At 60.6% G+C, this 54,794-nt stretch carries 64 protein-coding genes, 1 tRNA gene and 1 riboswitch (1 of these 66 running past the window's edge); of the genes, 12 read left to right on the top strand and 53 right to left on the bottom strand.

The window, feature by feature from the left end:
* Positions 1-210 carry the 3' portion of a PF20097 family protein gene (locus Q0Z69_RS16890; protein WP_367272283.1) on the top strand. The gene continues 33 nt to the left of window position 1, outside the view, so 210 of the gene's 243 nt are visible here — the last part of the coding sequence; the start codon falls outside the window, past its left edge; the stop codon is at positions 208-210.
* A 511-nt stretch (positions 211-721) separates the two neighbouring features.
* On the opposite strand, the gene rsmA is transcribed toward Q0Z69_RS16890, so the two are convergent.
* A complete protein-coding gene (gene rsmA / locus Q0Z69_RS09500; protein ID WP_298032570.1) occupies positions 722-1,579 on the bottom strand; it encodes a 16S rRNA (adenine(1518)-N(6)/adenine(1519)-N(6))-dimethyltransferase RsmA in 858 nt (285 codons plus the stop codon).
* A gap of 102 nt (positions 1,580-1,681) precedes the next feature.
* Between rsmA and Q0Z69_RS09495 the strand changes: the two genes are divergently transcribed.
* Positions 1,682-2,389, top strand: coding sequence for a YjjG family noncanonical pyrimidine nucleotidase (locus Q0Z69_RS09495; protein WP_298032568.1), 708 nt, complete (start codon positions 1,682-1,684; stop codon positions 2,387-2,389).
* Positions 2,390-2,676: 287 nt separating this feature from the next.
* On the opposite strand, the gene Q0Z69_RS09490 is transcribed toward Q0Z69_RS09495, so the two are convergent.
* From Q0Z69_RS09490 to Q0Z69_RS09475, 4 genes are all read right to left on the bottom strand, one after another.
* Positions 2,677-3,711: a G5 and 3D domain-containing protein gene (locus Q0Z69_RS09490; protein WP_298032564.1), complete on the bottom strand. Its 1,035-nt coding sequence runs from the start codon at positions 3,709-3,711 to the stop codon at positions 2,677-2,679.
* 551 nt (positions 3,712-4,262) lie between these two features.
* Positions 4,263-4,457, bottom strand: a complete 195-nt coding sequence (locus tag Q0Z69_RS09485) for a heavy-metal-associated domain-containing protein (protein WP_298032561.1) — start codon at positions 4,455-4,457, stop codon at positions 4,263-4,265.
* A gap of 13 nt (positions 4,458-4,470) precedes the next feature.
* Positions 4,471-4,806 (bottom strand): metal-sensing transcriptional repressor, encoded by a 336-nt coding sequence (locus Q0Z69_RS09480; protein WP_298032608.1) that lies wholly within the window; start codon positions 4,804-4,806, stop codon positions 4,471-4,473.
* A gap of 104 nt (positions 4,807-4,910) precedes the next feature.
* Positions 4,911-7,157, bottom strand: a complete 2,247-nt coding sequence (locus Q0Z69_RS09475) for a cation-translocating P-type ATPase (RefSeq protein WP_298032559.1) — start codon at positions 7,155-7,157, stop codon at positions 4,911-4,913.
* A gap of 216 nt (positions 7,158-7,373) precedes the next feature.
* On the opposite strand from Q0Z69_RS09475, the gene dpaL reads away from it, so the two are divergent.
* The 8 genes from dpaL (at position 7,374) to Q0Z69_RS09435 (ending at position 18,267) form a co-directional block, all read left to right on the top strand.
* Positions 7,374-8,588: a diaminopropionate ammonia-lyase gene (dpaL, locus tag Q0Z69_RS09470; RefSeq protein ID WP_298032557.1), complete on the top strand. Its 1,215-nt coding sequence runs from the start codon at positions 7,374-7,376 to the stop codon at positions 8,586-8,588.
* 256 nt (positions 8,589-8,844) lie between these two features.
* Positions 8,845-11,115 carry a glycogen/starch/alpha-glucan phosphorylase gene (locus tag Q0Z69_RS09465; protein ID WP_298032553.1) on the top strand — a complete coding sequence of 757 codons (2,271 nt, stop codon included), beginning with the start codon at positions 8,845-8,847 and terminating at the stop codon, positions 11,113-11,115.
* A gap of 304 nt (positions 11,116-11,419) precedes the next feature.
* Positions 11,420-12,430, top strand: a complete 1,011-nt coding sequence (locus Q0Z69_RS09460; protein WP_298032552.1) for a LacI family DNA-binding transcriptional regulator — start codon at positions 11,420-11,422, stop codon at positions 12,428-12,430.
* Between the two features lie 88 nt (positions 12,431-12,518).
* Positions 12,519-13,832: an ABC transporter substrate-binding protein gene (locus Q0Z69_RS09455; RefSeq protein ID WP_298032550.1), complete on the top strand. Its 1,314-nt coding sequence runs from the start codon at positions 12,519-12,521 to the stop codon at positions 13,830-13,832.
* Between the two features lie 80 nt (positions 13,833-13,912).
* Entirely contained in the window at positions 13,913-14,764 is an 852-nt protein-coding gene (locus Q0Z69_RS09450) for a carbohydrate ABC transporter permease (RefSeq protein ID WP_298032548.1), read from the top strand.
* On the top strand, positions 14,764-15,690 hold the full coding sequence (locus tag Q0Z69_RS09445) for a carbohydrate ABC transporter permease (protein ID WP_298032546.1): 927 nt from the start codon (positions 14,764-14,766) through the stop codon (positions 15,688-15,690). Before Q0Z69_RS09450 ends, Q0Z69_RS09445 begins: the two co-directional genes overlap by 1 nt.
* Before the next feature lie 11 nt (positions 15,691-15,701).
* Positions 15,702-17,195: a 4-alpha-glucanotransferase gene (gene malQ, locus Q0Z69_RS09440; RefSeq protein ID WP_298032544.1), complete on the top strand. Its 1,494-nt coding sequence runs from the start codon at positions 15,702-15,704 to the stop codon at positions 17,193-17,195.
* Between the two features lie 127 nt (positions 17,196-17,322).
* Positions 17,323-18,267, top strand: a complete 945-nt coding sequence (locus Q0Z69_RS09435; RefSeq protein WP_298032541.1) for an ROK family glucokinase — start codon at positions 17,323-17,325, stop codon at positions 18,265-18,267.
* A 252-nt stretch (positions 18,268-18,519) separates the two neighbouring features.
* Here the strand turns inward: Q0Z69_RS09435 and nifJ are convergent, their stop codons facing one another.
* The gene (gene nifJ / locus Q0Z69_RS09430; protein ID WP_367272279.1) at positions 18,520-22,098 is read right to left on the bottom strand and encodes a pyruvate:ferredoxin (flavodoxin) oxidoreductase; all 3,579 of its coding nucleotides are present in this window, start codon (positions 22,096-22,098) and stop codon (positions 18,520-18,522) included.
* 230 nt (positions 22,099-22,328) lie between these two features.
* On the opposite strand from nifJ, the gene Q0Z69_RS09425 reads away from it, so the two are divergent.
* On the top strand, positions 22,329-23,342 hold the full coding sequence (locus Q0Z69_RS09425; RefSeq protein ID WP_298032539.1) for a LacI family DNA-binding transcriptional regulator: 1,014 nt from the start codon (positions 22,329-22,331) through the stop codon (positions 23,340-23,342).
* A 331-nt stretch (positions 23,343-23,673) separates the two neighbouring features.
* Here Q0Z69_RS09425 and Q0Z69_RS09420 read toward each other — a convergent pair whose 3' ends face one another.
* From Q0Z69_RS09420 to lexA, 13 genes are all read right to left on the bottom strand, one after another.
* The gene (locus tag Q0Z69_RS09420) at positions 23,674-24,651 is read right to left on the bottom strand and encodes a threonine/serine dehydratase (RefSeq protein WP_298032534.1); all 978 of its coding nucleotides are present in this window, start codon (positions 24,649-24,651) and stop codon (positions 23,674-23,676) included.
* A gap of 15 nt (positions 24,652-24,666) precedes the next feature.
* Positions 24,667-25,122 carry a RidA family protein gene (locus tag Q0Z69_RS09415; protein WP_298032531.1) on the bottom strand — a complete coding sequence of 152 codons (456 nt, stop codon included), beginning with the start codon at positions 25,120-25,122 and terminating at the stop codon, positions 24,667-24,669.
* Between the two features lie 228 nt (positions 25,123-25,350).
* Positions 25,351-26,004, bottom strand: coding sequence for a transcriptional regulator (locus tag Q0Z69_RS09410; protein ID WP_298032528.1), 654 nt, complete (start codon positions 26,002-26,004; stop codon positions 25,351-25,353).
* A 275-nt stretch (positions 26,005-26,279) separates the two neighbouring features.
* Positions 26,280-26,355, bottom strand: a tRNA-Pro gene (locus tag Q0Z69_RS09405).
* Between the two features lie 341 nt (positions 26,356-26,696).
* Positions 26,697-26,909, bottom strand: a complete 213-nt coding sequence (locus tag Q0Z69_RS09400; protein ID WP_298032525.1) for a DUF896 domain-containing protein — start codon at positions 26,907-26,909, stop codon at positions 26,697-26,699.
* Positions 26,910-26,921: 12 nt separating this feature from the next.
* Positions 26,922-27,719 (bottom strand): RNA-binding protein, encoded by a 798-nt coding sequence (locus Q0Z69_RS09395; RefSeq protein WP_298032522.1) that lies wholly within the window; start codon positions 27,717-27,719, stop codon positions 26,922-26,924.
* On the bottom strand, positions 27,712-29,463 hold the full coding sequence (locus tag Q0Z69_RS09390; RefSeq protein ID WP_298032519.1) for an ABC transporter ATP-binding protein: 1,752 nt from the start codon (positions 29,461-29,463) through the stop codon (positions 27,712-27,714). The genes Q0Z69_RS09395 and Q0Z69_RS09390 overlap by 8 nt, the downstream gene beginning before the upstream one ends.
* A 406-nt stretch (positions 29,464-29,869) precedes the next feature.
* Entirely contained in the window at positions 29,870-30,862 is a 993-nt protein-coding gene (locus Q0Z69_RS09385) for an SH3 domain-containing protein (protein WP_298032516.1), read from the bottom strand.
* 319 nt (positions 30,863-31,181) lie between these two features.
* Complete coding sequence (locus Q0Z69_RS09380; protein WP_298032513.1) at positions 31,182-31,799, bottom strand: chromate transporter; 618 nt, start codon at positions 31,797-31,799, stop codon at positions 31,182-31,184.
* Entirely contained in the window at positions 31,796-32,338 is a 543-nt protein-coding gene (locus Q0Z69_RS09375) for a chromate transporter (RefSeq protein ID WP_298032511.1), read from the bottom strand. The genes Q0Z69_RS09380 and Q0Z69_RS09375 overlap by 4 nt, the downstream gene beginning before the upstream one ends.
* Before the next feature lie 19 nt (positions 32,339-32,357).
* Positions 32,358-33,353 (bottom strand): biotin--[acetyl-CoA-carboxylase] ligase, encoded by a 996-nt coding sequence (locus Q0Z69_RS09370; RefSeq protein ID WP_298032509.1) that lies wholly within the window; start codon positions 33,351-33,353, stop codon positions 32,358-32,360.
* A 103-nt stretch (positions 33,354-33,456) separates the two neighbouring features.
* Complete coding sequence (locus Q0Z69_RS09365; protein ID WP_298032506.1) at positions 33,457-35,193, bottom strand: Na+/H+ antiporter NhaC family protein; 1,737 nt, start codon at positions 35,191-35,193, stop codon at positions 33,457-33,459.
* A 73-nt stretch (positions 35,194-35,266) separates the two neighbouring features.
* Positions 35,267-35,442, bottom strand: a riboswitch (Lysine riboswitch).
* 121 nt (positions 35,443-35,563) lie between these two features.
* Positions 35,564-36,154: a transcriptional repressor LexA gene (gene lexA, locus Q0Z69_RS09360; RefSeq protein WP_298032503.1), complete on the bottom strand. Its 591-nt coding sequence runs from the start codon at positions 36,152-36,154 to the stop codon at positions 35,564-35,566.
* A gap of 270 nt (positions 36,155-36,424) precedes the next feature.
* Here lexA and secG point away from each other — a divergent pair, with 270 nt between their 5' ends.
* On the top strand, positions 36,425-36,655 hold the full coding sequence (gene secG / locus Q0Z69_RS09355) for a preprotein translocase subunit SecG (protein WP_298032499.1): 231 nt from the start codon (positions 36,425-36,427) through the stop codon (positions 36,653-36,655).
* Positions 36,656-36,855: 200 nt separating this feature from the next.
* Here secG and Q0Z69_RS09350 read toward each other — a convergent pair whose 3' ends face one another.
* The 34 genes from Q0Z69_RS09350 to Q0Z69_RS09185 form a co-directional block, all read right to left on the bottom strand.
* Positions 36,856-37,572, bottom strand: a complete 717-nt coding sequence (locus tag Q0Z69_RS09350; RefSeq protein ID WP_298032496.1) for a polysaccharide deacetylase family protein — start codon at positions 37,570-37,572, stop codon at positions 36,856-36,858.
* A 328-nt stretch (positions 37,573-37,900) separates the two neighbouring features.
* Positions 37,901-38,281 (bottom strand): hypothetical protein, encoded by a 381-nt coding sequence (locus Q0Z69_RS09345; RefSeq protein ID WP_298032493.1) that lies wholly within the window; start codon positions 38,279-38,281, stop codon positions 37,901-37,903.
* 316 nt (positions 38,282-38,597) lie between these two features.
* The gene (gene rplQ / locus Q0Z69_RS09340; RefSeq protein WP_298032490.1) at positions 38,598-38,942 is read right to left on the bottom strand and encodes a 50S ribosomal protein L17; all 345 of its coding nucleotides are present in this window, start codon (positions 38,940-38,942) and stop codon (positions 38,598-38,600) included.
* Between the two features lie 207 nt (positions 38,943-39,149).
* On the bottom strand, positions 39,150-40,100 hold the full coding sequence (locus Q0Z69_RS09335; protein WP_298032488.1) for a DNA-directed RNA polymerase subunit alpha: 951 nt from the start codon (positions 40,098-40,100) through the stop codon (positions 39,150-39,152).
* 87 nt (positions 40,101-40,187) lie between these two features.
* The gene (gene rpsD, locus Q0Z69_RS09330; protein WP_298032485.1) at positions 40,188-40,790 is read right to left on the bottom strand and encodes a 30S ribosomal protein S4; all 603 of its coding nucleotides are present in this window, start codon (positions 40,788-40,790) and stop codon (positions 40,188-40,190) included.
* Between the two features lie 24 nt (positions 40,791-40,814).
* Positions 40,815-41,219, bottom strand: a complete 405-nt coding sequence (rpsK, locus tag Q0Z69_RS09325) for a 30S ribosomal protein S11 (protein WP_298032481.1) — start codon at positions 41,217-41,219, stop codon at positions 40,815-40,817.
* A 15-nt stretch (positions 41,220-41,234) separates the two neighbouring features.
* Positions 41,235-41,600 carry a 30S ribosomal protein S13 gene (rpsM, locus tag Q0Z69_RS09320; RefSeq protein WP_298032478.1) on the bottom strand — a complete coding sequence of 122 codons (366 nt, stop codon included), beginning with the start codon at positions 41,598-41,600 and terminating at the stop codon, positions 41,235-41,237.
* A gap of 26 nt (positions 41,601-41,626) precedes the next feature.
* The gene (gene rpmJ / locus Q0Z69_RS09315; RefSeq protein WP_014116882.1) at positions 41,627-41,740 is read right to left on the bottom strand and encodes a 50S ribosomal protein L36; all 114 of its coding nucleotides are present in this window, start codon (positions 41,738-41,740) and stop codon (positions 41,627-41,629) included.
* 49 nt (positions 41,741-41,789) lie between these two features.
* Positions 41,790-42,008 (bottom strand): translation initiation factor IF-1, encoded by a 219-nt coding sequence (gene infA / locus Q0Z69_RS09310; RefSeq protein ID WP_091127896.1) that lies wholly within the window; start codon positions 42,006-42,008, stop codon positions 41,790-41,792.
* 3 nt (positions 42,009-42,011) lie between these two features.
* Positions 42,012-42,296 (bottom strand): KOW domain-containing RNA-binding protein, encoded by a 285-nt coding sequence (locus Q0Z69_RS09305; RefSeq protein ID WP_298032475.1) that lies wholly within the window; start codon positions 42,294-42,296, stop codon positions 42,012-42,014.
* Between the two features lie 16 nt (positions 42,297-42,312).
* Entirely contained in the window at positions 42,313-43,065 is a 753-nt protein-coding gene (gene map / locus Q0Z69_RS09300; protein ID WP_298032471.1) for a type I methionyl aminopeptidase, read from the bottom strand.
* Positions 43,066-43,069: 4 nt separating this feature from the next.
* Positions 43,070-43,702, bottom strand: coding sequence for an adenylate kinase (locus Q0Z69_RS09295; RefSeq protein WP_298032468.1), 633 nt, complete (start codon positions 43,700-43,702; stop codon positions 43,070-43,072).
* 15 nt (positions 43,703-43,717) lie between these two features.
* Positions 43,718-45,118: a preprotein translocase subunit SecY gene (gene secY / locus Q0Z69_RS09290; RefSeq protein WP_298032465.1), complete on the bottom strand. Its 1,401-nt coding sequence runs from the start codon at positions 45,116-45,118 to the stop codon at positions 43,718-43,720.
* A gap of 1 nt (position 45,119) precedes the next feature.
* Positions 45,120-45,560, bottom strand: a complete 441-nt coding sequence (gene rplO, locus Q0Z69_RS09285; protein ID WP_298032462.1) for a 50S ribosomal protein L15 — start codon at positions 45,558-45,560, stop codon at positions 45,120-45,122.
* Positions 45,561-45,573: 13 nt separating this feature from the next.
* Positions 45,574-45,756, bottom strand: a complete 183-nt coding sequence (gene rpmD / locus Q0Z69_RS09280; protein ID WP_298032460.1) for a 50S ribosomal protein L30 — start codon at positions 45,754-45,756, stop codon at positions 45,574-45,576.
* 13 nt (positions 45,757-45,769) lie between these two features.
* A complete protein-coding gene (gene rpsE / locus Q0Z69_RS09275) occupies positions 45,770-46,270 on the bottom strand; it encodes a 30S ribosomal protein S5 (RefSeq protein ID WP_298032457.1) in 501 nt (166 codons plus the stop codon).
* A gap of 19 nt (positions 46,271-46,289) precedes the next feature.
* Positions 46,290-46,649 carry a 50S ribosomal protein L18 gene (rplR, locus tag Q0Z69_RS09270; protein ID WP_298032455.1) on the bottom strand — a complete coding sequence of 120 codons (360 nt, stop codon included), beginning with the start codon at positions 46,647-46,649 and terminating at the stop codon, positions 46,290-46,292.
* Positions 46,650-46,663: 14 nt separating this feature from the next.
* Positions 46,664-47,209: a 50S ribosomal protein L6 gene (rplF, locus tag Q0Z69_RS09265; protein ID WP_298032452.1), complete on the bottom strand. Its 546-nt coding sequence runs from the start codon at positions 47,207-47,209 to the stop codon at positions 46,664-46,666.
* A 16-nt stretch (positions 47,210-47,225) separates the two neighbouring features.
* Entirely contained in the window at positions 47,226-47,624 is a 399-nt protein-coding gene (gene rpsH / locus Q0Z69_RS09260) for a 30S ribosomal protein S8 (RefSeq protein ID WP_213039393.1), read from the bottom strand.
* A 402-nt stretch (positions 47,625-48,026) separates the two neighbouring features.
* Positions 48,027-48,212, bottom strand: coding sequence for a type Z 30S ribosomal protein S14 (locus Q0Z69_RS09255; protein ID WP_298032448.1), 186 nt, complete (start codon positions 48,210-48,212; stop codon positions 48,027-48,029).
* Positions 48,213-48,226: 14 nt separating this feature from the next.
* The gene (gene rplE, locus Q0Z69_RS09250) at positions 48,227-48,766 is read right to left on the bottom strand and encodes a 50S ribosomal protein L5 (RefSeq protein ID WP_298032446.1); all 540 of its coding nucleotides are present in this window, start codon (positions 48,764-48,766) and stop codon (positions 48,227-48,229) included.
* A gap of 17 nt (positions 48,767-48,783) precedes the next feature.
* Positions 48,784-49,095 carry a 50S ribosomal protein L24 gene (gene rplX, locus Q0Z69_RS09245; protein ID WP_298024419.1) on the bottom strand — a complete coding sequence of 104 codons (312 nt, stop codon included), beginning with the start codon at positions 49,093-49,095 and terminating at the stop codon, positions 48,784-48,786.
* A 13-nt stretch (positions 49,096-49,108) separates the two neighbouring features.
* Positions 49,109-49,477: a 50S ribosomal protein L14 gene (gene rplN / locus Q0Z69_RS09240; protein ID WP_091127915.1), complete on the bottom strand. Its 369-nt coding sequence runs from the start codon at positions 49,475-49,477 to the stop codon at positions 49,109-49,111.
* 14 nt (positions 49,478-49,491) lie between these two features.
* The gene (gene rpsQ / locus Q0Z69_RS09235) at positions 49,492-49,758 is read right to left on the bottom strand and encodes a 30S ribosomal protein S17 (RefSeq protein WP_298032443.1); all 267 of its coding nucleotides are present in this window, start codon (positions 49,756-49,758) and stop codon (positions 49,492-49,494) included.
* A gap of 17 nt (positions 49,759-49,775) precedes the next feature.
* Entirely contained in the window at positions 49,776-49,976 is a 201-nt protein-coding gene (gene rpmC / locus Q0Z69_RS09230) for a 50S ribosomal protein L29 (protein WP_298032440.1), read from the bottom strand.
* A gap of 1 nt (position 49,977) precedes the next feature.
* Positions 49,978-50,400, bottom strand: coding sequence for a 50S ribosomal protein L16 (gene rplP, locus Q0Z69_RS09225; protein WP_298032438.1), 423 nt, complete (start codon positions 50,398-50,400; stop codon positions 49,978-49,980).
* Positions 50,400-51,284 carry a 30S ribosomal protein S3 gene (gene rpsC / locus Q0Z69_RS09220; protein ID WP_298032436.1) on the bottom strand — a complete coding sequence of 295 codons (885 nt, stop codon included), beginning with the start codon at positions 51,282-51,284 and terminating at the stop codon, positions 50,400-50,402. Before rpsC ends, rplP begins: the two co-directional genes overlap by 1 nt.
* An 18-nt stretch (positions 51,285-51,302) precedes the next feature.
* Positions 51,303-51,647: a 50S ribosomal protein L22 gene (gene rplV, locus Q0Z69_RS09215; RefSeq protein ID WP_298032434.1), complete on the bottom strand. Its 345-nt coding sequence runs from the start codon at positions 51,645-51,647 to the stop codon at positions 51,303-51,305.
* Between the two features lie 19 nt (positions 51,648-51,666).
* Positions 51,667-51,927: a 30S ribosomal protein S19 gene (rpsS, locus tag Q0Z69_RS09210; RefSeq protein ID WP_298032432.1), complete on the bottom strand. Its 261-nt coding sequence runs from the start codon at positions 51,925-51,927 to the stop codon at positions 51,667-51,669.
* 15 nt (positions 51,928-51,942) lie between these two features.
* Entirely contained in the window at positions 51,943-52,776 is an 834-nt protein-coding gene (gene rplB, locus Q0Z69_RS09205; RefSeq protein ID WP_298032430.1) for a 50S ribosomal protein L2, read from the bottom strand.
* 23 nt (positions 52,777-52,799) lie between these two features.
* A complete protein-coding gene (gene rplW, locus Q0Z69_RS09200) occupies positions 52,800-53,093 on the bottom strand; it encodes a 50S ribosomal protein L23 (protein ID WP_367272276.1) in 294 nt (97 codons plus the stop codon).
* Positions 53,093-53,716, bottom strand: coding sequence for a 50S ribosomal protein L4 (gene rplD / locus Q0Z69_RS09195; protein ID WP_298032428.1), 624 nt, complete (start codon positions 53,714-53,716; stop codon positions 53,093-53,095). Before rplD ends, rplW begins: the two co-directional genes overlap by 1 nt.
* An 18-nt stretch (positions 53,717-53,734) precedes the next feature.
* Positions 53,735-54,454: a 50S ribosomal protein L3 gene (gene rplC, locus Q0Z69_RS09190; RefSeq protein ID WP_298032426.1), complete on the bottom strand. Its 720-nt coding sequence runs from the start codon at positions 54,452-54,454 to the stop codon at positions 53,735-53,737.
* 211 nt (positions 54,455-54,665) lie between these two features.
* Positions 54,666-54,794: 30S ribosomal protein S10 (locus Q0Z69_RS09185; protein ID WP_298032600.1), on the bottom strand; the 129-nt coding region annotated here is incomplete at its 5' end.

The raw sequence follows: 54,794 nt of genomic DNA, 5'->3' as shown, positions 1-54,794 counted from the left end.
AAGGGGCTGATTCAAAGCCCACAGGAGATTTCCTGGATAAAAAGTGAAAAACGAACGTTATTCGGTAGGGCAGAATTCTATGATGGTGCCGTCGTTCTTTCCAAATTATCAGTTATGAAAGGATCTGCTGTTGTTTCCCATTTGTGCCGGGATTGTCAGAAGGTTATTATTGACTTTTTCGATGGTAACTCAGATTTGAATCAGAGCTAAATTTTATTTTACGGTCACCCTAAAGGATGACTGTTTCTTTTGTCATTTTGGCGGGAGTTCAAATAATTGAGCAGCACGAAAAATAAAAGGGAGTTTCCCACTTCCCTTTTACTCTAAGTGTGATAAAAATCTGCCTTGCCGGTATTGTCGTGGGGCTGATCTTCATGCTTTACGCCCAATTCAAATACAATAAAGGGATTTTCTGACTTCCGGTTCCATGCATGCCCTCCATATAAGCCAAATACAGGATGGCTGCCATGATCCAGTCATCCTGTATTTTGTAAGAACCCGTACCAATAGGTGCAGCACACCGTCTGAGCGGTCCTTTTCCCGCCGCTCTGCGTTGTTTCTCCTTGGAATACTCCAAGTATTCCTGCGTCATAACGCCTTGATCGGCAGAAAAATTCCTCGTCCATCCGGCATTCCTCCCCCATTGGTACAGGTTCTACCTGGCGATTCATCCGAAAAACCGAGCAGCATCGCCGGTCTGAAATGGGCATTCCCTTTGCGGTCAGCGGCGCTCCTTTGCCAGCCGCTCCGCCAGCCGGGCGAAGTCCTCCAGCGTCAGCCGCTCGCCCCGGATGTCGGCGGGCAGGCTGCAGTCCGCGATGGCCGCCTGCACGGCGGCCTTTTCCATGCCCAGCGCCGCCGCCAGGGAGTTGGCCAGGGTCTTTCGCCGCAGCAGGAACGCTCCCCGGGCCACCTTGAAAAAAAACGCCTCGTCCTCCACCTCCACGGCGGGGTGCGCCCGCCGGACGCACCGCAGCACAGCAGAGGTCACCTTGGGCTCCGGCAGGAATTTCTCCCGCGGCACGTCGAACAGATATTGCGTCTCCATGTGATACTGCAAAAACACCGAGAAGGCCCCGCCGTCCCCGGACCCCTGGGCCGCCGCCAGCCGCTGGGCCACCTCCTTTTGGATCAGCACGGTGATGGTCTCAAAGCAGGGCGTTTCCACGAGCTTGGTCAGCACCGGCGTGGTGATGTTATAGGGCAGGTTGGCGCACACGATGGGCCGCAGCCCCTGGAACTTCTCCGCCGCCAGGGCGTTCAGGTCCAGCTTCAGCACGTCTCCGGACACGATCTCCACATTGGGATAGGGGGCCATGGTCTCCGCCAATACCGGCAGCAGGGACTTGTCCAGCTCCACGGAAACGACCTTCCCCGCCCGCCGGGCCAGCTCCGCCGTCAGAGGACCGATGCCCGGTCCGATCTCCAGCACGCCGCAGCGCCCGTCCGCCTGAGACGATGCCGCGATATCATACGGCACCTGGGGATCGATCAAAAAATTCTGCCCCAGGGACTTGGAAAAATGAAATCCGTGCCGCCCCAGCAGCTCCCGGATGGTCTGATAGTCACAGAGATTCATGCTATCCCGCCTTTCGTGTTCCTCAGTATATCAAAAACAGCTCCTCTTGCCAAGCCCTCCGAAGCTATGGTATACTGATTTTACCGAAACAGGAGGCGTCTTATGCTGAAAACCATTTTTTTCGATCTGGACGATACCCTGCTGGACTTTGCCCGGGCGGAGCGGGCGGCCCTGACCAAGGCCCTGACGGAGATGCACGTCCCCGCCGGGAATGCGGTGCTGGACCGCTATCACGAGATCAACGCCGCCCAGTGGGCGCTGCTGGAGGAGGGAAAAGTGACCCGTCCCCAGCTGCTGACCCGCCGCTTCGAGCTGCTGTTCACGGAACTAGGGCTGGACCGGGACGCCCGGGAGACCTGTGAACGCTACGAAGGCCATCTGGCGGAGGGCCATCTCTTCATCCCCGGCGCGCCGGAGCTGTTGGCAGCCCTGGCCCCCCAATACGACCTGTACATCGTCTCCAACGGCGCTGCCGCCGTGCAGCACCGCCGCCTGGACAGCGCGGGCATCAAGCCGTATTTCAAAGGCATTTTCATCTCCGAGACCATCGGCTTCGACAAGCCCAGCCCCGCCTTTTTCCAGGCGGTGTTCGCTGCCATCCCTGGCTTTTCCCGGGAAGCGGCCCTGCTGGTGGGCGACAGCCTGACCTCCGACATCCGGGGCGGTCTCAACGCCGGCATCCGCACCTGCTGGTTCGACCCCCACGGCGCTCCCCGCCGCCCGGATATAGCCCCGGACTACCGCGTCACCGCCCTGTCCCAGCTCCCGGAGCTTCTGCATGCCATAGATAACGGGATCCCCAGTACGTAAAAAGCATGAGCGCCAGCCGTTTTGGCTGGCGCTCATCAGTTTGTCGAAAAAGTCTCGCAGAGTTCGCGCCCGCAGGCGCGAAAGAATTTTGATCTGTTTTTTCCGGCGGCGTGTACGTCGGAAAAAACACATCTCGGCCTGCAAACGTGCGAGTTGTCCGCCCAGGCGGACAGCGAGTGCGCTGCGGCAGGCCGTAGCTTTCTCGAAAAAGTGGCATAGCCACTTTTTCGACAGTCTCATGAGCGCCAGCCGTTTTGGCTGGCGCTCATATCTGCTGTTTTGGGAGCTTACTCCAGGATATACACCGTGCAGCTCCTTCGGCCGAAGTTGATGCACTGCTGATAGGTGTCGTAATACAGGTCTACCTTGTTGCCCCGCACGCCGGTGTCCTCCGCCACAGCCATGCCGTAGACGATGCCGTCGTTGGTGACGATATACATCCGGGTCCCCAGGGGAATGACCTTCTTATCCACGGCCACGGTGCCGACCCGGACAAACGTGCCGGTGGCGGTGGTGTAGTCCGCACCGTCATACCCGGCAGTATAAGCGGTGGCGGTCATGGTCTTGGCACTGGAAAAGCGCAGGGTCGTGCCGGACTTCAGCGTCAGCACGCCGCTGCCGTCGGCGTTTTTGGAAACGCTGGCAATGGGCGACTGCTCCGCGGCCGCGGCGGCCGGTGCGGCTGCGGTCCCGTACTCCACGATCTTATCCACGGCGGTGCTGTCCAGCTCTTCCACGAACTGGCGGGACATCTGGGTGCCGTTGCTCCAGGTGATCTCATAGATGGAGGTGCGCACGCCGTCCTTCCCCTCCTGGATCACCTTTTCCTCTCCCTTTTTCATCTCGGGATTGGCAACCCGGACAGTGTCATAAGGGGCCTCCTCCGTCAGGGTCTCGTAATAGGTGATCTCCTCCGCCACTGTGATGGTCAGTCCGGCGTCGGTCACGTCCACCGCCACGCCCTCCAGGGGGCTGGGGACCACGCCCAGCCGCTTCAGCAGCGTGGAAACGGTCTCCCGCTTGCTCTTGGCAGTATATACCTCATCGCCATGGCGGACCGTGACAGGCCGCCCGGAGGACAGGTTCACGTCGTAGCCCTTGGTGCCGGAGGTGATATGCAGGATCTTGGAGGACAGGTCGGGGGCCTCCCCGGCCCCATCCAAAACGATGGCCCCGTCGTCCAGGCCGGTAACGACGTAGACGGCTTCAGCCCAGCCGGTGGCGGCGGCCCCGGCGGCCAGGGCGAACAGCAACGCCAGCAGGACCGTGGGGCGGCAGCACCGGTGGGTGCGGGGGCTTTTTTGTAAGTTTTGCAGCTTCAAAACATACCTCCTGAATATTGTTTTTCACGCGGACAGGTCATGATTGGCCGCGCCCGCCGGCGGTCCGCGCCCGTGTGCTCAACTGTCTCGCAGCAGGCGCGCCTTGGACCGTTTTTCCTCAGTCCGGAACTGCCGGAAAGCGGAAAAACGATTTGTAACTTTTGTTACCGGTTGAAAAACTGGTGCCAGTATACACTACTTCCCCACTTTTGTCAAGTTTATTGGATAAAATCAAGCTCCTTCCTCCCACTTTTAGCGAAAACAGGCGTTTTTTCGCTGGGAAAAGCTGTCAGGCTCGGACGAAAAAGTTACAAAACGGTAACAACTCGTCTTCTGGGGCCCGTATCCACAACCGGGAGATGCCGGATAGGCGAAAGATTTTTTCGTCAGGCAAGAAAATTTTCCGCAGGCATACTGTTGTATGGCAAGGAAAATCGACGCAGTCCCGGCGGAAAAAGACCCGCCCAGGCGGTGTCCAACGATCATGAATACGGGTCCATATAAAAGAGCGCCCGTATCCGGCTTCGGATACGGGCGCTCTTGTGGGCGGTTTACTGGACGGCGGGGCTAAAGCCCAGGTCCTCCAGCTCGCTGACGGCGGTCTTGACGCAGTTCTGGCAGCCGTCGATGGTGACGGTCTTGTCCGCCAGGCTCACCTCAAATTTCAGCTCCGCCGCGGTCAGGGCATTGGTGATGCGCTTCACACAGTTTTCGCACATCATGTCAGGTACAGAAATTTTCGTCATGTTCATTCGCTCCTTACTTCATCAGTTTATATATGGTGGCCAGAAGGTCGTCCACGACCTCCAGATCCCCGTCTTGGATATCCCGCACTACGCAGGTGCGGATGTGGCTTCCCAGCAGTTCCCGGGAAAAGGCGTTCAGTGCCGACTGCACGGCGGACACCTGGGTCAGGATGTCGGTGCAGTAGCCCTCCTTCTCCACCATGCCCCGGATGCCCCGGACCTGACCCTCGATGCGGTTCAGCCGCTGCAGCAGCGCCTCCTGCTCCGACGGCTCCCGATGCTTGCGGCGCTGGCCGTAGTCGATCTCTTTGCCGTCCCGGCCAAACACTTTGATCGGCTGGCCCAGCATTTCCTCCACCATCTTCACGGTCTTGGCGTCAATCACAAACTCATCTGAATCGTCCATCCTGATACCTCCTTATACGAATCTCAAACTAAAACGATCCAATCATATCACTGCAGATCCGCCCGGCCCAGCCGCAAAGCGTTGCCCACCACGCACACGGAGCTGAGGGACATAGCCGCGCCCGCAAACATGGGAGACAGCAGCGGCCCGCCGAAGCAATACAACAGACCTGCCGCAACAGGGATGCCAATGGTGTTGTAGCAGAAGGCCCAAAACAGGTTCTGCTTGATGTCCCGCAGGGTCAGGGCCGACAGCCGCAGCGCCCGGGGCACGTCCTGCAAGTCGTCCCGCATCAGTACGATGTCGGCGGATTCAATGGCGATGTCGCTGCCGCTGCCGATGGCGCAGCCCACCTCCGCCTGGGTCAGCGCGGGAGCGTCGTTGATGCCGTCGCCCACCATCATCACCTTCCGGCCCTGGGCCTGGAGCTTCTGGATCACGCCGGCCTTCTCCTCCGGCAGCACCTCCGCGATGACCTCATCCACGCCCACCAGCTGGCCGATGTGGCCCGCCGCCGCGTGGTTGTCGCCGGTCAGCAGTACTGTACGGATGCCGGCGGCCTTCATCTTGGCAATGGCGGCGGCGCTGGTCTCCTTCACGCCGTCGGCCACGGAGATCAGGCCCAGCAGCGCGCCGTCCCTGGCGAAGAACATGGGGGTCTGGCCCTGGCTGGCCAGCCGCTCCGCCTCCGCCAGCAGCGGCGTGGGATCGATCCCTGCCTCCTCCAGCAGCCGCCGGTTGCCCGCCAGCACAGTCTCCCCCTCCAGAACGGCCCGCAGCCCCCGGCCGGACAGGTTCTCAAAGCTCTCCGGCTTGGGCAGCTCACCCAAGCCCTGCGTTGCGGCATAAGCCGTGATGGCCGCCGCCAGCGGGTGGGCGGAAACGGACTCCACCGCCGCTGCGGCGGTCAGCAGCGCGTCTCCGCCGCACTGATAGGGCACCACGGAGGTCACGGCAGGCTCGCCCTTCGTCACGGTGCCGGTCTTGTCCAGCACCACGGTGTCCACGCTGTGGGTGATCTCCAGGATCTCGCCGGAGCGGATCAAAATGCCGTGCCGGGCGCCCAGGCCCGTGCCCACCATGATGGCGGTGGGAGTCGCCAGACCCAGGGCGCAGGGGCAGGCGATCACCAGCACGGAGGTGAACACCCGCAGCACGAAGGCAAAGGGCTGGCCCGCCACCGCCCAGGCCACGGCAGCCAGCAGGGCGATGCCCATCACCGTGGGCACGAACACCCCGGCCACCTTGTCGGCGGTCTTGGAAATGGGGGCCTTTTTGCCCTGGGCGTCCTCCACAAAGCGGATGATCCGGGCCAGGGTCGTGTCCTCGCCGGTGCGGGTCACCTGGACGTACAGCACGCCGTTCTGGTTCACGCTGCCGCCGATGACCTCACTGCCCGGGGCCTTTTCCACCGGCAGGCTCTCGCCGGTGAGCATGGCCTCGTTGACGCTGCTCTCTCCCCGGGCCACCACGCCGTCGGCGGGGACCCGTGCGCCGGGCTTCACCAGCACGGTGTCGCCGGTCTTGAGGCTCTCCGTGGGGACCTCCCGGCCAGTGTCCGCCAAAATGGCGGTGTCCGGCGCCAGCCGCATCAGGGCCGTGATGGCTCCTTTGGTCTTCTGCATGTTCCGGCTTTCCATGAATTTTCCCAGAGAGACCAGGGTCAGGACCACAGCGGAGGACTCATAATATAGATTGTGCACATAGGTGTGGGGATCGTCGGAGATCAAAAAAGTCATCACCACGCTGTACGCAAAGGAACAGGCGGAGCCGATGGCCACCAGGGAGTCCATGTTGGGGTTCCCGTGGAGCAGCGCCTTGAAGCCGCTGATGAAGAAGTTCCGCCCGCAGTACAGCACAGGAACGGTCAGCAGCAATTGCGCAATGGCGAAGTTCACCGGATGGGTGTGCATGGAGAACAGATCCGGCAGAGGCAGGCTGGGCAGGCCGAAGGGCAGCATCTGCCCCATGGACACATACAGCAGCGCCACGGAAAACACAGCGGCAATGATCAGCTCATACTTCCGCCGCCGCAGGGCCTTTTCCTCGGCGTCCTCTGCGTTCTGGGGTTCTTTTTTCTCCGCGTGGAGGGTGCAGCCAAAGCCCGCCTTTTCCACCTTGGCCACGATCTGCTCCGGCGTCACCTGGCTTTCGTCGTACCGGATCGTCATGATCTCGGTGGTCAGGTTCACGTCGCTGCGCTCCACGCCGGGGAGCTTCCGGGTCACCTTCTCCACCGACGCGCTGCACGCTGCGCAGTGCATCCCGGAAATATCATATTTTTCCTCTTTCATCAGCGTCTCCTTCCATGGGGGGATATACCCCCCGGGGGTATATTTACAGCTTTGTTATATACCCCCCGGGGGTATTTGTCAACGGTATTTTTTCACATTGGCTGAAAATTTCGGAAAGCCGCAAGAATTTCCTTGACTTCCTGGAAAACTATGTTATCATGAGAGTGACCAAACAAAAAATTAGCAAAACTAAAAATATTTTATGTGGTGATTGTTATGAAAGAAACCATCAAATGGGCCGCAAATACCATGCCCCCCAGCGCCGACGAGCATCTGTCCATCATGTCCCTGAGCAACGTAGCCAAGGCCCGGTTCTTCCACAGCACCTTTCCCCAGTACACCGTGACCCCCCTGGCCCAGCTGGACGGCATGGCCAAATACCTGGGCTTGGGCGGCCTGTATGTGAAAAACGAGGCCTACCGCTTCGGTCTGAACGCCTTCAAGGTCCTGGGCGGCTCCTTCGCCATGGCCCGGTTCATCGCCAAAATGGTGGAGCGGGATGTCAGCGAGATGACCTACAACTACCTGACCAGCGAAAAGTTCCGGGAGGAATTCGGCCAGGCCACCTTCTTCACCGCCACCGACGGCAACCATGGCCGGGGCGTGGCCTGGGCGGCCAACAAGCTGGGCCAGAAGGCCGTGGTCCACATGCCCAAGGGCAGCAGCCAGGCCCGGTACGAAAACATCAAAAAAGAAGGCGCCCAAGTCACCATTGAGGACGTGAACTACGATGACTGCGTCCGCATGGCCGCTGCTGAGGCAGCCGAGACCTACCACGGCGTCATCGTGCAGGACACCGCCTGGGAGGGCTATGAGGAGATCCCCACCTGGATCATGCAGGGCTACGGCACCATGGCCGGGGAGGCCGCCAACCAGCTCCGGGAGATCGGCGTGAACCGGCCCACCCACGTGTTCATCCAGGCGGGCGTGGGCAGTCTGGCCGGCGCCGTTGTGGGATATTTTACCAACCTGTTCCCCAATGACCCGCCCAAGTTCATCGTCATGGAAGCCCAGGCGGCGGACTGCCTGTATCAGGGCGCCCTGGCGGGAGACGGCCAGCCCCGTATCGTGGACGGCGACCTGAAAACCATCATGGCGGGCCTGGCCTGCGGCGAGCCGAACATCCTGGCCTGGGACATCCTGCGGAACCATGTGTCCGCTTTCGTCTCCTGCCCCGACTGGGTCAGCGCCCGGGGGATGCGGATGCTGGGCGTGCCTGTCAAGGGCGACCCCACGGTCATCTCCGGCGAGTCCGGCGCGGTGGGCATGGGCCTGATCGCCGCCCTGATGGAGACCGATGAATACCGGGACCTGCGGGACTATCTGGGCCTGGACCGGTTCAGCCAGGTGCTCCTGTTCTCCACCGAGGGCAACACCGACCCCATGAAGTTCCGTAAGGTGCTTTGGGACGGCGAATATCCCACAATCTGAGTATCTCCCAAACTGTGCAAAAAGCAGCAGCGGCAAAGCCGCTGCTGCTTTTTTGTCTCTTTTACAATGCCGCTGTCCGGCGGACCGGCTTCGCCGCAGGCAATTCAAACGGGCAGCAAGGGCGCTGGCCAACGGGCCGGAAGCTGCTGGCTTACTGATCGGAATTCCGTTACTTTGGAAGAAATGCGGCGCGGTGGGTATATTATGTTCAAAAAGCGGGGACAAAAACATTGCCCCCGCTGGGAAGGAGCACCTCATGGCGGAACAGATCCAAAAACGATTAGAGCAGCTCTGCGGAAAGCCGCTGCGCCAGGCGGCGGACGGGGAGCTGTACGCCGCGCTGCTGCGGCTGACGGAGGAGCGGGCCGGAGAACGGCGGCGGGAGGCACAGGGCAGGAAGCTGTACTACCTCTCCGCCGAATTTCTGGTGGGAAAGCTGCTGTCCAACAACCTCATCAATCTGGGACTTTATGACGCGGTGCGGGACTGTCTGGCGAACGCGGGAAAGTCCCTGGCGGACCTGGAGGAGCTGGAACCGGAGCCCAGCTTGGGCAACGGCGGCCTGGGCCGGCTGGCCGCCTGCTTTCTGGATTCCCTGGCAGCGCTGGACCTGCCCGGTGACGGCATCGGCCTGCTGTATCACTGCGGGCTGTTCCGGCAAAGGCTGGAGAACAACTGCCAGCGGGAATACCCCGACCGCTGGCTCAGTGAGAGCTGCTGGGCAAGGCCCACAGACATTGCCTATCCGGTGGAGCTGGGGGGCCGGGTCTTTCAGGCACGGCTGTACCGGCTGGCTGTCACCGGCTATGAGGGCCGCACCAACTGCCTGGATCTGTTCGACCTGGACACGGTGGACGAGTCCATCCTACAGGACGGCATCTCCATGGACAAGACCCGGATCGACAGGAATCTGACGCTGTTCCTGTACCCGGACGACTCGGACCGGGCGGGCAGGCTGTTACGGCTCTGCCAGCAGTATCTTCTGGCCAGCGCCGGCGCCCAGCTGATCCTGGCGGAGTGCGAGGCCCGGGGCTGCACGCTGCGGGACCTGGACCGCTATGCGGCCATCCAGATCAACGACACCCACCCCAGCATGGTGATCCCGGAGCTGATCCGCCTGCTGGGCCAGCGGGGCATCCCCTTCCAGGAGGCGGCAGAGATCGTGACCCGGACCTGCGCCTATACGAACCACACCATCCTGGCCGAGGCCCTGGAGACCTGGCCCATGGCCGACCTGGAGCAGACGGCACCTCAACTGGCCCCCATCATCCGGCAGCTGGACGGTCTGGCCCGCGCCCGCACGGCAGACGCCTCCCTGGCGGTCATCGACGGGGAGGACCGGGTCCACATGGCCCATATGGACATCCACTTCACCCACTCCACCAACGGCGTGGCAGCGCTCCACACGGAGATCCTGAAAACCAGCGAGCTGGCGGGCTTTTACCGCCTGTATCCCCAGCGGTTCAACAACAAGACCAACGGCATCACCTTCCGCCGCTGGCTGCTGGCCTGCAATCCCAGGCTGGCGGCCGAGATCGAGAGGCTGATCGGGCCGGGCTTCAAGAAGGACGCCGGAGAATTGGAAAAGCTGCTGCCCCTGGCGGAGGATGCAGCCGCGCTGCGGCGGCTGGGCCGGATCAAGGCAGAGAACAAACAGGCGCTGGCGGAGTGGCTGTTCCGCCGCCAGGGCGTACTGACAGACCCGGGGGCCATGTTCTCCATCCAGTCCAAGCGGCTCCACCAGTACAAGAGGCAGCAGCTGAACCTGCTGTTTTTGATCCACCAGTACCTCGAGCTGCTGGCAGGACACGGGACGCCGGTGAAGCAGGTCTATCTCTTCGGGGCCAAGGCCGCCCCGGCCTATACGCTGGCCAAGGACATCATCCACGCCCTGGCGGCCTTCGCCCGGGTCCTGGAGGAGACGCCGGAGGCCCGCCGGTGGATGCAGGTGGTGTTCGTGGAGAACTATAACGTGACCGCCGCCGAAAAGATGATCCCGGCCTGCGACCTGTCCGAGCAGATCAGCCTGGCCGGAAAAGAGGCCAGCGGGACCGGCAACATGAAATTCATGCTCAACGGCGCCCTGACCCTGGGCACCATGGACGGCGCCAACGTGGAGATCGCGGAGCGGGTCGGCCCGGAGAACATCTATATTTTCGGCCAGAGCGCCGCCCAGGTGCTGAAACGCTATGCCTCCAAGTCCTACTGCCCCCGGGAGTGGTACGAGGCGGACCCCAACATCCGCCGGGCGGTGGACTTTCTCACCGGACCGGAGATGCTGCGCCACGGGCAGGCGGAATCTCTCTTCCGCCTGCGGGACGACCTGACCGGCAAGGACTGGTTCCAGACGCTGCCGGACTTCAACGCCTATCTGGTCCGCAAGCGGCAGGCCATCGCCGACTATGCCGCGCGGCCCCTGGACTGGCAGCGCCGGTGCCTCATCAACATCGCCAAAGCGGGCTTCTTCTCCTCCGACCGGACCATCGCGGAGTATGACCGGGACATCTGGCACCTGGGCGGGGCATGAACCGCGGGGGGCGGCGGAGCGTGTCCCCCCTCTCCTTCCAGCGGGCGGCCAGTCCCCGGCGGGACTGGGATAAGATGGAAGCATTTCCATCGCAATCGATTTCGCAGAAAATCTGTTCGGCGCGGCTGTACAGTTCCGGCACAGCCGCTTTATGCGTATCCACGAATTTCACAAAACCGGTTGACACCGCTGTCGTTTCGCTGTATAAGTGGTATCAAGGAAGCAGTTGGAAACGTTACCAGTAACGATACCGGAAACACTGCCGGGATGCTTTCCAAATCTACCGCGAAGGGAGGCTCCCTCCATGACGATCAAGGATATCGCGGAGAAGAGCGGCGTGTCCGTCAGCACGGTATCCCGGGTCCTCAATGACCACCCGGACGTCAGCGAAGCCAACCGGGCCCGTGTCATGGCGGTGGTGCGGGAGCTGCACTATGTGCCCAACAGCAGCGCTCGGGACCTGGTGCGTCCCCAGCCCGACGCCATCGGCCTGGTGGTCCGGGGCGTGGGCAATCCCTTTTATACCGCCGTCATCCGGGCCATCGAGCAGGCAGTGCGGGCTGCGGGCTACACCCTGGTGCTCCACCAGATCCACACGGAGGACAATGAGGTCCCCGCGGCGGCCAGTCTGGCCCGGGCGAAAAAACTGCGGGGCCTGATCCTGCTGGGCGGCTGCTTCGATTACACCCCGGAGCGGATCGCCGCCCTGGATGTGCCTTTCGTGTGCTGCTCCTTCACCAACAGCTTCGGCACGCTGGAGCGGACGGCCTATTCCTCCGTCTCCATCGACGATCAGGCGGAGGCCCGCCGGGCGGTGGCCCACCTCATTGAACGGGGCCACCGGCGGATCGCCATCCTGCTGGACTCCACCTGCGACCACTCCATCAGTCAGCTGCGCTACCGGGGTTACTGCCAGGCGCTGGAAGAGGCCGGCATCCCCCTGGACCGGGAGCTGGTGGAGGAGACCAGCGATTTCGACATGGCCGCCGCGTACAGCGGCACCGCCCGCCTGCTGAAAAGGCGGCCGGACCTCACCGGACTGTTCGCCATCTCCGACTCCATGGCCGTGGCGGCGATGAAGGCCCTGCACGACGGCGGGAAGCGTGTGCCAGAGGACTGCTCCGTCATCGCCATCGACGGCATCGACATATCGGCCTATATGATCCCCACTCTGACGACCCTGATCCAGCCCCAGGAGGAGCTGGGGGAAAAGGCGGTGCGGCTGCTGCTGGATCTGATCGAGGGCACCGGGGAGAACCGGCAGCTCCGGCTGCAGGCGGCCCTGCGGGAGGGCGGCAGCGTCAGGGCTGTGTGAGTTTCCGCTCCGCGCCGTCCCCGGTGCGGCAAACCACTGGGTTTTTACATCGTCCGATGTAAAAATAAATCAAAAAAGGAGAATGAATATGAAGAAGCGCTTTGCGCTTTTGCTGATCCTGTCAATGATCCTGTCCCTGGCCGCCTGCGGCGGCGACAAGCCCGCTGCCGACGCCAATAACGGCGGAGACGCCAGCAGCGCCGCCGGCGAAGTGTTCTACCTGAACTTCAAGCCCGAGCAGGACGAGGCCTGGGAGGCTCTGGCCAAGGCCTACACCGAGGAGACCGGCGTGCCTGTCACCGTGGTGACCGCCGCCTCCGGCACCTATGAGCAGACCCTGATGAGCGAGATCGCCAAGAGCAATCCCCCGACCCTGTTTCAGGTCAACGGTCCCGTGGGCCTGGCCAACTGGAAGGACTACTGCCTGGATCTGACCGGCTCCGGCATACTGAGCCAGCTGACCTCTGATTCCTTCGCCCTGAAGGACGGCGACGCGACCCTGGGCATCGCCTACGTGGTGGAGTCCTACGGCATCATCGTCAACAAGACCCTGCTGGCCAAGGCCGGCTACTCCGTGGAGGACATCGCCTCCTTCGCCGATCTGAAGAAGGTGGCCGAGGACATCACCGCCCGCAAGGATGAGCTGGGCTTCGCCGCTTTCTCCTCCGCCGGCATGGACGGCTCCTCCGACTGGCGCTTCAAGACCCACCTGGCCAACCTGCCCATCTACTTCGAGTATCAGGACAAGGGCATCGGCACCACCGACGCCATCGAAGGCACCTATCTGGACAACTACAAAGCCATCTTCGACCTGTATATCAACAACTCCACCTGCGACCCCAAGGAGCTGGCCAGCAAGACCGGCGACGACTCCCTGAATGAGTTCCGCAACGGCGAGGCCGTGTTCTATCAGAACGGCTCCTGGGCCTACGGCGACCTGGTGGGCGAGGGCAAGCCCTTCACCGACGACGACCTGGCCATGATCCCCATCTACATCGGCGCCGGAGACGAGGCCCAGCAGGGCCTGTGCACCGGCACCGAGAACTACTGGTGCGTCAACAATTCCGCCAAGGAGGAGAACATCCAGGCCACCCTGGACTTCATGAACTGGTGCGTCACCTCTGAAAAGGGAACCCAGGCCATGGCCACGGAGATGAACTTCGTCATCCCCTTCCAGAACGCCGTGGAGTCCCCCAACCTGTTCGTCAAGCAGGATCAGGATATGACCGCCGCGGGCAAGACCCCTGTCTCCTGGAACTTCCCCACCATGCCCTCTGAGAACTGGAAGAACGAGCTGGGCAGCGCTCTGACCGCCTATGCCGCCGGTACCGGCACCTGGGACACCGTGGCATCTGCGTTCGTGGACGGCTGGGCCAGCGAATACGCCGCGCTGAACGGCTGAGTCCCTGTATCCGCATGAAAACAGGGTGGGCCTCCGCCCGCCCTGTTTTTTACACAATATACATGAAAGGGGTAGCACCTTTGGAAAAAGCCATCCGAAAATACTGGCCGGTATTCGTGCTGCCGACCTTGGCGGCATTCCTGATCGGATTTGTGTGGCCGTTCCTGCAGGGCCTGTACCTGTCCTTCTGCAAATTCGTCACCATCAATAACGCCACCTTCAACGGCCTGAAGAACTATATTTTCGCTTTGACGGAGGCGGATTTCCTCCACTCCTTCGGATTCACGGTGCTGTTCACCGTGGTGTCCAGCGCCTGCATCAATGTGGCGGCTCTGGCCATCGCCCTGGCTCTGACCCGGGAGATCAAGGGCACCAACCTGTTCCGCTCCGTCTTTTTCATGCCCAACCTCATCGGCGGCATCGTGCTGGGCTACATCTGGAACATCCTGCTCAACTGCGTGCTGACCCTGCTGGGCAAGCCTCTGATGAACCTTTACGCGCCCTACGGCTTCATCGGCCTGCTGATCCTGATGTGCTGGCAGCAGATCGGCTATATGATGATCATCTATATCGCCGGTCTCCAGTCCATCCCCGGCGACTATCTGGAGGCCGCCCGCATCGACGGCGCCACGGAGCGCCAGATCTTCTGGAAGGTGAAGCTGCCCAACCTGATGCCCTCCATCACCATCTGCGCCTTCCTGACCCTGACCAACGGCTTCAAGCTCTTCGACCAGAACCTGGCCCTCACCGGCGGCGAACCGGCCCACCAGACGGAAATGCTGGCTTTGAACATCTACCAGACCTTCTATGGCCGCTCCGGCCCCCAGTGGAAGGGCTACGGCCAGGCCAAGGCCGTGCTGTTCTGCATCCTGGTCATCGCCATCTCTATGATCCAGCTGCGGGCTACCCGCTCCAAGGAGGTGCAGCAGTAATGACAAAGAGACATCAACTGAAGGACCGGATCACCACTGTGGTCCTGGCCCTGCTGAGCGTGGCCTGGGTCTACCCGGTGTTTATGATCCTGTTCAACTCCCTGAAAAAGGAGAGCGCCATCTCCACCGGCACCGCCTTTGAGCTGCCCACGGCGGAGAGCTTCGCCGGCTTTGCCAACTACGCTGACGCCATCCAGTCCAAGGGCTTCCTCTCCGCCTTCTGGTACACGCTGGTCATCACTGTCACCTCTTTGGTGCTGATCCTGATCTGCTGCTCCATGTGCGCCTGGTTCATAACCCGGGTCAACGCCTGGTACAGCAAGGCCCTGTACTTCCTGTTCGTATTTTCCATGGTGGTCCCCTTTCAGATGCTGATGTTCACCCTGTCCTCCACGGCGGACCGCATCGGCTCCAGCGCCACTGTGGGCAATCTGGCCGGGAAACTGGGGATAAGCGTTTCCAAGGCAGCGGCGGACATCTCCCTGCTGCCGCTGAACACCCCCTACGGCATCTGCATCGTCTACCTGGGCTTCGGCGCGGGGCTGGCGGTGTTCATGTTCTGCGGCTTTATGAAGTCCATCCCCCTGGAGGTGGAGGAGGCCGCCATGATCGACGGCTGCGGGCCCATCCGCACCTTCTTTCTGGTGGTGCTGCCCATTCTGAAGCCGACTTTGATCTCTGTGGGCATCCTGGAAACCATGTGGCTGTGGAACGACTACCTGCTGCCCTATCTGGTCCTGGACCGCACCAAGGGCTATATGACCATCTCCATCCTGATCCAGTACTTCCGCGGCAGCTACGGCCGGGTCGAAATGGGTCCCATGATGGCCTCCATCATGCTGAACATCATCCCCATCATCATCGTCTACCTCCTGTGCCAGAAGCATATCATCAAGGGCGTGGCCGCAGGGGCCGTCAAGGGCTGAGAGGTGCGCACATGAAGAGAAGCTGCGGCATTCTGATGCCCATTTCCGCCCTGCCCTCTCCCCACGGCATCGGGACCCTGGGCCGTGCCGCCATGGAGTTTGCGGACTTTCTGGAGGCGGCGGGCCAGTCCTGGTGGCAGATGCTGCCAGTAGGGCCCACCAGCTACGGCGATTCCCCCTACCAGAGCTTTTCTGCCTATGCGGGGAATCCCTACTTCGTGGACCTGGACCTGCTGCATGAAGACGGTCTGCTGACCGCGGGGGAGACCGGCGGGATCGACTGGGGCCGGGACGGCGGCCGCGTGGACTACCGGGCCATTTATGAAAACCGCTTTTCCCTGCTGCGTCTGGCGGCCCAGAGAGGCTGGGCCCGGGACAGCGAAGCCGTGGCGGCCTTTTCCCGGGAAAACGCCGGATGGCTGCCAGACTACGCCCTGTTCATGGCGCTGAAACGCCGTTACGGCATGAAAGCCTGGTATGAGTGGCCGGACGAGGACGTGCGCCTCCACCAACCGCCGGCGCTGGACCGCTGCCGCCGGGAGCTGGACGGGGACGTGCGGCTGTTCACCTATATCCAATACCTGTTCTTCCGCCAGTGGGACGCCCTGCGCTCCTATGCCCACAAAAAGGGCATCGGCATCATCGGCGACCTGCCCATTTACGTGGCCATGGATTCGGCGGACGTCTGGGCGGACCCCCGGAGCTTCCAGCTGGACGAACGGGGCGTACCCGCCGAGGTGGCGGGCGTTCCGCCGGACTGCTTCAGCGCCGGCGGCCAGCTGTGGGGCAATCCCCTGTACGACTGGGACGCCATGAAACGGGACGGCTACCAGTGGTGGGTCCGCCGCATCGAAGGCGCCGCCCGGCTGTACGATATCCTGCGGATCGACCACTTCCGGGGGCTGGAGAGCTACTGGGCGGTGCCCTACGGCGAGACCACCGCCAAGCATGGCCGGTGGGTCAAGGGACCGGGCATGGATCTGATCCGGGTCCTGACCAGGCGGTTCCCCCACATCCAATTCATCGCCGAGGACCTGGGCTTTTTGACGCCGGAGGTCCACCGGCTGCTGGCGGAATCCGGCTTCCCCGGCATGAAGGTGCTGGAATTCGCCTTTGACTCCCGGGAGCCAAGCAACTACCTGCCCCACACCTACACCCCCCACTGCGTCTGTTACGCCGGGACCCACGACAACGCCCCCCTCATGCTCTGGAAGGACGAGGCAGACCCGGCGGACATCGCCATGGCCCGGCAATACCTGGGCCTGCACGAGGAGGAGGGCTTCCACTGGGGCGTCCTCCGGGGCGGGCAAAGCTCTGTGGCAGATCTGTTCATCGCCCAGATGCAGGACTATCTGGGTCTGGGCGCCGGGTCCCGGATGAACGTTCCCGGCACCCTGGGCGGCAACTGGCAGTGGCGGCTGCTGCCCGGGCAGCTCACGGCGGAGCTGGCCCGGCGGATCGAGGCCATGAGCCGCCTTTACGGACGGAGTGCGAAGCAGACGTGAGCCGGCGGCGCATATCCGGCGGCGGCCTGCCGACCCGGGGACCGGCTGTCCCGCTTGACAGTCTGACGGGACGACAAAAAACCGCGAAGGCTTCCGCGCCTCCGCGCAAAAGAAAGGAGACGAACCTATGGAAAAGTATGCCTTGGGCGTGGACATCGGCGGGACCACCGTGAAGCTGGGTCTGTTCCTGGCGGATGGGACGCTGTGTGAAAAATGGGAGATCCCAACCCGGACAGAGGATCAGGGCTGCCACATTCTGCCGGACGTGGCAGCGTCGATACGGGCCGCGCTGGAGAGACGGGGCATCGCCCCGGCGCAGGCGGCCGGCATTGGCATTGGGGTCCCAGGGCCGGTGGACGGGCAGAACACGGTGTTCAAATGCGTCAATTTGGGCTGGGGCGTGCTGAACGTCAAGGAGGAGATGAACCGGCTGCTGCCGGAGATCCCCCGGGTCCGTGCCGCCAACGACGCCAACGCCGCCGCCCTGGGCGAGCTTTGGAAGGGCGGCGGCATGGGCTATCACAGCGCCGTGATGGTCACGCTGGGCACCGGCGTGGGCGGCGGCGTGGCCCTGGACGGCCAGATCGTGGCCGGCGCCCACGGCGGCGCAGGCGAGATCGGCCACATGACCGTGGAGCCGCTGGAGACCGTGCCGTGCAGCTGCGGCAAACGGGGCTGCCTGGAGCAGTATGCCTCCGCCAACGGCATCGTCCGCATGGGGCGGCAGATGCTGGCGGACTGCGCCGCACCCTCAGCCTTGCGGCAGATCGAACCGCTGACCGCCCGGGACATCTGCGACCAAGCCCGGGCCGGAGACGGGATGGCGCTGCGGATCCTGGACCGTTGCGCCGGTTACCTGGGCCGCGCCCTGAGCTACGTCTCCTGCGTTATCGACCCCGACGTGTTCGTCATCGGCGGCGGCATGAGCCGGGCGGGGGACATCCTGCTCTCCGCCATGAAGGCGTATCATAAAAAATACGCCTTCCACGTCTCCGCCGATACGCCCATGACCCTGGCGAGGCTGGGGAACGACGCCGGTATCTGCGGCTGCGCCAGAATGGTCCTGCGCTGACCGCCTCTCCCCCGCCATTTGAAACGCGAAAAAGGCCGCCGGTGTGTGATGTATCACACACCGGCGGCTTGTTCTGTCCGTACGGATATTTTCATACCTGATAAAAAACTTTAAAAAGTTTTTATTGCGGTGCTTTGCTCCGCCGCGCCTGCGGCGCCAAGAAAAGCATGGACAACATCCCTGGCGGCTGCGCCGCCGGGCCGTATACGCAGCCCTAATAAAACGACCAAATCGTTTTATTCGTAATCCGTATCAGGTAGTCTCGCCCTTTTGGACCGGATGGATGGGATAGTCCTCCAGCACGTCCAGGAGATGGGAATAGTCCTGATTCGCCATGTGGTTGTACCGCGCCCAGCGCTCCCGGCACTGGGTCCGGGCCTCCGTCAGCAGGGCCTCCGCCTTTTCCGGGAAGGTCCTTTGCAGGGAGTTGAACCGGACCTCGCCCATGAGGAATTCCCGCAGGTCGTACTTGGGGTCCTGGAAGTCCAGCGTGAAGGGGTTCTTGCCCTCCAGCCGCAGCTTCGGGTCATAGCGGTACAGGACCCAGTAGCCGCTCTTCACGGCCAGCTTGGATTCCTCCTGGGCAAAGGCCATGCCCTTGACGATGCCGTGGTTGATGCAGGGCGCATAGGCCACGATGAGGGACGGGCCGTTGTGGGCCTCGGCCTCCTTCAGCGCCCGGATGTACTGGGCGGGGTCCGCCCCAAGAGCCACCGACGCCACGTACACGTTCTGGTACTGGGCCGCCAGCATGCCCAGATCCTTCTTCTCCGTCTTTTTGCCGGAGGCCGCGAACTGAGCCACTGCGCCCAGCGGCGTGGCCTTGGACGCCTGGCCGCCGGTGTTGGAGTAGACCTCTGTGTCCACCACCAAAATGTTCACGTCCTCGCCGCTGGCCAGCACGTGGTCCAGGCCGCCATAGCCGATGTCGTAGGCCCAGCCGTCGCCGCCGTACATCCACATGCTCTTTTTTACCAGCTGATCCTGGGCCCGGCGGACCTTTTCGATCAGCTCGCCGGTCTCGGGGCAGTTTCTCAGCGCCTCAATGACGGCGTCGCTCAGCGCAATGGTGCGCTCCTTGTCCTCAAAGCCGTCCAGCCAGGCCTGGAGGGCGGCTTTCAGCGCCTCGTCCTTCGTCTCGTCCGCCAGCTCCCGAACCTCCTGCGCCAGCCGCAGCCGCTGCTGGCGGACACTGAGCACCATGCCCAGGGAGTATTCGGCGTTGTTTTCAAACAGGGAGTTGGAAAGGGCGGGGCCGCGGCCGTTGGGTTTGGTGGTATAGGGATAGCTGGGGACGCTGAAGCCCCAGGCCTGGGTGCAGCCGGTGGCGTTTGCCACCACCATCCGCTCGCCGAACAGCTGCGTCAGCAGCTTCATGTAGGGCGTCTCGCCGCAGCCGGCGCAGGCGCCGGAGAACTCCAGCAGGGGCTGCTCGTACTGGCTGCCCTTGACAGTGAATTTGCTCATGGGGTTGGGCTTGGGGCTGAGGGCCAGGCTGTAGTCCCAGTTGGGCTGCTCCGGCAGCTGGCTCTCGATGGGCTTCATGACGATGGCCTTGTCCTTGGCGATGCAGGCGGCGGCGCAGCTGCCGCAGCCGGTGCAGTCCAGCGGGTCCACCTGGATACGGTAGCGCAGGCCCTGGAAGCCCCTGCCCTTGGCCTCCTTGGTCACATAATCCTCCGGGGCCTTCTCCACTTCTTCCTCATTCAGCAGGAAGGGCCGGATGGCGGCGTGGGGGCACACCAGGGAGCACAGGTTGCAGCCGATGCAGTTCTCCGGCAGCCAGCTGGCCACCTGGGAGGCAAAGCCCCGCTTCTCATACTTGGAGGTGGCCATGGGCACGGTGCCGTCGGCGGCGTCCTTGAACACGCTGACCGGCAGAGAGTCCCCCTTTTGGGCGTTCACCGCCTTCATGACGGTGCGCACATAGTACGGAGAGGACAGATCCTCCGGCTCCGCCTCGTCGGTGAGGGCAGCCCAATGCTCCGGGATATGTATCTCGTGGATGCCGGAGAGTCCCGCGTCCACGGCGGCGCAGTTCATGGCCACCACCTTGTCGCCCTTGCGGCCATAGGTCTTTTTGATTGCGTCCTTCATATACTCCACCGCCTGGTCCGTGGGGAGCACGCCGCTGAGCTTGAAGAACGCGGATTGCAGCACGCTGTTGGTCCGGTTGCCCAGGCCGATCTCCCCGGCGATGCGGGTCGCGTCGATGGTGTAGAACTTCACATGGCGCTGAGCCAGCAGCCGCTTGACCTTGTTGGGAAGGTGGCGCTCCAGGTCCTCGTCGGACCAGCCGCAGTTCAGCAGGAAGGTGCCGCCCTCCTTGATCTCGTTGACGATATCGTATTTTGCGATGTAGCTCTGATTGTGGCAGGCCACAAAGTCCGCCATGGTGACGTAGTAGGTGGAGAGGATGGGGGTGTGGCCGAACCGCAGGTGGCTCTTGGTCACGCCGCCGGATTTTTTAGTGTCGTACTCAAAATACGCCTGGACGTACTGGTCCGTGTTGTCGCCAATGATCTTGATGCTGTTCTTGTTGGCGCCCACGGTGCCGTCGGACCCCAGGCCCCAGAACTTGCAGCTGATGGTCCGCGCGTCCGCCGTGACCACGTTTTCCCCAACGGGCAGAGAGTGGAAGGTCACATCGTCGGTGATGCCCACGGTGAAGTGGTTCTTCTGCTCGCCCTCCATGTTGTCGTACACGGCGATCATCTGGGCAGGCGTGGTATCCTTGCTGGAGAGGCCGTACCGCCCGCCCAGCACCTGGAGGTGCCGCTGGCCGTGGAGCAGCACGGCGCACACGTCCTCATACAGCGGCTCGCCGTTGGCTCCCGGCTCCTTGGTGCGGTCCAGCACTGTCAGACGGCGGCAGCTCTCCGGCAGGGCTTTCAGGAAGTGCTCGGCGCTGAAGGGGCGGTACAGCCGCACCTGGAGGAAGCCCACCTTCCGGCCCCGCTCATTCAGGTACTTCACCACCTCCTGGAGGCAGCCGGACACACTGCCCATGGCGATGACGACCTCCTCCGCCTCCGGGTCGCCGTAGTAGTTGAACAGTTTGTAGTCCCGGCCCGTCAGGGCGCTCATTTGGGCCATGTAGTCCTCCACGATGCCCGGTACGGCGTCGTAATAGGGGTTCACAGCCTCCCGCAGCTGGAAGGCGGTGTCCGGGTTGATGACGGTGGAGCGCATCAGAGGATGCTCGCTGTTCAGGGCGTTGGCCCGGAAGCGGTCCACCGCGTCCGTGTCCAGCATGCTCCGCAGGTCCTCATAGTCCAGCACTTCGATCTTCTGGATCTCGTGGCTGGTGCGGAAGCCGTCGAAAAAGTGCATGAAGGGGACCCGGGCCTTGATGGCGGACAGATGGGCCACCGCCGCCAGGTCCATGCACTCCTGCACGCAGGAGGAGGCCAGCTGAGCGAAGCCGGTCTGGCGGCAGGCCATCACGTCGGAGTGGTCGCCGAAGATGGAGAAGGCGCTGGTGCCCACCGTCCGGGCCGCCACATGGATGACGCCCGGCAGCAGCTGGCCGGAGATGCGGTACAGCGGCGGGATCATCAGCATCAGGCCCTGAGAGGCAGTGTAGCTGGTGGTCAGGGCGCCGGCCTCCAGAGAGCCGTGCATGGCGCCGCAGGCACCGGCCTCGCTCTGCATCTCCACCAGCCGGACCGGCTGGCCGAACAGGTTCTTCATGCCGTTGGCGGCCCAGGTGTCCACATGCTCCGCCATGGGACTGGAGGGTGTGATGGGATAAATCGTCGCAACCTCTGTAAATGCATAAGATGCATACGCGGCGGCCTCGTTGCCGTCCATGGTCTTTCGTTTCATCATGCCTGCTTCCCCCTTATCCAATTTGCTCAACTTGCTCAACAATATATTTTATTAAGCTCTTCAAGCACATATTCTCACAAACCCATGAAATTGTCAAGAAAAATTCCGCCTCCGCACTTGCTTTTTTCAGCGGCGTGATATATGCTTGTCAGAGAGTTGCTCAATAAAGCACTCCCCTGCGGTCTCTGCCTGCATGACCAGGACCGCCGGAGGGCATATCAGGAGGGAGCATGGCCACTGTATACGATATTGCGGAGCGCTGCGGCGTCTCCGCTTCCACAGTATCCTATGTTTTGAGCGGACAGGGGAACAAGCGCCGCATCTCGGCGGACACCCAGGCCCGGGTGCGGGCGGCGGCGGAAGCACTGCACTACACTGCCCGCCACCGCCGCCGGAGCGGCGGTCCGCCGGCCACGCCGGTGATCGCGGTCTACTGGCCCCGGCGGGATTTTGAGATGTGCATGCCGCCGCTGACGCAGGGCTTGAACAACGCCCTCTCCGCTTCTCCGGTGCCGGTGAACATCTCCGTCCGCCCCTACGACCAGGGCTATCTGGGTTCCCTGCTCCAGGAGCAAGCCCCCACCTGCGACGCCATGCTCTTTGTGGCGGGACAGCGGGAGGACCTGGCCTGGCTGGAGGCCCATCCCCCGGCGGTACCCTCCGTGCTGCTGAACCGCAGCCTGCCGGGCTATTCCTCCGTTTCCGTGGATCACATGGAGGCCGCCCGTCTGGCGGCGGAACACGCCGTGCGCTGCGGCGGCACCGACGTGACCGTGGTGATGAACACGGTGGACTACTACGGCCTGACCTCCCGCAGCGAGCGGATGGTGGAGGTCCTGAAGACCCATGGCTGGGACCCGGCGGGCCGGACGCTCTACTGCGCCAACCGGGTCGACGACGGCTACGAGCTGGGCCGGGAGCTGGCGCGGACGGAGCGCCTGACCCAGGTGATCCTCTGCTCCTACGACATGGTGGGCTTCGGCATCCTCAGCGCCCTCCACGAGGCGGGGGTCCGGGTCGGAGAGGAGGTCCAGGTGCTGGCCATCAGCGCCGGGCCCCAGCGGCTCTTCGCCCGCAGCTGCCCGCCCATGACGGTGGTGGACCTGCGCATCCGGGAGATCATGGAGCGGTGCCTCACTATGGCCATCGACCTGGCGGCAGGCCATCTGACGCAGCCCCGGAGCCTCCTGATCCAGCCGGAGATCGTGTACCGCCAGTCCGCCCCCCGGCGGGTCGAGGTATAAAGCGGGCTTTGGTTTTGAAGACGCGGGCAAGCAGAGGGCGTCTGCCGGGCGGAAGGCATAGAGCGCCGCAGACGGTCCAACTGAACAAAGACCCCGGCGGGGACATCGTTTCAGATGTCCCCGCCGGGTCCTGCTTACAAAGACAGCAAAAAGCGGCATCTGGATATATTTCAATCCAAATGCCGCTTTTGTGCTGTCCGTACTATCTGGGGCAGCTCCGTTGGATATGGCGGAACTGCAGGGCTTCATATGTCATAACGACAGTTTGCAGGGAGCCCCTTCCAAAATTTTATAATCTGTGCCCCTACAGCGGATTCTCACAGGGAAACCGTTATCCGTTCGCCATTGCGTCGTCCAGTACCTTCTGATCGATATTGCCTCCGCTGCAAATGAGGACGGTGGTCAGGGAAGGATCGATCTGCCCTTCCAGGACAGCGGCCAGAGGCAATGCCCCCGCCCCTTCCAGGACCAGCTTTGCGTACAGTGCCGCATCCTTGATGGCTGTTTTGATGGAGGACTCCCGGACAGTGACGATTCGGTCCACATACTTTTCGAGGTAAGGAAACAGGAACGCTTCTCCAGTTTTTCGGACGACCGCATCCGCCAGAGAATGACATTCCTTCAACTCCACCAGTTTGCCTGCCTTACGGCTTTCGGCATAAACCGCGGAGCCCTCCGGCATAACGCAAGTGATTTGAACATCCGGCCTGTTTTGCTTGATATAGTAAGAGATACCAGAGGAGAGGCCACCGCCGCCCAGCGGAATGACCACCTGCTGCACACTGGGCAGCTGCTCCAACAGCTCTAAACCGATGGTGCCCTGTGCGCCCAGCACCTCCGTATCAGAAACCGGATGCACATAATAGGACCCGTCCTGCTCTGAGATCCGGCAGGCCTCCTGGAAGGATTCGTCATAGGTCTCTCCGTATTCCACAAGCTCGGCGCCCATGCTGCGGATGCAGTCCTTCTTGATCTGCGGCGTGGGGACCGGCACCACCACTTTCACAGGGATCCCCAGCTTTTTGGACATTGCCGCACAGGCCAGACCATGGTTGCCGGAAGATGCCGTAATGACGGAAATGCCGCTGCCGAACCGCTCAACAAGGTAGGCGCATTTGTTGTACGCCCCGCGGATCTTATAGGCGCCGGTAGGCTGAAGGCTCTCTGCCTTCAAATAGAGCCTTCTTCCGAGCTGGATGTTCAATGGCTCCATACAAAGCAGCGGTGTGGGTAAAAGCGTTTTGGAAAGCCGCTCCCGCGCACGCAGGACATCCTCGATCTGCACGGGAGTAAGATTTTGACCCAGCATAGAACACATACCTCCTTACTCAATCTCAAAAATGGATTCGATTTCCACGGTCAGCCCAAGGGGGAGATTGTTGGTTCCGATAGCCGATCTTGCATGGCGGCCGTTCTCGCCGAAAACATCCAGCAAGACCTGAGAAGCGCCGTTGATCACCTGCGCCTGCTGGGTAAAGTCATCGCTGCACGCGACAAAGCCAAGGATCTTGACAACATTCTTGACCCGATTCAGATCCCCCAGATAGCCATGCAGTGCTGCCAATGTATTGAGCATGCAGTATTTGGCCGCTTCCTGCGCCTGCTCCAAAGTCACATCAATGCCGGCTCTGCCAGTGAAATGCTCACCCTTCCACATGCTCCCCTGGCCGGACAGATAAAGAAGGTTTCCTGTACGCTTGATCGGAACATACAGACCCGCGGGGGATAATGCCGTGGGAAGTTCATACCCATGTGCTTTTAGGTTTTCATATACAGACATCTTGCGTCTCTCCTTTATTTTGTTTTTCTCAGGCGTATAAGAAGCAACGGCGGAAGCGATCCGCATCCGCCGTTGGATGCGTATAAGCCTATCTCATCACACTGCCATTTTTGTCGAATTTACGATCCAGCTTCATTATAGAGATCGCGCGGAGCCTTGTCAATACTTTTTGTTTGTTTTCTTACAAAAAATCAGCAGTCAGATGCGTACGATGGCAAACGGGGGACCTTATTTTTTCCCTTTCAATTTGCGCACTGCATCCAAATACGTGTAAAAGGTATACCGGGAGATCCCCAGCATGGAGTAAACGCGATCGCTGGATTTTGTGATGACAAATGCGCCCTTATCATCCAGGTCGGCAATGAACTGCATTTTTTCATCTTTTGTCAATAACTTCGGAGCTTTCCCGAACTTCTGAATACACTGTTCGATCAATCGGTCCAGCAATTCATTGACGTTCGGTGTGAAAATTTCCTGCGGATCCTCTTTGTTGACTCCATGGAAACTGTTGTATTCCCGCAAACATTTTTCAAAGTATACCGTGTCCGAAATGTCCAGATTCAAGCACAATGATCCAATGACCTTTCCTTCTTCATTGTGAAAATAGATAGAAGACGATTTCAAGATCTGGCCATTGGGAGCATAAGTAATGTAATTGAACTGGTCCTCTGCCGGCGTTCCGTTCATAATTTCCAAGCCCAAATTTGTAGCGCATCCGCCGATCGCACGTCCGGTAATATTACCGTTTCGGATATCCACGATCGTATGATCATGCTCTTTATTGAAATCATGAAGAACAACTTCGCATTTTTTTCCAAAATGTTCTTCGATCAATGTCATGACCTGTTGAAGTAATTCTTTGTTTTCTGAAATACTTTCCATATGTTCCTCCCTTTGGAAATTTCTTCTAGTTAGACAATTTGTCAGTTAATCATACATTATATTTGATTCTCTGTCAAGGGAATCAGCGCTTCCCATTTACTAGTAGAGCAAACAAAGCTATTCTCCTATATAATTGTGCTTTCCAGTTAAATCAAAAGCTCTCTATCCAGAGTATGCGGTAACACTTTTTATCTGTAATAGACTGGTTTTTTATCCGTTTTTACACAACTTTTGGACAAATAAAAAAGCTGGAACCGTTGCGGTTCCAGCTTTTTTGGTCCGAGTGGCGAGACTTGAACTCACGACCCCTTGACCCCCAGTCAAGTGCGCTACCAACTGCGCTACACCCGGATATGTATTTTTTTGCTTCCCGAAGTCAGCTTGTATATATTAACACGTCTCTCTGCGAAATGCAAGCCCTATTTTTCAAATTTCTGAGATTTTTTTATGAGCGGCGGCCGGGGCAATGGCCGAGACTTCGACATGGAGGACGGTCTCTTCCCCCAGGCAGGTACTGCCGGCGGTGCTTGCAGCCGCGCGGCTGTACAAACGGAGATAAAACCCGCGCCGCCCGCCTGCGATACGCAGGCGGGCGGCGCTTTGGTCCGCTCGATCATGGTCCGGTGAGCCGCCAAGAACAAGGCAGACAGAGATCCGGCTTTCCAGGCGGTGATTTGACAGCTTCGAAGGATCTACCGCTCCTTCCGCTTTTTCAGCTTCTGCTTATGGCCCTTTTCATCCATGATATAGATGTGGTCCAGCTGGCTTTTCAGGTTTCCCACCACGGAGTCGATATACTCCCGGCGCAGATCCGCCTGTTCCAGCCGCTCCTCCGCCGTCAGGCCCTCCGCCGTCTTGGACTTGCGGGCCAGCTCGTTGATGCGGTCGATCTTCTTGCGATCCATAGTCTCCTCCGTTTACACATATCGTTTCAATACGATGGACGTACGGCCCTTTTTGGTCACGCCGCCCACCTCCGCCAGCTCAAATTTCCCAAAGCCCCGGGCGGAGACCGTATCCCCCGCTGAGAGCAGCTTATCCGGCTTTGTACATTCCCGCCAGTTCACCTGGACCCGTCCGGAGACGACCAGCTCCGCCGCCTTGCCCCGGGCCATGCGGAAGCCTGTGGAGGCCACCGCGTCCAGCCGCAGGGAGGAAACGGTATCCCGCACCGCCTCGCATTGGACCTCCGGGATGTGGATATATCCGGGATCGATCTCCGCCACCGTCAGCCTGGCCCGTCCGGCGGAGGTCCAGCTGCCAAGCAAAAAGTCCGCCATGGTTTCCAGCACCAGGATGTCCGCGCTGTCAGGCCCCACCAAGATGTCCCCCACCTTCTCCCGGACGACGCCCATGCCCATGAGGCTGCCCAGAAAATCCCGGTGGGTCAGGTTTTCTTCCGCCCGGAAGGCCGCCCGCAGGCAGCGGATGGGGCTTTGGGACGCGGCGTCCGACCGGTCCAGCCAGTCCGGCAGAAAGAGGAACAGCGCCCGCTCCGCGCCGTCATAGCCGCCCAGGCGGGCATAGCCCGTCTCCGGCACGCCTGCCAGCCGCAGCAGGTCCAGGGCCAGCATCTGCTGCTGGGGACTGAAAAAGTCCGTGGCGGCGGGAATGTTCCGGTCCCGGGCCTGCCCTGCCCGGTCCAGCACCTTGGCCAGCAGCAGCCGGTCCTCACCGGCGGCCCCGGCCCTGTCCAGCAGCTTCGTCTTATCCATGGCGCAGCTCCTGGGTGTGGACCAGGGCGGCGTAAGCGCCGTTTTGGGCCATCAGCTCCTCGTGGCTGCCCAGCTCGGCGATGCGGCCGTCCTCCACCACGGCGATGCGGTCGGCGCTGCGGACGGTGGATAGCCGGTGGGCAATGATGATGGTGGTGCGGCCCTTGGACAGCCGCTCAAAGGTCTCCTGAAGGCGGGCCTCCGTCACGCTGTCCAGGGCGGAGGTGGCCTCGTCCAGGATCAGCACTGGGGGATCCTTCAGGAAGATGCGGGCGATGGAGATGCGCTGCTTCTGCCCGCCGGAGAGCAGAGCGCCCCGCTCCCCCACGTAGGTGTTGAAGCCCTCGGGCATGGCGCAGATGTCGTCGTAGATCTCCGCCAGCCGTGCCGCCTGGGCCACCTCCTCCTCGGTGGCGCCGGGACGGCCATAGCGGATATTCTCCAAAATACTGGCGGCGAACAGGAACACATCCTGCTGCACCACGCCCACGTTCTGCCGCAGGGACTCCTGGGTCACCTCCCGCACGTCTGTGCCGTCGATGCGGATGGCGCCGTCGGTCACGTCGTAGAACCGGGGGATCAGCTGGCAGAGGGTCGATTTGCCGCCGCCGGAAGGGCCTACCACCGCCACGGTCTCGCCGGGCCGGATGTGCAGGTCCACGTCGTGGAGCACCGCCAGATCGTCCTGATAGGCAAAGCTGACATGGTCCACATCGATGCGGCCCTGGACCCGCTGGAGGACCTGGGCGTCCGGCGCGTCCTGCATGGCCGGTTCCTCCCGCATCAGCTCGATGAAGCGGCCCAGGCCCGCCGTGCCGTTGACGAACAGCTCGGCAAAGGTAGACAGCTTGCGGATGGGATTGACGAAGGTGGTGATATACAGGCTGAAGGTGATGAGGTCCACCGTGTCCATCTGACCTTCCATGATGAAGAAGCCGCCGGCGGCGATGACCGCCACGGACAGGATGCACAGGAAAAACTCCATGGTGGCGTTGAACCGGCCCATGGCCTTATGGAACTGGCGCTTGGAGGTCTTGAAGCTGTCGTTGGAGGATTCAAATTTTTTCAGCTCTGTTCCCTCGTTGGCAAAGGCCTTGGCAGTGCGGATGCCGGAGAGGCCGGATTCGATATCGGCGTTGATGGTGGCGGTCTTTTGCTTCACCTGGCGGGACGCCGCCTGCATGGCTGCCCGGCTGCGCCACACCACCACGAAGAAAATGGGCAGGATGACGGCGATGACCAGGGCCAGCCGCCACTGGATGGTAAACATGACGGCCAGCGCGCCCACGATGGTGACGCCGGAGATGAAGATATCCTCCGGACCGTGGTGGGCCAGCTCCGTGATGTCAAAAAGGTCCGCCGTCAGGCGGCTCATGAGCTGGCCGGTGCGGTTGCGGTCAAAATAGTCGAAGCTCAGCTCCTGCATGTGGCGGAACAGGTCACGGCGGATGTCCGCCTCCACCAGGATGCCGAAGGTGTGGCCCCAATAGCAGATCACATAGGTCAGCAACGCCCGCAGGGCAAAGGCCGCGAACACCACCGCCATCACCGCGAAAAAGGTCTGGTAGGCGCTCTTCGGCAGCAGCTCATACATGCACCACCGGGACACCGCCGGAAACGCCAGGTCGATGAGGGAGATCAGCAGGGCGCAGCAGAGGTCCATGATGAACAGCTTCCTGTGGGGCTTGAAATAGGATAAAAATATTTGCAGAGAGGTCTTTTCCTGAAATTCTCGGGTCGTCATAGCAATGCTCCTTATGGAATCCAAATCGATATCGTGTATATGATAACACGTTTTTTTCCACGGTGCAACGAGAGAAAATGGCTCTCCCTTTTACCGTTGGCGTTGCTGCCGCTCTGTTTTCCAAATTTTATGCCCTAATGACCAAATGGGCAGTTACCCCCAAAGGGTAACTGCCTGATTCATGATAATTATTCGTACCGCTTGATGGGGAGCGAAGCGATCTGGCGGCTCTGTTTGGGATAAAAAAAGCAGACGAATGCAATATGACGCTGATTTTCCGGGGTCTTCATGTTATGTAAACTTTCCCTTTCAGAAACTAAAACACGTTGGGATGGCAGCCAATCATGATGCGGCAGGAGACGCGAAAGGCCGCCGGATGCCAATGCGTCCGGCGGCCCTGCTTTTCTCACTTGTTTTGCAAGAACTCGCCCTTCATGTAGCCGGTGGTGGTGACGCCGCCCACATCAGAGAAGGTGATCTTGTACCAGTCGTTTCCGGCACTCTCCACCACCTGGATATCCGCGCCGTTGGGCACGGAGGCCAGGATGTCATAGTTGGTGCCGGGGCCGGAGCGGACCCGCACGCCGTTGCCGCCGTTGACCACCGTGGCGGCGCCCGCCTTCAGTCCAGAAGCTGCGAGAGTGGAGGGCGTGGTGGAAGGCGTCGTAGTGGGTGTGGTAGGTGTGGCAGCAGGTGCGGCAGTGCCGGACACATTGCACCGGACGATGCAGACGCCCTTCTTGGTGCCGTCAGACACCACCACGTTGATGGTACCCTTGGAAATGGCCGTGACTTTGCCGCTCTGGTCCACAGATGCCACGCCGTCGTCCTCGCTGGCCCAGGTATAGCTGCCGCTGCTGCTGCCGCCGGTGACCCGGATCACGGCGGTCTCGCCCACGGTCTTTAACGTAAAGTCGGTGGTGCTCAGGCTCAGGCCGCTGGGCAGGGCGAAGAGCTTCTCATAATCCGTCTGAGCGGCAGGCGCGGGCGTGGCAGTGGAGGGCGTGGTATCGTCGGGCTTCTGCGGCTCGCCGTCCTCCGGCATATCGCCGCTGTTGGGGTCCGCGGGCTTGGTCTCGTCATCCGGCTCCACAGGCGTGACAGGCGGCATCACATCCTCCACGTCCGGTGTTTTAGCGGGGTCGTCCTTGCCGAATTTTTCCGCCAGCTTTTCTCCATACAGCAGATAGATCAGCAATCCCGCCATGATGAAGATCAGCACCACCAGGGTCGGCGTGATGAGATTGTACTGCCGCCCATGGGCCGCCCGGCGGCTCTTCTTGGGGCTGCGGCGGATCTCCTCCCCATCCCGCAGGGCCTCTTCCTCCTCACAGAAGGGACAGGTCCGGTATGTATTGGAATATTCTTCCCCGCAGACGGGGCAGCGCTTCATGGCCATGGTGGTTCCTCCCGCAATTTCTATCCTCAGCTGCCGGCGTCCAGCCAAACGGGCGCGGCACGATGGGTTTACGCTTTACATAATACCGGCTTTTCCCGCAGCAGTCAAGACCGGACTGTCGATTTTTGCGGAAATTTCTGCTTTTCCCTGCCGCAGCGGCCGCCGCCCCTAACGATCATGCAAAAGAAGCCCATATTTTTGGAAAATATGTCCATGCCATCCGGATGGCCGTGTGTCCATGGGAACGAGTTTCAAGCATGTGTGCAGGCAAAGAAGAGAGACCGCCAGGCGGTCTCTCTTCTTTGATTCCGTATCCAGGTCACACGCCGGCGAAGTGGAACGCCACGCCCACCACGGCGGAGACGCCGATGAACACGATAGGGTGCCAGTCCTTCACCTTTTTCACCCAGTTGGTCAGCGCTACCAGCACCGCCGCCAGCGCCAGCCCCTGCCAGTTCAGCAGAGAGCCGCCCGTCAGCGCGAAGCCGTTCACGATGCCCTCTCCCGCCCCAGGAGATACGACCCGCACCGTTGTCAGCACCTCCAGGACCACCGTCACGCAGGCCGCGCCGATCAAGCCGGTGGAGGCTGGCCGCAGGCCGTAAAAGGCGTTGTTGACATACTTGCTGTCCCGGAACTTCTTCAGCATCGCGGCGATGATGAGGATCACGATGATAGAGGGCGTCACCTCGCCGATGGTGGCGATGACCGCGCCGGGGATGCCCGCCGCGGTAAAGCCCACGTAGGTGGCCATGTTGATGCCGATGGGGCCGGGGGTCGATTCCGACACCGCCAGCATGTTCATCAGCTCCGTATAGGTGTACCAGCCGGTAGACTCGCCGATATCCTTCAGGAAGGGCAGCGTGGCCATGCCGCCGCCCACAGCAAACAGGCCGGTTTTGAAAAACTCCCAGAACAGTCTCAGATACACGCTCATTTGCCCTTCGCCTCCAACTCTTTCAGAAGAATGCCGATCGCGGCGGCGGCGATCACGAACCAGACCGGTGAAATGTTCAAAAAGGTGCCGCCGGACAATACCAGCAGAAAGATGGCGGCAGTCCGCTTATCTATCACAGATTTTTTCAGCAGCTTCCGCACAGCGTTGAAGATCAGCACACAGACGCACACCTGGATGCCCGCGAAAGCGTTTTTCACCCAGGCCAGATGGGAAAAGTTGGTGATCAGCCCCGCCAGGATGGAGATGATGACCACCGACGGGAACACCAGGCCCAGGGTCGCCACGATGCCGCCCACGGCCCCCCGCTTCTTCTGGCCGATAAAGGTGGCGGTGTTCACCGCGATGATGCCGGGGGTGCACTGCCCAATGGCAAAATAGTCCACCAGCTCCTCCTCCGTGGCCCAGTGCTTGTTCTCCACCACCTCCCGCTGGAGGATGGGCAGCATGGCATAGCCGCCGCCAAATGTCATGACCCCCATTTTCGCAAAGGTCCAAAACAGTTCCCAAAGCTCTTTCAAACCGCTCACTTCCATTTCTTCATTCTACGTAGCCGTACATGCCCCGAACGGAGACCTCGCCGGAGCGGACGGTCTTTTCCGCACCGTCCGCGTCCCGGACCACCAGGCCGAAATCCTGGTCGATATCCACGGCAGTGACCGTCTCCCGTCCCTCGGGGCCGATCAGCTGAACGGTCCTGCCCAGATTCACACAGTCCCGCCGGTAGGCGGATAAATACGCCGACAGGTCCCCTGCCTTCAGGTCCGCGTACAGCTGGTCCAGCTCCTGGATCAAGGCCGCCGCCAGCGCCGGCCGGGACACGGGACGGCCCAGCTCCATGGCCAAGGAGGTGGCCATCTCCGCCACCTCGGGGGGGAAATCCTTCCTTGTTTGCAGCACGTTGATGCCGATGCCCAGCACCAGGGACTGGACCCGGCCGGTCTCCCCCTCCAGGGCCAGCTCCGTCAGGATGCCGCAAAGCTTTTTCTTCCCCAGCACCGGGTCGTTGGGCCATTTCAAACCAGGGCAAACGCCGCAGACCCGCTCCACCGTCCGGCAGACCGCCACGCCCGCCAGGGCTGTTACCGACAGGAGCCGGTCCGGCGGCAGCTCCGGCCGCAGCAGGACCGACAGATAGACGCCCTTGTCCCGGGGGGACTGGAAGCTGCGGTCCATGCGGCCCCGGCCGGCGGTCTGGCAGTTGGCCACCACCACTGTGCCGTCCGCCGCGCCGGACAGGGCGATCTGCTTGGCATAGGTGTTGGTGGAGTCGATCTCGTCGAAGCACCGCAGCTCCCGGCCCACCACCGCCGTCTGGCCCAGAAAGCGCCGGATCTCCAGCTCTGTCAGGGCGTCGGGGCTGGACACCAGCCGGTAACCCAGGCCGGTGCGGGCCTCAATAACGTAGCCGTCCCGCCGGAGGGCATCCACCGCCTTCCAAACAGCGGTGCGGCTCAATCCCCCGCTGATCTCCTCGCCAGAGACAAAGGTCCCTTCATGCGCCCGCAGCAGGGCCAAAATACTCTCCCGGCTCATGGTCCTCTCCCCTTTCTCTTGATTTATCTCAGCAGTTTACCACATCTTGCTGAAAAAGTAAACCGTCCGGCCCATGGCCGGACGGTTTTTCCTCGGAAAAGAATCAAGCCTTTTTGCCCTGGGTCTGCTTGATGACCAGCAGAGTAGCCAGCATCAGCACGATGCCGATGGGCAGGCCCAGCAGGCCGGGGGCACCCAGATGCACCAGGATACCTGCGATCAAATAGGTGACGCCGGAGACTGCCGCGCAGGTGATGGCGTAGGGCAGCTGCGTCGACACATGGTTCACGTGGTCGCACTGGGCGCCGGCGGAGGCCATGATGGTGGTGTCGGAAATGGGAGAGCAGTGGTCGCCGCAGACAGCGCCGGCCATGCAGGCGGAGATGCAGACGATGGCCATGGGATTGTCCATGGAGAACACGTTCTGCACAATGGGGATCAGGATGCCGAAGGTACCCCAGCTGGTGCCAGTGGCGAAGGCCAGCAGACAGCCGATGACGAACACGATCAGGGGCAGGATCAGCTGGAGGCCGGAAGCGGAGGAGCGGACGAAGTCCCGGACGAAGTACTTGGCGCCCAGGGAGTCGGTCATGCCCTTCAGGCTCCAGGCGAAGGTCAGGATCAGGATAGCGGGGACCATGGCCTTGAAGCCGTCAGGCAGGCAGCCCATCATCTCCTTGAAGGACATGGAGCGGCGGATCAGGTAATAGACGATGGTGAATACCAGGGCGAAAGTGCTGCCCAGCATCAATCCCACGGAGGCGTCGGAATTGGAGAAGGCCTCGATGAAGCCGGTCCCCTCAAAGAAACCGCCAGAATAGATCATGCCGATGACGCAGCAGATGATGAGGACGATGACAGGCAGCACCAGGTCCAGCACGGAGCCTTTGTCCTCCGGCGTGTCGTCGGCGGCACCGGCATAGGGGTCGGAGCCGGAGAACAGGTCGCCGTTCTCCCGGGCATTCTTCTCGAACCGGGCCATGGGGCCAAACTCGATCTTCATCACGATCATGCCCACCATCATCACGATAGTCAGCAGAGCGTAGTAGTTATAGGGGATGGCGCGGAGGAACAGGTTGAAGCCCTGGCCGTCCTCGGCAAAGCCCGCCACGGCGGCGGCCCAGGAGGAGATAGGGGCAATGATGCACACGGGAGCGGCGGTAGCGTCGATGATGTAGGCCAGCTTGGCCCGGGAGACGTTGTGCTTGTCAGAGATGGGCCGCATGACGCTGCCCACGGTGAGGCAGTTGAAGTAGTCGTCGATAAAGATCAGCACGCCCAGCACCACGGAGGCCAGCTGCGCGCCTACCCGGCTCTTGATGTGGTCCTTTGCCCAGCGGCCGAAGGCGGCGGAACCGCCGGCCTTGTTCATCAGGCACACCATGGTGCCCAGGATGACCAGGAAGATCAGGATGCCCATGTTGTAGCTATCGGTGACGGAGGCCACGATACCGTCGTTGAACACATGGAGGATGGTGCCCTCGAAGCTGAAGTTGGAATACAGCAAGCCGCCCACCAGGATGCCGATGAACAGGGAGCTGTATACCTCCTTGGTAATGAGGGCCAGTGCAATGGCGATGATGGGGGGCAGCAAAGCCCAGGCGGTGTTGAACACATTGCTGGGGGATTCCACATAGCCGGTGCCGCCGCAGGTCTCGCAGGCAACAGCCTCGCAGTCCTCAGACAAGACCACACCGGAGGCTCCGCAGTCGGAACACTCGATCATCTTGGTGCCGCTCTCCTCAGTGGGATCAGCGGCAAAAGCGGTGACGGTCATGGCGCTGCACAGCAGCAGCACGATGGCCAGCATAGGAAGCAGGCGGCGTCTCAGGGTTTTCATGGTTCTCTCTCCTTCAAAAAAATGAAGTCATGACAGCGTCATGACTTCATACAAAACCGGAAACGGCGTATGGACCCACGACAGCGCTCCGCCCCTCTCAGGGCGACAGTCCATGGGATATTCTCCCACAGCCCGGCAGCGCGCCCCACAGGCGGAAGAGCGCAGCCTCGGCGAAGGCCCCTTTCCTGCTCCCCGGTGCCTGTCCGTGTGGGGAGAAGTACTCTTGACATTCGCGCCTCTATCATGCTTTGCGATACATTATAACGAACTTTTTTAGAAAGTCAACTAAAAATACACATATCTTTGCGAAGTTTTGCCAAATTCAGTCCCTCTGCACAAAAAATCCGGCGAGACCGCCGGATTTTTGCGCTTAATAGCGGCGGACTACCGCCGCCACCTTGCCCAGGATCTGGGCGTAGGTGCCGTCGATGGGGGAATACGCCTCGTTTTCCGGCAGGAGCCAGATGTGGCCGTTCCGCCGGGAAAAGCGCTTGACAGTGGCCTCATCCTCGATCATGGCCACCACGATCTCGCCGTTATTGGCAGTCTGCTGGCGGCGCACCACCACCAGATCGCCAGGCAGGATGCCCGCGTTCAGCATGGATTCTCCCCGGACCCGGAGGGCAAAAAACTCGCCGCTGCGGCCGCCGGTGTCAAAGGTGAGGTAATCCTCGATGCACTCCTCCGCCAGAATGGGGCTGCCCGCCGCCACATTGCCCAGGATCGGCACCTTGTTCTCCGGCACAGGCTGCTCTGTCAAGGTGATGGCCCGGCCCTTTCCCGCGCCCTTGGAGATGACGCCCGCCTCCTCCAGGTGCTTGAGATGGAAATGGACCGTAGAGGGGGACTTCAGACCCACCGCCTCCCCGATCTCCCGCACGGAGGGGGGATAGCCCTGGCTCTGAATAAAAGATGCGATGTAATCATAGATCCTGCGCTGCATACCCGAAAGTTCTGTCATATGAGACCTCCCTTTTCCGTCCTGCCGTTCTCTTTTTGTTTTATTATAGCACATACCCGGCGGGAATGCAAACATTTGTTCCACTTTTGTGAAATTTTTTTTGACGGCGCCGTGGAACGCTTTAGCGCGGCAGTATCGCCTGTCTCTGTGAGAAAATTCAACGTTTTTTTCAATTTCCCCTTGAAAATAAGTGCGACCTATGGTAACATGATTGTCTGTGAATAGCTCTTCATGCCCAGCGCATGGATATTTGTTTGGAGGTTTTCCGTTATGAAACTGTTTATCACGATTTTGCAGCTGATCTGCGGCCTGGCCATCATTCTGGCGGTGCTGTTCCAGTCCGGCAAGAGCGCCGGTCTCTCCGGTGCCATTGGCGGCGTGGCCGATTCCTTCCTGGCCAAGAACAAGGCCAAGACCCTGGACGCCAAGCTGGCCCGCGCCACCAAGTGGATCGGCGCCGTTTTCCTGATCCTGACCCTGGTGCTGCTGATCTTGGGATAAAAAGCGCAGAAGAGACGCCTGTTGGGCGTCTCTTTTTTTGATCTGTATCCATAGGCGGGGAACGCCGGATGGACGGCGGACTTTTTTCGTTGGAGAGGGTATTTTGACGCAGGGAGCCTTTTGAAGGCGCAGGAAAAGACAACGCAGGATGGCGGAAAAAGGCTCGGCAATCTCGCGTGAACGCTTGTGGATACGGGTCCTTATCCTTTTCCGGTGCGGTACATGACCCCCGGCTGGGGCCGGACGCCGTTGAGATACAGCAGCTCCTCCACGGTGACGAACACATAGCCCTGCGCCTGCAGGGTATCCACGACCTGCAAGGCCGCCTCCACAGAGGTGGGATAGATGTCATGGAGCAGGATGATGCTGTTGGGGCGGACGGCTTCCAGCACCGCCTGGACCACCTTGGCGGTGTTCCGGCTCTCCCAGTCTCTGGGATCCACGGACCACTTGACCATAGGGACGGTGATCTGGTTCTCTGTTCCGGCGGTGATCAATCCATAGGGCGGGCGGAGCCAATAGCCGTTTCCTCCCAGCAGCTGGCTCAAAAATGCCTCGGTCCGGGCCACCTCCTCCGCCACGGCCTCCCGGGAGGCGCCCTCCAGCCGGACATGGCTCCAGGTATGGTTGCCCACCTGATGGCCTTCCGCCTCCATGCGCTCTACCAGCTCCGGATTTGCCTGGGCCTGCTCCCCCACCAGGAAAAAGGTGGCGCTGGCCCCCCGCTGCCGCAGACCGTCCAGCAGACGGGCGGTGGTATCATGGCGGGGACCGTCGTCAAACGTCAGGGCGATATAATGGGTCTCTGCTGCCAGCTCCGCCGTGCCATCCGCCGGGACTGCCTGCCGCTCCCCTGGACGCGCCAGCAGCGCCAGAGCGGCCAGCGCTGTCAGCGCCAGCAGCCATTGTTTCCGCATCCGCATCCCCTCCGCATCTTTTCCCGCGCCGCGGGTGAGCATATAGTCAACGCACTTGAAAATCAGCAAAAGCAGATTTTCAACCAGCGGGCATACCCGCTGGACGGGCAAAGCCCGTGGGCGTTGACTATGAAGAAGACACTTAGGCCGCTTTGCGGCCACCATCGGCGCATGCGCCGATGGTTTGAAAAGAAGTTTTGCTTCTTTTCAAGTGTGTCGACTATAGTTTGTGCAGGCCGGGGAAAAATACCTCTGTCAAAAACTGCCGCGGAAGAGCGCCGGGGCTTCAAAAAAAGAGCCGCCCGCTGGGGCGGCTCTTTTAATAGGATCAAAATATGATTTCTAATATCGTGGCAAAAACATTTAAGATAATGATCCAAAAAATGATTTTTCCCACAATGGCGAAGGGATTTTTAGTCTCCTGCTTCTTCGGCTTTCGCACAGAGGAAGCGGCAGGCTGGCTCCTCCCCCGTTTCACCCCCTTGGACAGGCCGATGGCCCGGCGCTCCCGGTTCTCCTCATGCAGCTCCCGGTGAACGAAGGAGCCTTTGTGGTTCCGCTCGTTCAGACCATCGACCCGGACCAGCGTGCCATCCACCCCGATGCGGGTTTCTCTGGGCGGCTGGTTGAAGGCCCCGCATCTGGGGCAGAAATCATCCTCGTCAAAATCATAGCTTTTGCCGCACTCATAGCAGCGAACCTTTCGCATGTGATAGCCCTCCCTTTCCAGGCCCTGTTTGAAAAATGTCAAAATATTATGCGCCTTTTCCTGTCAGGACTTCGTTAATCTCCCTTGAGATCCGTCAGGACTCCTCCGGGAAATCGCCTTGCCTGACGAAAAAATCTGTCCCGATCCAGCATTCCGCCAATTTTCAAACATTGCCTAAACCCATTTCATTATATCACATTTCTGTCGATTTGAAAAGAAAAATCGTATGTTTAGACTTGCTGGCTTCTTGATAAACGTAAAAGCCCTTTGCAACGTGCCTAGGTACACATTGCAAAGGGCTTTTTTCATACGTGGATCACTTCACCAGTTCGATGATCGCGGTCTCCGCAGCGTCGCCGCGGCGCACACCGGTGCGGACGATGCGGGTATAACCGCCGTTCCGCTCCGCATAGCTGGGGGCGATCTCCTTGAAGATCTTCTTGCAGACGTCCTCGCGAGTGATGAAGCTCATAGCCTGCCGGTAAGCAGCCAGATCGTTCTTCTTGCCGAGGGTTATCATCTTCTCAGCCAAAGGCTTGATCTCCTTGCAGCGGGTTACGGTGGTTTCCATCTTCCCGTTGTCCAGGAAATCCGTGACCTGCTGACGCAGCATCGCCATGCGCTGGTCGGTAGTCTTGCCAAGTTTCCGAGTTCCGGGCATTTCGGTTTCCTCCTTATACTGATTCTCAACAAAACGGCCCATCCGTTTTATTGGAGCCGCAGAAAGCGGCCCGACGGCACAGCCGTCAAAAAGTTTGCCGTCCATACGGTCCGGCGCCGTGAGCGCAGGGCTCTCAGCGCCGTGACGAGCGCCCCTTCTCCAGGGGGATCGCCGTACATCGGGCCTTGGTCAGCCGGGGACCCCGGCTCAGTTATTTTCCTCGTCGGCCAGATGGAGACCCATCATAGCCAGCTTGTTGATGACCTCTTCCAGGGACTTGCGGCCCAGGTTGCGGACCTTCATCATCTCGTCCTCGGTCTTGGAGATCAAGTCCTCCACGGTGTTGATGTTGGCGCGCTTGAGGCAGTTGAAGCTGCGGACGCTGAGGTCCAGCTCCTCGATGGTCATCTCCAGCACCTTATCCCGCTGGGCCTCGGCCTTCTCCACCACAGTGGGCTTACTGCCCACGTTTTCGGAGAGGTCTGTGAACAGCGTAAAGTGGTCGCACAGGATCTTGGCGCCCAGAGACACCGCGTCCCGCGCGGAAATGGTGCCGTCGGTCCAGACCTCCAGCGTCAGCTTGTCAAAGTCGCTGGAAGCGCCCACGCGGGTCGGCTCCACCGTGTAGTTCACCTTGTAGACCGGGGTGTAGATGGAATCCACTGCAATGGTGCCGATCACATTCTGCTGAGGCTTGTTGCGGTCGGCAGGCACATAGCCCCGGCCGTGAGACAGAGTGATCTCCATGTTCAGTGTGGCGCCATTATCCAGAGTGGCAATGTGCATCTCGGGATTCAGGACCTCCACCTCGCCGTCGGCCTTGATGTCGCCGGCGGTGACCTCGCAGGGGCCGACCGCTTCGATATAGACGGTTTTCACCGTTTCGCTGTGCAGCTTGGTCAGGAGGCCCTTCACATTCAAGACGATCTCCGTCACGTCTTCCTTGACACCGGGGATGGTGGAAAACTCATGCTGGACGCCGGCGATCTTCAGCGTGGTCGGCGCGGTGCCCGGCAGAGAGGAAAGCATAATGCGGCGGAGCGCATTGCCCAAAGTCGTGCCATAGCCGCGCTCCAGCGGCTCCACAACGTACTTGCCGTACGTGACATCGCCGGGAGTCTCGGTACAGTCGATCTGGGGCTTCTCAATTTCGATCATGCAGTTACCCTCCTTCATCTTCTCATTGCGGCAGTGCACGATTGCACGCCGCCGGCAGTTTTCATCATTATTGAGGGTATCCTCCGATTACTTGGAGTACAACTCAACGATGAGGTGCTCCTCCACGGGAACATCGATGTCCTCGCGGGCGGGAAGGCGGGTCACTGTACCCTTCAGGGCGTTCTTTTCACGCTCCATCCAGGGTGGCAGCAGGAACATAGGGGCGTCCTGGCCCAGCAGGCGCTTAAAGACCTCGGAAGAACGGCTGCTCTCAGCCACCTCGATCACATCGCCGGCCTTGACCAGGTAAGAGGGGATATTGACCTTCTGGCCATTGACGGTGAAGTGGGCGTGGTTCACCAGCTGACGAGCCTGACGGCGGGTCATGGCGAAGCCCATGCGGTACACCACATTGTCCAGACGGCGCTCCACGGTGATCAGCAGGTTGTCGCCAGTCTTGCCGGGGGCGGCGGCAGCCTTCTCATAGTAGTCGTGGAACTGCTTTTCCAGAATGCCATAGATGAACTTGACCTTTTGCTTCTCGTTCAACTGAATGCCATATTCGCTCTTCTTCTTTCTCATCTGGCCGCCAGGATTGCGATTGGTCTCCTTCTTCGCATAGCCCATGACGGCAGGAGAAATGCCCAAAGCCTTGCAGCGCTTGGCGATCGGCTGCATATTCTTTGCCATATTGCTTGTTACCTCCTCTTTCGATTACACGCGGCGACGCTTCGGGGGACGGCAGCCATTGTGGGGGATGGGAGTGACGTCCTTGATCATGGTCACTTCCAGACCCACGGCCTGCAGGGCGCGGATAGCAGCCTCGCGGCCCTGGCCGGGACCCTTGACGAAAACTTCCACGGTCTTGAGGCCGTGCTCCATGGCGGCGCGGGCAGCGGTCTCAGCCGCGGTCTGGGCCGCAAAGGGAGTGGACTTCTTGCTGCCGCGGAAGCCGAGGCCGCCGGAAGAAGCCCAGGAGATGGCGTTGCCCTGGGTATCGGTAACAGTCACCATGGTGTTGTTGAAAGAAGAACGGATATGGACCTGGCCACGCTCAATGTTCTTTCTTTCACGACGGCGGCGAATGACCTTCTTGCCGCTAGCTTTTGCAGTTGCCATTTCTGTTCTCCCTCCTTACTTCTTCTTGTTGGCAATGGTCTTCTTGGGACCTTTGCGGGTCCGCGCGTTGGTCTTGCTGCGCTGGCCGCGGACAGGCAGACCCTTGCGGTGCCGGATGCCGCGATAGCAGCCGATCTCGCTCAGGCGCTTGATGTCCAGGGCGGTCTGGCGGCGCAGGTCGCCCTCGACGGTATAGGCGTCGATGGCGTCACGGAGCTGCTGCTCCTGGGCGTCGGTCAGATCCTTCACGCGGATGTCGGGGTCGATGCCCGTCTGCGCCAGGATGTCCTTGGCGCTCTTTCTGCCAATGCCGTAGATATAGGTGAGGCCGATCTCGATACGCTTATCCTTCGGCAGGTCAATACCGGCAATACGTGCCATACTTTTAAAGCACCTCCAATTAAATGTTAGCCCTGTCTCTGCTTGTGCTTAGGATTTTCGCAAATGACCATGACACGGCCTTTGCGGCGGATGACCTTGCACTTTTCGCACATGGGCTTCACGGACGGTCTTACTTTCATAGTTCTAAACCTTCCTTTCAGCGGTTTCTAGTCTCTGTTCGCCTGACGCTTACTTACTGCGCCAGGTGATCCGGCCGCGGGTCAGATCATACGGGGACATCTCCACCGTGACCTTGTCGCCGGGCAGAATCCTGATGAAATTCATTCTGAGTTTTCCGGAAATATGCGCTAGGATCGTGTGTCCATTTCCAATGTCAACCTGGAACGTCGTGTTGGGCAGAGCTTCCACCACAACACCTTCCACTTCGATCATATCGGATTTTGCCAAACGTTATCCCTCCTGGTCCGGTTGGACTTCCTGGCGGTAGCCCGCCAGGGTCCTGCGAAGTTCACTGTTGGTGATCTTTTCGCTGCTTTTGATCTTTTCTGAAAGGCGGGTCTCATCCGCCGCTACAAACAGCACATGCCTGCGCTTTTTGCGCTTGGGTGATTCCACCTTCCGTCCCTTTCCATCCGCCAGCAGGAGGTACTCCCCCTCCACCGCGAGAACGACGAAGAGCTTGCCCCGATCCCGTCCAGCGCTGGAACGAACAATATTTGATTTTGCGATCTCCATACGTTTCTTCTTACTTTCAGATAGCGGGAGCCGTGAGGATCTCAGGCTCACCATCGGTAATCAGGATCGTATTTTCGTAGTGGGCCGCCCACTTGCCGTCCAGGGTCCTGACGGTCCAGCCGTCAGGCATCTGTTTGATCGCGGCGGAGCCGGCGTTCACCATGGGCTCTATCGCAAGAGTCATGCCGCGCAGAAGCCTGGGTCCCCGGCCGGGATGGCCGTAGTTGGGGATCTCCGGCGGCTCATGCATCGCCGTGCCGACGCCGTGGCCGACATATTCCCGGACGATGGAGTAGCCGTGGCTTTCCACATAGGTTTGGATCGCTGCGGAAATATCCAGCAGCCGGCGCCCTTCCCTGGCGAACCGGATCCCCTCGAAAAAGCTCTGCCTGGTCACATCGATCAGGTCCTGAGCCTCGGGAGAGATCCTGCCGCAGGCGAAGGTCGCCGCGCAGTCGCCGTGAAATCCTCCAATGTAGGCGCCCACGTCCACGCTGACGATATCGCCCTCCTGCAAGACCCGCTTGCCGGGGATGCCGTGGATGATCTCGTCGTTGACGCTGATGCAGGCGCTGGCGGGATAGCCGTTGTAGTGGAGGAAGGACGGCACCGCGCCCTGTTTGCGGATGAAATGCTCCACCGCATGATCGATCTCTTGGGTCGTTACGCCAGGCCTTACCATTTCCCCTGCTAACGCACGGGCAGCCGCGGTAATTTTTCCGGCATGGCGCATCAGTTCGATCTCATGGGGGGATCTGAGCGTAATCATCGGCTCATCTCCCCAGCACGCGGAGGATGACCGCAGAGGTCTCCGCCACAGAGGGTTGGTTTTCCACAGTTTTCAGGAGACCGCGCTTGGCGTAAAAGTCCTTCAGAGGCTCAGTCTCCCTATGATAGACCTCAAGACGCGCTTTCACGGTCTCGGGGGCATCATCTTTTCGCTGGACCAGCTTGCCGCCGCACTTGTCGCACACGCCCTCAGCCTTGGGAGGCACAGCCACCACATGGTAACTGGCCCCGCAGGCCTCGCAGACGCGGCGGCCGCTCATGCGTTCCATGATGGTCTCATCGGAGATCTCGATGGAAACGACGGCGTCAAACACGATCCCGGCCTTCTCCATGGCCTCGGCCTGGGCGATGGTGCGGGGAACCCCGTCCAGGATATAGCCGTTGGCACAGTCCGCTTCGGCGACCCGCTCGGTGATGATGCCGATGATCACGTCATCGGGCACCAGCTTGCCCGCGTCCATGAAAGCCTTGGCCTTCATGCCGGTGGGCGTGCCGTTCTTGATGGCGGCACGGAGGATGTTGCCGGTGGAGATGGTGGGGATCCCCAGCTTTTCACACAGGATCTCCGCCTGTGTGCCTTTGCCGGCGCCAGGGGCGCCCAGCAGGATCAGTTTCATAAACTGCCTTCTTTCTTATTCCAGGAAGCCCTTGTACTGACGCATCAGCATCTGGGATTCCAACGCCTTGACAGTCTCCAGCGCCACGCCCACCACGATGATGACGGAGGTGCCGCCGATGGCCACGGAGTTGTTGCCGATGGCCTTGCCCACCAGCAGGGGGCAGATCGCCACGATGCCCAGATAGATCGCGCCGAACAGAGTGATCTTGTTCAGGACCTTCTTGATGAAGTCCACCGTGGGCTTGCCGGGCCGGAAGCCCGGGATGAAACCGCCCTGCTTCTTCAGGTTGTTTGCGATCTCAACGGGATTGAACTGGATGCTGGAATAGAAATAACTGAAGCCGATGATCATGATGAAATATACGACCATATAGAGCACGGACTTGGTGTCAATGGCGTCGTAAATGGCGCGGGACACGCTGCCCTCCGCCGGTGTGCCGATGAAGCTCCACACGGTGATGGGCAGAGACGCGATGCTCTGGGCGAAAATCACGGGCAGAACGCCGGCCATGCTCACCTTCATGGGCAGGTTGGTGCTCTGGCCGCCGTACATCTTCCGGCCCACCTGGCGCTTGGCATACTGCACGGGGATGCGGCGCTCGGCGTCGTTGATGAACACGATGAACACGATCAGCGCCAGGATGCCCACCAGAAGCAGAACGATGCCCCAAGGAGCGATAGCCCCAGCCATCTTGGACTCAGCCATCTGATTGGCCACCGTGGCGGAATAGCCGGCGGACTGATAGCCGGACACCAGACCGTCCAGCGTGATGCTGCCGGCCTTGACGCCGGACCAGGTCCGTACGCCGTCGATCATGCCGCTGATCATGTTAGGCACGCGGGAGATGATGCCCGCGAACAGGATGATGGAAATGCCGTTGCCCACGCCGAACTCCGTGACCTGCTCTCCCATCCACATCACGAAGGAAGAACCGGCGATCAGCGTCACGATGATGACCAGTGCGGGCCAGATGCCGTCGGCTCCGGTCTCCAGCAGGTTGTAGCGCTTCATCATGAAGTAGTAGCCCACGGCCTGCAGGACGGCAATACCGATGGTGGTGTAGCGCGTGATGGACTGGATCTTCTTCCGGCCCTCCTCGCCTCCCTCCTTGGCCAGCCGCTCCAGAGCGGGGATGGCCACGGTCAGCAGCTGGATGATGATGGAGCTGTTGATATAGGGCTGGATGCTCAGGGCGAAAACAGTAGCCATTGCGAAAGCGCCGCCGCTCATGGCGTTGAGCAATCCGAAATAAGTGGTCCCCATGCTGTTCAGCTGCGCTTCCAGCGCGATTTTGTTGATATAGGGAACGGTAATGGCGTTGCCGATTCTAAAGATCAGCAGAATGAGGAGTGTAAAGATGATCTTTTTCCGCAGCTCGGGGATACCCCACGCCTTGCGAATCGTCTGGATCACGTTACATCACCTCTGCCTTTCCGCCGGCCGCCTCGATGGCCTCCTTGGCAGACGCGGAGAAAGCAGAAGCCTTGACAGTGACCTTCTTGGCAACCTTGCCGTTACCCAGAACTTTGTAGCCGTATACGCACTTGGAGAGGATGCCCTTGGCCAGCAGCGCCTCGGCAGTGACGGTCTCGCCGTCCTCAAAGGCGTTCAGGGCGCTCAGGTTCACGATCTCCAACGGCTTTGCAAAGATATTGTTGAAGCCGCGCTTGGGGATACGGCGGGCCAGGGGCATCTGGCCGCCCTCAAAGCCAATGCGGATCTTGCCGCCGCTGCGGGCTTTCTGGCCCTTGTGGCCGCGGCCGCCGGTCTTGCCGTTGCCGGAGCCGGCGCCCCGGCCCTTGCGGTAAGCCTGACGGACGGAGCCCTCGGCGGGAGACAGTTCGCTCAGTTTCATCTTTCGTGCCTCCTTACTTCACTTCAGTGACCTGCAGCAGATAGCCGATCTTGGCGATCTTGCCGCGGGTGCAATCATTGTCGGGCTGCACGGTGACGTCACCGATCTTGCGCAGGCCCAGGGAATGAGCGGTCAGGATCTGCTTTTCCAGACGACCGTTCAGGCTCTTGACGAGCTTAATATTCAAGTTTGCCATGTTTCGCGCCTCCTTAACCCACGATGTCTTCGACGCGCTTGCCGCGGATGCGGGCGATCTCCTCAGGACCACGCATGTTCTTCAGGCCCTGGAAAGCAGCGGCGACAACGTTGTTGGGGTTGTTGGAACGCAGGCACTTGGTACGGATGTCCTTGATGCCCGCGGCCTCGACGACGGCACGCACAGCGCCGCCGGCGATCACGCCGGTACCAGGGGCGGCGGGCTTCATCAGCACGCGTCCGGCGCCGGCCTCACCGATGGTCTCATGGGGGACAGTGGTCCCGGAGAGGGTCACGGTGATCATATTCTTCTTGGCGTCCTCGATGCCCTTGCGGATCGCTTCGGGAACTTCAGCAGCCTTGCCCAGGCCGTAACCGACCTTGCCCTTACCGTCGCCAACGACGACCAGGGCGGAGAATTTCATGACGCGGCCGCCCTTCACGGTTTTGGAAACGCGGTTGAGGTACACGACCTTCTCGATATACTCGCTCTGTTCTCTTTCAAATCTAGGCATTGTTGTCGTTCCTCCTCCCTTAGAATTTCAGGCCGCCTTCACGGGCGCCCTCGGCCAAAGCCTGCACGCGGCCGTGATACAGGTAACCGCCGCGGTCGAACACCACGGTCTCGATGCCCTTGGCCTTGGCACGCTCAGCCACCAGCTTGCCAACGGCGGTGGCGGCGGCGATGTTGCCGCCGTAACCCTCGATGGCCTTATCCAGGGAAGAAGCGGAAGCCAGAGTCACGCCGCTGACATCATCGATGACCTGGGCGTAGATGTTGGCCTCGCTGCGGAACACATTCAGACGCGGCATCTCAGGGGTGCCGGAGATCTTGGCGCGCACTCTCTTGTGGCGCTTCAGACGCTGGGCGTTGGTATTGGGTCTCTTAATCATATCGGCACACCTCCTTACTTCTTGGCGCCGGTCTTACCGACCTTGCGGCGGATGACTTCGTCAGTATACTTGATGCCCTTGCCCTTATAAGGCTCGGGAGGACGCTTCTCGCGGACCTCGGCGGCGAACTGGCCGACGGCCTGCTTGTCGCAGCCATTGATGACGATCTTATTGGGAGAGGGGACATCGATGGTGATGCCCTCGATCTCAGAAACGATCACCTGATGAGAGTAGCCCAGGTTCATGACCAGGTTCTTGCCCTCCTTGGCCACACGGTAGCCCACGCCGTTCACATCCAGCTCCTTCTTGAAGCCTTCAGTCACGCCGACGACCATATTGTGCAGCAGAGTGCGGGTCAGGCCGTGGAGGCTGCGGTGCAGCTTGTCATCGGAAGGACGGTCAACAGTGATCGTGGTGCCTTCCTGCTTAATGATCATCTCGGGGCGCAGCGCGCGAGTCAGCTCGCCCTTGGGTCCCTTAACGGTAACCACATTACCCTCGGCGATATTCACAGTCACGCCGGCGGGAACGGTAATGGGCATTCTGCCAATTCTAGACATTGTTCGTTTGCCCTCCTTACCAGACGAATGCCAGGACTTCGCCGCCGACATGCAGCTCGCGGGCCTTCTTGTCGGTCATGACGCCCTTGGACGTAGAGATGATGGCGATACCCAGGCCACGCAGCACGCGGGGCAGCTCATCGGCGCCCACATAGACGCGCAGGCCGGGCTTGGAAACGCGGCGCAGGCCGGTGATGACCTTCTCTTTGCCCGCGTTATACTTCAGGGTGATGTGGATCATGCCCTGCAGGCCGTCGTCCACCACCTGGAAGTTCTTGATATAGCCCTCGTCCAACAGGATCTGCGCAATGCTCTTCTTCATGTTGGAGGCGGGAACATCAACGGTGTCGTGCTTCGCACTGTTGGCGTTGCGGATGCGGGTCAGCATATCCGCAACAGGATCGGTGATATGCATAGTAAATCCTCCTATTTTTAGAGTTACGGCCTGTGGCCGTTCCGGCAGCGAGGTATCATGGCCAATGGAGCAGTCTGCTGGCGCATGTGTGCCCAATTGGTCATGACCTTTCGCCATCCGTATCGCCAAGGGCCCCATATCAAAAGCCCGTGGTCACAAAAAAGTAAGAACAGCCGCTTTTGAAAATCTCCAAAGAACGGCGCAAGTGGCGCACCTTTCTCAAGGTGCCCCACATTTTAAAGTACCAAAAAAAACGCAGTCCGTCAAGTACTTTGCGCCAATATTTGTACTTTTTTCCTGAAAAGCAGCCCGCGCCGGCTTCCGGCGCTTTTCCCAGACAGCGCGCCAGCCCCGAAGGCGTATCGGGATACGTCAGGGGGCGGCGCGCGGTGGGATAAAGTCTTAGAAAGAAGCCTTGCGCACGCCGGGGATCTCGCCCTTATAGGCCAGTTCCCGGAAGCAGATACGGCACACGCCGTAGTCACGCAGATAGGCGTGGGGGCGGCCGCACAGCTTGCAGCGGTTGTACTTCCGGCTGGAGTACTTGGCGGGACGCTGCTGCTTGATCTTCATCGAAGTTTTAGCCATTTTTCTCTTCCTCCTTAGCGGGCGAAGGGAGCGCCGACCTGCTGCAGCAGGGCGCGGGCCTCTTCGTCGGTGTGCGCGGTGGTGCAGATGACCACATCCATGCCGCGGATCTTGTCGATCTTGTCGTACTCGATCTCGGGGAAGATCAGCTGCTCCTTGATGCCCAGGGCATAGTTGCCGCGGCCGTCAAAGGAGTTGGGATTGATGCCCTGGAAGTCACGCACACGGGGCAGAGCCACGTTGAACAGGCGGTCCAGGAACTCCCACATCTTGTCGCCGCGGAGAGTCACCTTCGCGCCGATGGGCATATCCTCGCGCAGCTTGAAGTTGGCGATGGACTTGCGGGCCTTGGTGATGATGGGCTTCTGGCCGGTGATCTTGCTCAGGTCGCCGACAACGTTCTCCAGGATCTTGGAGTTCTCACGAGCCTCACCGCAGCCCACGTTCACGACCACCTTGTCGATCTTGGGGATCTGCATGACGCTCTTATAGCCGAACTGCTTCATCAGAGCGGGAGCGACCTCGGCGGTATACTTTTCTTTCAGTCTAGCCATTTGTCAACGCTCCTTTCTCACAGCTCGGCGCCGCAGTGCTTGCACACGCGGGTCTTTTTGCCGCCCTCGACCTTGTGGGCGACGCGGGTACCCTTGCCGCACTTGGGGCAGACGACCTGCACCTTGCAGCCAGCGATGGCAGCCTCGCGCTTGACGATGCCGCCCTCCTCGCCCTGACGGCGGGGCTTGACGTGGCAGGTCACCATGTTGATGCCCTCCACAACGACCTTCAGGGAGCCGGGAACGGTGCCCAGCACCTTGCCCTGCTTGCCCTTGTCCTTACCGGACAGGACGACAACGGTATCGCCCTTCTTGATGTTCATAGCCATTTCGCCGCCCTCCTCAAATCACTTCGGGAGCGAGGGACAGGATCTTCATGTAATCCTTGTCGCGCAGCTCACGAGCCACAGGCCCAAAGATACGGGTACCTCTGGGGTTCTTGTCATCCTTGATCAGGACGGCGGCGTTGTCATCGAAGCGGACATAGGTGCCGTCGGCACGACGGACGCCCTTGGCGCTGCGGACGATGACGGCCTTGACGACCTCGCCCTTCTTCACCGTGCCGCCGGGGGTTGACTTGCGGACGGAGGCAACGATCACATCGCCGATGTTGCCGAACTTCCGGCTGGAGCCGCCCAGAACACGGATGCACTTGATCTCCTTGGCGCCGGTATTATCGGCGACTTTCAAAAAAGTTTCCTGCTGAATCATAACTCGGCACCTCCTTACTTCGCTTTTTCAATGATCTCGACCACGCGCCACCGCTTATCCTTGGACAGGGGGCGGGTCTCCATCACCTTGACCTTATCGCCGATGCCGCAGGCGTTCTGCTCGTCATGGGCCTTCAGCTTATAGGTGCGGCCGACGATCTTCTTATACAGAGGATGGGCCACGCGGTCCTCGATGGCCACGACCACAGTCTTATCCATCTTGTCGGAAACGACCTTGCCGACGCGGACCTTACGGGAGGAAGTTCTCTTCTCTTCGTTCATTTTCGCTTACCTCCTTCTCACTGCTTATCGGAAGCGGAGAGCTCCGCCAGCACGGTCTTGACTCGGGCAATATCGTGCTTGATCTCCCGGATCTTCACGGGGTTGTCCAGTTGATTGGTAGCGTGCTGCATACGCAGATAGAACAGGTCCTTCTTCAGACCCGTCAGCTTCTCATTCAACTGCTCAGGGGTCATTTTACGAATCTCACTTGCCTTCATCTTACTCACCTGCTTCCTCGGTGCGGGCGATCACCTTCGTCTTGATGGGCAGCTTGTGGCTGGCCAGACGAAGCGCCTCGCGGGCAACATCTTCGGGTACGCCGGCGATCTCAAACATGACACGGCCGGGCTTCACCACGGCGACCCAGTACTCAGGGGTGCCTTTACCGGAACCCATTCGGGAATCGGCAGCCCGCATGGTGACGGACTTGTCGGGGAAAATCTTGATCCAGACCTGACCGCCGCGCTTGGTATAACGGGTCATGGCGATACGGGCGGCCTCGATCTGATTGCTCTTGATCCAGCCGGGCTCGTCGGCCACCAGGCCCCACTCGCCATAGGCGACGGTGTTGCCGCGGGTAGCCTTACCGGTCATACGGCCGCGCTGCATGCGGCGGTATTTCACTCTCTTCGGCAGAAGCATTACTGGGCTCCTCCTTCCTTAGCAGGGGCTGCGGGAGCAGCCGGACGGGTATTGTTGGCGCGGTTGAAACCGCCCTGGGGACGGCCCTGGCCGCCGCGGTTGAAACCGCCCTGACGGTCACGGTTGAAGCCGCCGCCCTGACGGCGGTCGCCGCCAAAGCCGCCGCGGCGGTCGCCGTCACGGCGGGGACGACGCTCACGACGCTCCTGATAGGGCTTGGAGGTGTCCATGGTGCGGGGAGTGGTGCGCAGGGTCTGGGAGAGGACCTCACCCTTGTAGATCCACACCTTCACGCCGATGCGGCCAAAGGTAGTGGCGGCCTCCGCGAAGCCATACTCGATGTCGGCGCGGATGGTCTGCAGGGGGATGGTGCCCTCGTGATAGTGCTCCACGCCGGCGATCTCGCGTCCGCCCAAACGGCCGGAGCAGCAGGTCTTGATGCCCTTGGCGCCGGCGCGCATGGCGCGGGCCATGGCGTTCTTCATGGCGCGGCGGTGAGAGATGCGCTTCTCCAGCTGCTGAGCGATGTTCTCGGCCACCAACTGTGCGTTCATGTCGGGATTGCGGACCTCGACGATATTCAGCCGCACCTTCTTGCCGATGAGCTTCTCAACAGCCAGACGGTACTGCTCGATCTGCTCGCCGCCCTTGCCGATGACGACGCCGGGACGGGCGCAGTGCAGGAAAATGGTGACGGTATCGGCGCTGCGCTCGATCTCGATCTTGGGCACGCCGGCGCCGTACAGGGTCTTTTTCAGGTACTTGCGGATCTTCTGATCCTCAACGATCAGATCGCCGACCTTCTCTTCACTGGCATACCAACGGGAATCCCAGTCTTTGATGACGCCCACGCGCAAACCGTGGGGATTAACTTTCTGTCCCATAAACTGTTCTCCTCCCTCTTATGCCTTTTCCGTCACAGCCAGGGTGACGTGAGAAGTGCGCTTGTTGATACGATAGGCGCGGCCCCGCGCCCGGGGCATCATCCGCTTCAGGATGGGGCCGGGGGTCGCGAACACCTCGGACACCACCAGCTTGGCGGGATCCATGCCGAAGTTGTTCTCGGCGTTGGCGCAGGCGGACTTCAAGAGCTTCATCAGAGGCTCGGAAGCGGCCTTGGGGGTCTGCATCAGGATCGCCATGGCAGTGCCGGCGTCCTTGCCGCGGATCAGATCGCAGACGATCTGGACCTTGCGGGGAGCGATGCGGACATAGCGCAGATGCGCTTTCGCAGTTTTATTTTCCATGTTCAGCATCCTCCTTCAATCAGTCTTTCCGGTGGCTGCGGAAAGTCCGGGTGGGCGCGAACTCACCCAGCTTGTGGCCCACCATATCCTCCTGGATATAGACAGGCACATGCTTGCGGCCGTCGTGGACGGCGATGGTGTGGCCGACGAAGGCGGGGAAGATGGTGGAGCTGCGGCTCCAGGTCTTGAGGACCTTCTTCTCGTTCTTCGCGTTCATTTCCTCGACCCGCTTCAGAAGCTCAGGGGCAACATACGGGCCTTTTTTAATAGATCTGCTCATATTTACTTGCCTCCCTTACTTCTCGTTGCGACGCTTCACGATGAACTTGTTGGTGGGGTTCTTGCCCTTGCGGGTCTTGTAGCCCATAGCGGGCTTGCCCCAGGGAGTGACAGGGCCGGGACGGCCGACGGGCGCGCGGCCCTCGCCGCCGCCGTGGGGGTGGTCATTGGGGTTCATGACGGAGCCGCGGACGGTGGGCCGCCAGCCCATGTGACGCTTGCGGCCGGCCTTGCCGATGTTGATGTTCTCATGCTCGATGTTGCCCACCTGGCCAATGGTGGCATAGCAGTTGGTGCGCACGATGCGGACCTCGCCGGAGGGCATGCGGATCTGCGCGTCGCTGCCCTCCTTGGCCATCAGCTGGGCGGAAGTGCCGGCGGAGCGCACCAGCTGGGCGCCGTTGCCGGGATGCAGCTCCACATTGTGGATGATGGTGCCCACGGGGATGTTGGCGATGGGCAGCGCGTTGCCGGGCAGGATATCGGCGTCGGGACCGGTCATGATCTTGTGACCGGCCTTCAGGCCGACAGGAGCCAGGATATAGCGCTTCTCGCCGTCCTCGTACTGGATCAGGGCGATGTTGGCGCTGCGGTTGGGGTCATACTCCAGGCGCAGCACGGTGGCGGAGCCAAACTTGTCGCGCTTGAAGTCGATGACGCGGTACTTGCGCTTGTTGCCGCCGCCGCGGTGGCGGACGGTGATGCGGCCGTAGCTGTTGCGGCCGGAGCTCTTCTTCAGGGGCTGAGTCAGGCTGGGCTCGGGCTTGGCCTTCTTGTCGATGCCGTCGAAACCAGAGACCGTCATCTGACGGCGGGAGGGAGTCGTCGGCTTAAAGGTTTTGATAGACATATCGCTTTACTCTCCTTCCGTTATCAGACCATGCCTTCGAAGAATTCGATGGTCTTGGAATCAGCCGTCAGCTGGACATAGGCCTTTTTCCAGGTCTTGGTCATGCCGGGGCGGCCGGCGCCCATGCGCTTTTCCTTGCCGGGCACCGTCAGGGTGTTGACAGCGGCGACCTTCACGCCGAAGATCTCCTCAACAGCCTTCTTGATCTCGATCTTGCCGGCGTCCTTGGCAACCTCGAACACGTACTTCTTGTCGGCAGCGCCGGCCATAGCACGCTCGGTGATGATGGGACGGATAATGATATCGTAAGCAGTCATTATGCGTACACCTCCTCGATCTTAGCCAGCGCGGCCTGATCCACCACCAGATACTGGGCGTTGATGATGTCATAGACATTCAGCTGCGCAGCGGGAGTGGTCAGCACGCCGGGGATGTTCCGGGCGCTCTTGACCACCACGGTGTCAACAGCGGGAGTGACCACCAGGGCCTTGCCGCCGACCTTGACAGCGTCCAGGAACTTGCGGAAATCAGCGGTCTTGATGGCGTCCAGCTTGATGGCGTCGATCACGACCACCTTGCCCTCGGCAGCCTTGGCGGACAGAACGGACTTCAGCGCCAGGCGCTTGACCTTCTTGTTCAGCACATAGCTGTAATCCCGGGGCTTGGGCGCAAACACAATGCCGCCATGGGTCCACTGGGGAGACCGGGTGGAGCCTTGACGGGCGTGACCGGTGCTCTTCTGACGCCAAGGCTTTCTGCCGCCGCCGGAGACCTCGGCGCGGGTGAGGGCGCTCTGAGTGCCCTGTCTGCAATTGGCGAGGTGGTTCTTCACGACCTCGTGAACGACGGTCTGATTGGGCTCGATGCCAAAGACGGCGTCGTTCAATTCCACGGTACCGACTTCTGCGCCGGCCATGTTCAAAACTTTCACGGTAGACATTTCTCAAGCACCCCTTTCTTACTTGTTTCTGGCGGAGGCCTTCTGCGGGTTGCGGCCGGAAGCCTTCTGCGGGTTCTTGCTGATGTCGGCGCCAGCCTGCTTGACCTTGTGGACCTTCACGGTGGACTTGATGGTCACCAGACCGCCCTTGGGGCCGGGAACGGCACCGCAGACGACCAGCATGTTCAGCTCGGGATCGACCTTGACGACGGACAGGTTCTGCACAGTCACCTGATCCACGCCCATGTGACCGGCGCCGTCGCGGCCCTTGAAGATACGGGCAGGATCGGTACCGGCGGCCAGAGCGCCCTGATGGCGGTGGACGGGGCCGCCGCCGTGGGTGTTGCGCTTCACCGCAGCGCCGTGGCGCTTGACGACGCCCTGGAAGCCGTGGCCCTTGCTGGTGCCGGTGACGTCCACGAAGTCGCCGGCCTTGAAGGTGTCGGCCTTGACGATGTCGCCGATGTTCAGCTCGGCGGCGTTCTCCAGGTCGAACTCGCGCAGGTGTTTCTTGGGAGACACGCCAGCCTTGCTCAGGTGGCCCATCTCGGGCTTGGTCAGCTTGTGCTCGGCGATGTCCTCAAAGCCCAGCTGAACAGCCTGGTAGCCTTCCTTTTCGGAAGTCTTTTTCTGAACGACCACGCAGGGTCCCGCCTCAATGACAGTGACGGGGATCACATGACCGTTCTCGTCAAAAATCTGGGACATGCCCACTTTTTTGCCGATGATCGCTTTCATTGTGTATTCTCCTCCTGAAAGGTTATTGGTCGGCTTAGATACGCCGCGGCGCATTGCTCTGCCGACATGACCCGCTCATCTCGCAAGACGATGAGCATGGGTGAGCAACTTTGTTTCAAAAAAGCGCAGGCGCTTTTTTGAGCGGGGATTTAGCGGACCTCGGGGGACCGGCTGGATCTTTTCGCCAGGCAAGGCGGAAAGAGGCGGCTGGTCACAGCTTGATCTCGATCTCCACACCGGCGGGCAGCTCGAGGGCCATCAGAGCCTCGACGGTCTTGGGAGTGGACTTGGTGATGTCGATCAGTCTCTTGTGGGTGCGGCGCTCGAACTGCTCGCGGCT

This window comes from uncultured Dysosmobacter sp., assembly GCF_947631165.1.
GTDB lineage: Bacteria > Bacillota > Clostridia > Oscillospirales > Oscillospiraceae > Oscillibacter.
The sequence above is the reverse complement of the archived record's forward strand: the minus strand, read 5'-3'. Positions and strand labels throughout refer to the sequence as shown.

Coding starts and splice junctions, on each gene's coding strand:
- rsmA (WP_298032570.1), bottom strand. CDS start 1,579: ATGAATCTCTGTGACTATCAGACCATCCGGGAGCTGCTGGGGCGGCAC.
- Q0Z69_RS09495 (WP_298032568.1), top strand. CDS start 1,682: ATGCTGAAAACCATTTTTTTCGATCTGGACGATACCCTGCTGGACTTT.
- Q0Z69_RS09485 (WP_298032561.1), bottom strand. CDS start 4,457: ATGACGAAAATTTCTGTACCTGACATGATGTGCGAAAACTGTGTGAAG.
- Q0Z69_RS09480 (WP_298032608.1), bottom strand. CDS start 4,806: ATGCTGGGCCAGCCGATCAAAGTGTTTGGCCGGGACGGCAAAGAGATC.
- Q0Z69_RS09475 (WP_298032559.1), bottom strand. CDS start 7,157: ATGAAAGAGGAAAAATATGATATTTCCGGGATGCACTGCGCAGCGTGC.
- dpaL (WP_298032557.1), top strand. CDS start 7,374: ATGAAAGAAACCATCAAATGGGCCGCAAATACCATGCCCCCCAGCGCC.
- Q0Z69_RS09465 (WP_298032553.1), top strand. CDS start 8,845: ATGGCGGAACAGATCCAAAAACGATTAGAGCAGCTCTGCGGAAAGCCG.
- Q0Z69_RS09460 (WP_298032552.1), top strand. CDS start 11,420: ATGACGATCAAGGATATCGCGGAGAAGAGCGGCGTGTCCGTCAGCACG.
- Q0Z69_RS09455 (WP_298032550.1), top strand. CDS start 12,519: ATGAAGAAGCGCTTTGCGCTTTTGCTGATCCTGTCAATGATCCTGTCC.
- Q0Z69_RS09445 (WP_298032546.1), top strand. CDS start 14,764: ATGACAAAGAGACATCAACTGAAGGACCGGATCACCACTGTGGTCCTG.
- malQ (WP_298032544.1), top strand. CDS start 15,702: ATGAAGAGAAGCTGCGGCATTCTGATGCCCATTTCCGCCCTGCCCTCT.
- Q0Z69_RS09435 (WP_298032541.1), top strand. CDS start 17,323: ATGGAAAAGTATGCCTTGGGCGTGGACATCGGCGGGACCACCGTGAAG.
- nifJ (WP_367272279.1), bottom strand. CDS start 22,098: ATGATGAAACGAAAGACCATGGACGGCAACGAGGCCGCCGCGTATGCA.
- Q0Z69_RS09425 (WP_298032539.1), top strand. CDS start 22,329: ATGGCCACTGTATACGATATTGCGGAGCGCTGCGGCGTCTCCGCTTCC.
- Q0Z69_RS09420 (WP_298032534.1), bottom strand. CDS start 24,651: ATGCTGGGTCAAAATCTTACTCCCGTGCAGATCGAGGATGTCCTGCGT.
- Q0Z69_RS09415 (WP_298032531.1), bottom strand. CDS start 25,122: ATGTCTGTATATGAAAACCTAAAAGCACATGGGTATGAACTTCCCACG.
- Q0Z69_RS09410 (WP_298032528.1), bottom strand. CDS start 26,004: ATGGAAAGTATTTCAGAAAACAAAGAATTACTTCAACAGGTCATGACA.
- Q0Z69_RS09400 (WP_298032525.1), bottom strand. CDS start 26,909: ATGGATCGCAAGAAGATCGACCGCATCAACGAGCTGGCCCGCAAGTCC.
- Q0Z69_RS09395 (WP_298032522.1), bottom strand. CDS start 27,719: ATGGATAAGACGAAGCTGCTGGACAGGGCCGGGGCCGCCGGTGAGGAC.
- Q0Z69_RS09390 (WP_298032519.1), bottom strand. CDS start 29,463: ATGACGACCCGAGAATTTCAGGAAAAGACCTCTCTGCAAATATTTTTA.
- Q0Z69_RS09385 (WP_298032516.1), bottom strand. CDS start 30,862: ATGGCCATGAAGCGCTGCCCCGTCTGCGGGGAAGAATATTCCAATACA.
- Q0Z69_RS09380 (WP_298032513.1), bottom strand. CDS start 31,799: ATGAGCGTGTATCTGAGACTGTTCTGGGAGTTTTTCAAAACCGGCCTG.
- Q0Z69_RS09370 (WP_298032509.1), bottom strand. CDS start 33,353: ATGAGCCGGGAGAGTATTTTGGCCCTGCTGCGGGCGCATGAAGGGACC.
- Q0Z69_RS09365 (WP_298032506.1), bottom strand. CDS start 35,193: ATGAAAACCCTGAGACGCCGCCTGCTTCCTATGCTGGCCATCGTGCTG.
- lexA (WP_298032503.1), bottom strand. CDS start 36,154: ATGACAGAACTTTCGGGTATGCAGCGCAGGATCTATGATTACATCGCA.
- secG (WP_298032499.1), top strand. CDS start 36,425: ATGAAACTGTTTATCACGATTTTGCAGCTGATCTGCGGCCTGGCCATC.
- Q0Z69_RS09350 (WP_298032496.1), bottom strand. CDS start 37,572: ATGCGGAAACAATGGCTGCTGGCGCTGACAGCGCTGGCCGCTCTGGCG.
- Q0Z69_RS09345 (WP_298032493.1), bottom strand. CDS start 38,281: ATGCGAAAGGTTCGCTGCTATGAGTGCGGCAAAAGCTATGATTTTGAC.
- rplQ (WP_298032490.1), bottom strand. CDS start 38,942: ATGCCCGGAACTCGGAAACTTGGCAAGACTACCGACCAGCGCATGGCG.
- Q0Z69_RS09335 (WP_298032488.1), bottom strand. CDS start 40,100: ATGATCGAAATTGAGAAGCCCCAGATCGACTGTACCGAGACTCCCGGC.
- rpsD (WP_298032485.1), bottom strand. CDS start 40,790: ATGGCAAAGAATATGCAGCCGATCGCCAAGCGCTGCAAGGCTTTGGGC.
- rpsK (WP_298032481.1), bottom strand. CDS start 41,219: ATGGCAACTGCAAAAGCTAGCGGCAAGAAGGTCATTCGCCGCCGTCGT.
- rpsM (WP_298032478.1), bottom strand. CDS start 41,600: ATGGCACGTATTGCCGGTATTGACCTGCCGAAGGATAAGCGTATCGAG.
- rpmJ (WP_014116882.1), bottom strand. CDS start 41,740: ATGAAAGTAAGACCGTCCGTGAAGCCCATGTGCGAAAAGTGCAAGGTC.
- Q0Z69_RS09305 (WP_298032475.1), bottom strand. CDS start 42,296: ATGGAGATCGCAAAATCAAATATTGTTCGTTCCAGCGCTGGACGGGAT.
- map (WP_298032471.1), bottom strand. CDS start 43,065: ATGATTACGCTCAGATCCCCCCATGAGATCGAACTGATGCGCCATGCC.
- Q0Z69_RS09295 (WP_298032468.1), bottom strand. CDS start 43,702: ATGAAACTGATCCTGCTGGGCGCCCCTGGCGCCGGCAAAGGCACACAG.
- rplO (WP_298032462.1), bottom strand. CDS start 45,560: ATGAAACTGAGCGAACTGTCTCCCGCCGAGGGCTCCGTCCGTCAGGCT.
- rpmD (WP_298032460.1), bottom strand. CDS start 45,756: ATGGCAAACTTGAATATTAAGCTCGTCAAGAGCCTGAACGGTCGTCTG.
- rpsE (WP_298032457.1), bottom strand. CDS start 46,270: ATGCCTAGATTTGAAAGAGAACAGAGCGAGTATATCGAGAAGGTCGTG.
- rplR (WP_298032455.1), bottom strand. CDS start 46,649: ATGATTAAGAGACCCAATACCAACGCCCAGCGTCTGAAGCGCCACAAG.
- rplF (WP_298032452.1), bottom strand. CDS start 47,209: ATGTCTAGAATTGGCAGAATGCCCATTACCGTTCCCGCCGGCGTGACT.
- rpsH (WP_213039393.1), bottom strand. CDS start 47,624: ATGCATATCACCGATCCTGTTGCGGATATGCTGACCCGCATCCGCAAC.
- Q0Z69_RS09255 (WP_298032448.1), bottom strand. CDS start 48,212: ATGGCTAAAACTTCGATGAAGATCAAGCAGCAGCGTCCCGCCAAGTAC.
- rplE (WP_298032446.1), bottom strand. CDS start 48,766: ATGGCTAGACTGAAAGAAAAGTATACCGCCGAGGTCGCTCCCGCTCTG.
- rplX (WP_298024419.1), bottom strand. CDS start 49,095: ATGGCTATGAACATCAAGAAGGGCGATACCGTTGTCGTCCTGTCCGGT.
- rplN (WP_091127915.1), bottom strand. CDS start 49,477: ATGATTCAGCAGGAAACTTTTTTGAAAGTCGCCGATAATACCGGCGCC.
- rpsQ (WP_298032443.1), bottom strand. CDS start 49,758: ATGAACGAAGAGAAGAGAACTTCCTCCCGTAAGGTCCGCGTCGGCAAG.
- rpmC (WP_298032440.1), bottom strand. CDS start 49,976: ATGAAGGCAAGTGAGATTCGTAAAATGACCCCTGAGCAGTTGAATGAG.
- rplP (WP_298032438.1), bottom strand. CDS start 50,400: ATGCTTCTGCCGAAGAGAGTGAAATACCGCCGCATGCAGCGCGGCCGT.
- rpsC (WP_298032436.1), bottom strand. CDS start 51,284: ATGGGACAGAAAGTTAATCCCCACGGTTTGCGCGTGGGCGTCATCAAA.
- rplV (WP_298032434.1), bottom strand. CDS start 51,647: ATGGAAAATAAAACTGCGAAAGCGCATCTGCGCTATGTCCGCATCGCT.
- rpsS (WP_298032432.1), bottom strand. CDS start 51,927: ATGAGCAGATCTATTAAAAAAGGCCCGTATGTTGCCCCTGAGCTTCTG.
- rplB (WP_298032430.1), bottom strand. CDS start 52,776: ATGTCTATCAAAACCTTTAAGCCGACGACTCCCTCCCGCCGTCAGATG.
- rplW (WP_367272276.1), bottom strand. CDS start 53,093: ATGACTGCTTACGATATCATTATCCGTCCCATCATCACCGAGCGTGCT.
- rplD (WP_298032428.1), bottom strand. CDS start 53,716: ATGTCTACCGTGAAAGTTTTGAACATGGCCGGCGCAGAAGTCGGTACC.
- rplC (WP_298032426.1), bottom strand. CDS start 54,454: ATGAAAGCGATCATCGGCAAAAAAGTGGGCATGTCCCAGATTTTTGAC.